Origin of the sequence: Sphingomonas mali NBRC 15500, from assembly GCF_001598415.1 — a bacterium.
GTDB lineage: Bacteria > Pseudomonadota > Alphaproteobacteria > Sphingomonadales > Sphingomonadaceae > Sphingomonas > Sphingomonas mali.
Window position 1 is genome coordinate 1 of the sequence record NZ_BCYX01000033.1, and the last position, 43,799, is coordinate 43,799.

General features: G+C 65.0%; 38 protein-coding genes. 15 read left to right on the forward strand and 23 right to left on the reverse strand.

Annotation, left to right across the window (positions count from 1 at the left end):
* Window positions 1–9: 9 nt before the first annotated feature.
* Window positions 10–789 (reverse strand): transglutaminase-like domain-containing protein, encoded by a 780-nt coding sequence (locus SMA01S_RS18480; protein ID WP_066825893.1) that lies wholly within the window; start codon window positions 787–789, stop codon window positions 10–12.
* A gap of 92 nt (window positions 790–881) precedes the next feature.
* Here SMA01S_RS18480 and SMA01S_RS18485 point away from each other — a divergent pair, with 92 nt between their 5' ends.
* On the forward strand, window positions 882–1,511 hold the full coding sequence (locus tag SMA01S_RS18485) for a YkgJ family cysteine cluster protein (RefSeq protein ID WP_084250425.1): 630 nt from the start codon (window positions 882–884) through the stop codon (window positions 1,509–1,511).
* Between the two features lie 116 nt (window positions 1,512–1,627).
* Here the strand turns inward: SMA01S_RS18485 and SMA01S_RS24685 are convergent, their stop codons facing one another.
* From SMA01S_RS24685 to SMA01S_RS18500, 4 genes are all read right to left on the reverse strand, one after another.
* A complete protein-coding gene (locus tag SMA01S_RS24685; RefSeq protein WP_157094029.1) occupies window positions 1,628–1,819 on the reverse strand; it encodes a hypothetical protein in 192 nt (63 codons plus the stop codon).
* 387 nt (window positions 1,820–2,206) lie between these two features.
* A complete protein-coding gene (gene hsdR, locus SMA01S_RS18490; protein WP_066825899.1) occupies window positions 2,207–4,546 on the reverse strand; it encodes an EcoAI/FtnUII family type I restriction enzme subunit R in 2,340 nt (779 codons plus the stop codon).
* Window positions 4,543–6,363: a restriction endonuclease subunit S gene (locus SMA01S_RS18495; RefSeq protein ID WP_084250426.1), complete on the reverse strand. Its 1,821-nt coding sequence runs from the start codon at window positions 6,361–6,363 to the stop codon at window positions 4,543–4,545. Before SMA01S_RS18495 ends, hsdR begins: the two co-directional genes overlap by 4 nt.
* On the reverse strand, window positions 6,360–7,811 hold the full coding sequence (locus SMA01S_RS18500; RefSeq protein WP_066825905.1) for a class I SAM-dependent DNA methyltransferase: 1,452 nt from the start codon (window positions 7,809–7,811) through the stop codon (window positions 6,360–6,362). Before SMA01S_RS18500 ends, SMA01S_RS18495 begins: the two co-directional genes overlap by 4 nt.
* A 211-nt stretch (window positions 7,812–8,022) precedes the next feature.
* Here SMA01S_RS18500 and SMA01S_RS18505 point away from each other — a divergent pair, with 211 nt between their 5' ends.
* Both SMA01S_RS18505 and SMA01S_RS18510 read left to right on the forward strand, forming a co-directional pair.
* Complete coding sequence (locus tag SMA01S_RS18505) at window positions 8,023–9,264, forward strand: PAS domain-containing protein (RefSeq protein ID WP_066825908.1); 1,242 nt, start codon at window positions 8,023–8,025, stop codon at window positions 9,262–9,264.
* A 231-nt stretch (window positions 9,265–9,495) separates the two neighbouring features.
* On the forward strand, window positions 9,496–14,103 hold the full coding sequence (locus SMA01S_RS18510) for an NAD-glutamate dehydrogenase (RefSeq protein WP_066825914.1): 4,608 nt from the start codon (window positions 9,496–9,498) through the stop codon (window positions 14,101–14,103).
* A gap of 169 nt (window positions 14,104–14,272) precedes the next feature.
* On the opposite strand, the gene SMA01S_RS18515 is transcribed toward SMA01S_RS18510, so the two are convergent.
* From SMA01S_RS18515 to SMA01S_RS18555, 9 genes are all read right to left on the reverse strand, one after another.
* Window positions 14,273–15,382 carry a PepSY-associated TM helix domain-containing protein gene (locus tag SMA01S_RS18515; RefSeq protein WP_066825917.1) on the reverse strand — a complete coding sequence of 370 codons (1,110 nt, stop codon included), beginning with the start codon at window positions 15,380–15,382 and terminating at the stop codon, window positions 14,273–14,275.
* Between the two features lie 8 nt (window positions 15,383–15,390).
* Window positions 15,391–16,074, reverse strand: a complete 684-nt coding sequence (locus SMA01S_RS18520) for a Fe2+-dependent dioxygenase (RefSeq protein ID WP_066825920.1) — start codon at window positions 16,072–16,074, stop codon at window positions 15,391–15,393.
* Window positions 16,068–16,760, reverse strand: coding sequence for a tetratricopeptide repeat protein (locus SMA01S_RS18525; RefSeq protein ID WP_245649332.1), 693 nt, complete (start codon window positions 16,758–16,760; stop codon window positions 16,068–16,070). The genes SMA01S_RS18520 and SMA01S_RS18525 overlap by 7 nt, the downstream gene beginning before the upstream one ends.
* 38 nt (window positions 16,761–16,798) lie before the next feature.
* Window positions 16,799–19,360, reverse strand: a complete 2,562-nt coding sequence (locus tag SMA01S_RS18530; protein WP_066825930.1) for a TonB-dependent receptor — start codon at window positions 19,358–19,360, stop codon at window positions 16,799–16,801.
* 70 nt (window positions 19,361–19,430) lie between these two features.
* Window positions 19,431–19,688: a ribbon-helix-helix domain-containing protein gene (locus SMA01S_RS18535; RefSeq protein ID WP_066825933.1), complete on the reverse strand. Its 258-nt coding sequence runs from the start codon at window positions 19,686–19,688 to the stop codon at window positions 19,431–19,433.
* 121 nt (window positions 19,689–19,809) lie between these two features.
* The gene (cobT, locus tag SMA01S_RS18540) at window positions 19,810–21,636 is read right to left on the reverse strand and encodes a cobaltochelatase subunit CobT (protein WP_066825936.1); all 1,827 of its coding nucleotides are present in this window, start codon (window positions 21,634–21,636) and stop codon (window positions 19,810–19,812) included.
* 10 nt (window positions 21,637–21,646) lie between these two features.
* Window positions 21,647–22,651, reverse strand: a complete 1,005-nt coding sequence (cobS, locus tag SMA01S_RS18545; protein ID WP_066825939.1) for a cobaltochelatase subunit CobS — start codon at window positions 22,649–22,651, stop codon at window positions 21,647–21,649.
* A 110-nt stretch (window positions 22,652–22,761) separates the two neighbouring features.
* Window positions 22,762–23,223, reverse strand: a complete 462-nt coding sequence (locus tag SMA01S_RS18550; RefSeq protein WP_066825942.1) for an SRPBCC family protein — start codon at window positions 23,221–23,223, stop codon at window positions 22,762–22,764.
* A 2-nt stretch (window positions 23,224–23,225) separates the two neighbouring features.
* Complete coding sequence (locus SMA01S_RS18555) at window positions 23,226–23,849, reverse strand: winged helix-turn-helix transcriptional regulator (RefSeq protein ID WP_245649333.1); 624 nt, start codon at window positions 23,847–23,849, stop codon at window positions 23,226–23,228.
* A 164-nt stretch (window positions 23,850–24,013) separates the two neighbouring features.
* On the opposite strand from SMA01S_RS18555, the gene SMA01S_RS18560 reads away from it, so the two are divergent.
* From SMA01S_RS18560 to SMA01S_RS18595, 8 genes are all read left to right on the forward strand, one after another.
* On the forward strand, window positions 24,014–24,451 hold the full coding sequence (locus tag SMA01S_RS18560; RefSeq protein WP_157094031.1) for a VOC family protein: 438 nt from the start codon (window positions 24,014–24,016) through the stop codon (window positions 24,449–24,451).
* 167 nt (window positions 24,452–24,618) lie between these two features.
* A complete protein-coding gene (locus tag SMA01S_RS18565) occupies window positions 24,619–25,044 on the forward strand; it encodes a DoxX family protein (protein WP_066825948.1) in 426 nt (141 codons plus the stop codon).
* Between the two features lie 25 nt (window positions 25,045–25,069).
* Window positions 25,070–25,786, forward strand: a complete 717-nt coding sequence (locus SMA01S_RS25400; RefSeq protein WP_084250427.1) for a DUF1428 domain-containing protein — start codon at window positions 25,070–25,072, stop codon at window positions 25,784–25,786.
* Between the two features lie 23 nt (window positions 25,787–25,809).
* Window positions 25,810–26,592, forward strand: coding sequence for a VOC family protein (locus SMA01S_RS18575; protein WP_084250429.1), 783 nt, complete (start codon window positions 25,810–25,812; stop codon window positions 26,590–26,592).
* Window positions 26,589–27,080 (forward strand): VOC family protein, encoded by a 492-nt coding sequence (locus tag SMA01S_RS18580; RefSeq protein ID WP_066825952.1) that lies wholly within the window; start codon window positions 26,589–26,591, stop codon window positions 27,078–27,080. The genes SMA01S_RS18575 and SMA01S_RS18580 overlap by 4 nt, the downstream gene beginning before the upstream one ends.
* The gene (locus SMA01S_RS18585; protein ID WP_066825955.1) at window positions 27,077–27,547 is read left to right on the forward strand and encodes an SRPBCC family protein; all 471 of its coding nucleotides are present in this window, start codon (window positions 27,077–27,079) and stop codon (window positions 27,545–27,547) included. The genes SMA01S_RS18580 and SMA01S_RS18585 overlap by 4 nt, the downstream gene beginning before the upstream one ends.
* Window positions 27,540–28,202: a dihydrofolate reductase family protein gene (locus SMA01S_RS18590; protein WP_066825958.1), complete on the forward strand. Its 663-nt coding sequence runs from the start codon at window positions 27,540–27,542 to the stop codon at window positions 28,200–28,202. Before SMA01S_RS18585 ends, SMA01S_RS18590 begins: the two co-directional genes overlap by 8 nt.
* A gap of 63 nt (window positions 28,203–28,265) precedes the next feature.
* Entirely contained in the window at window positions 28,266–29,549 is a 1,284-nt protein-coding gene (locus tag SMA01S_RS18595) for a phospholipid carrier-dependent glycosyltransferase (RefSeq protein WP_066825961.1), read from the forward strand.
* A gap of 104 nt (window positions 29,550–29,653) precedes the next feature.
* Here the strand turns inward: SMA01S_RS18595 and SMA01S_RS18600 are convergent, their stop codons facing one another.
* The gene (locus tag SMA01S_RS18600; RefSeq protein ID WP_066825964.1) at window positions 29,654–30,112 is read right to left on the reverse strand and encodes a nuclear transport factor 2 family protein; all 459 of its coding nucleotides are present in this window, start codon (window positions 30,110–30,112) and stop codon (window positions 29,654–29,656) included.
* Window positions 30,113–30,203: 91 nt separating this feature from the next.
* Window positions 30,204–31,100, reverse strand: coding sequence for a LysR family transcriptional regulator (locus SMA01S_RS18605; protein WP_066825967.1), 897 nt, complete (start codon window positions 31,098–31,100; stop codon window positions 30,204–30,206).
* 168 nt (window positions 31,101–31,268) lie between these two features.
* Between SMA01S_RS18605 and SMA01S_RS18610 the strand changes: the two genes are divergently transcribed.
* From SMA01S_RS18610 to SMA01S_RS18620, 3 genes are read left to right on the forward strand one after another with little or no spacing between them, the layout of a single operon-like run.
* A complete protein-coding gene (locus tag SMA01S_RS18610; protein ID WP_066825970.1) occupies window positions 31,269–34,454 on the forward strand; it encodes an efflux RND transporter permease subunit in 3,186 nt (1,061 codons plus the stop codon).
* Window positions 34,447–35,586, forward strand: coding sequence for an efflux RND transporter periplasmic adaptor subunit (locus tag SMA01S_RS18615; RefSeq protein WP_066825975.1), 1,140 nt, complete (start codon window positions 34,447–34,449; stop codon window positions 35,584–35,586). The genes SMA01S_RS18610 and SMA01S_RS18615 overlap by 8 nt, the downstream gene beginning before the upstream one ends.
* Window positions 35,573–36,979: an efflux transporter outer membrane subunit gene (locus tag SMA01S_RS18620; protein WP_066825977.1), complete on the forward strand. Its 1,407-nt coding sequence runs from the start codon at window positions 35,573–35,575 to the stop codon at window positions 36,977–36,979. The genes SMA01S_RS18615 and SMA01S_RS18620 overlap by 14 nt, the downstream gene beginning before the upstream one ends.
* Window positions 36,980–37,089: 110 nt before the next feature.
* Here the strand turns inward: SMA01S_RS18620 and SMA01S_RS18625 are convergent, their stop codons facing one another.
* The 5 genes from SMA01S_RS18625 to SMA01S_RS18645 all read right to left on the reverse strand — a co-directional run bounded on the left by SMA01S_RS18625 (window position 37,090) and on the right by SMA01S_RS18645 (window position 40,857).
* Entirely contained in the window at window positions 37,090–38,190 is a 1,101-nt protein-coding gene (locus SMA01S_RS18625) for a glycosyltransferase family 2 protein (protein ID WP_066825980.1), read from the reverse strand.
* On the reverse strand, window positions 38,187–39,236 hold the full coding sequence (gene leuB, locus SMA01S_RS18630; RefSeq protein ID WP_066826005.1) for a 3-isopropylmalate dehydrogenase: 1,050 nt from the start codon (window positions 39,234–39,236) through the stop codon (window positions 38,187–38,189). The genes SMA01S_RS18625 and leuB overlap by 4 nt, the downstream gene beginning before the upstream one ends.
* A gap of 47 nt (window positions 39,237–39,283) precedes the next feature.
* A complete protein-coding gene (recO, locus tag SMA01S_RS18635; RefSeq protein WP_066825983.1) occupies window positions 39,284–39,895 on the reverse strand; it encodes a DNA repair protein RecO in 612 nt (203 codons plus the stop codon).
* A gap of 150 nt (window positions 39,896–40,045) precedes the next feature.
* Complete coding sequence (locus tag SMA01S_RS18640; RefSeq protein WP_066825985.1) at window positions 40,046–40,213, reverse strand: Flp family type IVb pilin; 168 nt, start codon at window positions 40,211–40,213, stop codon at window positions 40,046–40,048.
* 158 nt (window positions 40,214–40,371) lie between these two features.
* Window positions 40,372–40,857, reverse strand: coding sequence for a hypothetical protein (locus tag SMA01S_RS18645; RefSeq protein ID WP_066825987.1), 486 nt, complete (start codon window positions 40,855–40,857; stop codon window positions 40,372–40,374).
* A 257-nt stretch (window positions 40,858–41,114) separates the two neighbouring features.
* On the opposite strand from SMA01S_RS18645, the gene SMA01S_RS18650 reads away from it, so the two are divergent.
* On the forward strand, window positions 41,115–41,918 hold the full coding sequence (locus SMA01S_RS18650; protein ID WP_066825989.1) for an arginyltransferase: 804 nt from the start codon (window positions 41,115–41,117) through the stop codon (window positions 41,916–41,918).
* Between the two features lie 136 nt (window positions 41,919–42,054).
* On the opposite strand, the gene SMA01S_RS18655 is transcribed toward SMA01S_RS18650, so the two are convergent.
* The gene (locus SMA01S_RS18655) at window positions 42,055–42,759 is read right to left on the reverse strand and encodes a transglutaminase family protein (RefSeq protein ID WP_066825997.1); all 705 of its coding nucleotides are present in this window, start codon (window positions 42,757–42,759) and stop codon (window positions 42,055–42,057) included.
* Complete coding sequence (locus SMA01S_RS18660; RefSeq protein ID WP_066826000.1) at window positions 42,759–43,694, reverse strand: alpha-E domain-containing protein; 936 nt, start codon at window positions 43,692–43,694, stop codon at window positions 42,759–42,761. The genes SMA01S_RS18655 and SMA01S_RS18660 overlap by 1 nt, the downstream gene beginning before the upstream one ends.
* Window positions 43,695–43,799 lie beyond the last annotated feature (105 nt).

Consider the following 43,799-nt stretch of genomic DNA (forward strand, 5'->3'; position numbering starts at 1 on the left):
TTAGTTTCCTCACCCCACCCGCTCGACCGTCACCGTCTGCGACAGGCATTCCGCCTCGCCGAAAATCGTCATGAAGCTGATATCGGTGGCATCGCGCCCGACGCCGATCCGCACCAGTCCCTCGACCGGCGCCAGCCCGGTGGGATCGATCAGCCGCCACGCGCCGTCCAGCCACACTTCGACCACCGCATGGAAATCGGGCGGATCGAGCCGCCAGGCGTAGGCCGCGACCATCCGCGCCGGGATGTCGGCGGCGCGCACGAAGGCGATCAGCAGATGCGCGAAATCGCGGCACACCCCGCGATGCGCGACATAGGTGTCGGCGGCGGTCGTCTTCACGTCGCTCGACCCCACGACATAATCGAGATGCCCGCGGATCCACGCCGCCATCGCCTCGATCCGGTCGCCGCCCGACAGCGCGCCGAACTCGCGCCGGACGAGCGCGTCGAACCGGTCGGATTCGCAATAGCGGCTGGGGAACAGGAACGGCACCACTTCCGCCGGCAACAGCTTGATGTCGTCGGCGGCGAGGCCGTGGAGAGTCGCTCCCGCGCGATCGACCTCCACCGTCGCGGTGTAATGCGCGGTCACTCGCCCCTCCCCCCGCGTCCAGGTGCGCCGCCCCAGCCCGTTATCCGCCGCGATCGGGCGCAACGCCTCCACCCCGCCGATCCGCAACAGGTCGGTGACCAGATGCTGGTCGGGCGTCTGCGCGACCTCTAGCGCGAACAGCAGGTCGGCCGGCGCGGCGAGCCAATAGTCGAGCCGGGCGTCGATGGAGAGGCGCATGGAATCTTTCTGGAAGAGGAGTCGCTTCGTTCCTATCCGATAACCACCCTGCCCGGCTATGCTCGGGATCAGGCGAAGGAGAGGAGGCGGACATGCCGTCCGACGACCCGACGGCGGCCCCAATGGCGGCCGACACGCGGTTCAGTTACCGCTGCACGCGCTGCAACAGCTGCTGTGTCGACAAGCGCATCCAGGTCAATCCGTATGAGATCGCGCGGCTGGCGCGTAATCGCGGCGTCTCCACTGCCCAGGCGCGCGACGAATTCACCATCGACAGCGCCTTGCGCCAGCAGGAGGATGGGCGCTGCATCTTCCTGGGCGATCAGGGTTGCACCGTCCATGCCGACCGGCCGCTGGTCTGTCGGTTGTTTCCGCTCGGCCGCGTGATCGATGCCGCGGGCAAGGTGCATTTCGTGCCCTATCCCGATCCACTGGCCGCGCACGGCGAGTTCGGAAAGGCGGGCGTGGTCGCCGATTATCTGGAGTCGCAGGGCGCAACCGCGTTCATCGCCGCGGCCGACGCCTATTTCGCCTTTTTCTGCCGCGCCAACGAGCGGCTGGAGGCGGGCACGCCGATCGCCGCCGACCCCGACCGCGACCTGCTCGACATCGACAGCGAGCTCGCTGCCGCGTGCGCCGCGAGCGGGATCGACGAGCCCGACGATCTGCTCGACCGGATGTGGCTGCACATCAGCCTGCTCGACGCGATGCTCGATCGCTAGAGCGTGAGTGTGGCGGCCACGCGCCGGCCGCTGCCCCGAATAAAACGAAGGCCGCGCGATCCCATCGGACCGCGCGGCCTGTTGTTCCGGTGGCGGGTCGCCCCGCCGCCGACCGATTACTCGGAGACGTTGCTGGCGTTGCCCGCGACGTCGCTGACGTTCTCGTCGGTGATGTTGGTGGTGTCGGTCAGGTTCGCATCGTCGGTGTTGGTGACGACGACGGCGTTGTCGGCCGCCTTGTTGCCGCCGCAAGCCGCGAGGCCGAGCACGACAGGAGCAATCACCGAAAGAACTACAAGCTTCTTCATGGACAAACCTCCGTAATATCCAGGCCGCGCCCCCGCTCGGCACAGCGCCTCGCGAATTGGTCCTGGGTCAGTCCGGCGGTGCCTATGGCGCAATTCCCATCGGATTGGTAGGGGAAAATGCACCGTTCGTCGCAAGGGGGGGGGTGGGTTGTGGCTGCGGGCTGAGTGATGGACGGCTGTCGTGTTCCTGAGGGCGCGGTTTAGCGCATTCAATACGCGACGCTTTAATCCACGAACGATCCGCACCCTAGATTGTAATACGGTCTGTAACCATAGCGTCCGTAAGTTCGAAAGCCGCTGCTTCTTCATTTCGTTAGGTGAGCTGCGGCCAAGTCCGATGAGTACATTGGCATATCTTATGTTCGGACAAAGCGCTTCTGGTCGAGGTCAGCTTCGGCGCTCTCCGTCATATAGGCCGTGCTGGAAACCGAGAAACGTAGAGCGGATTTCGGCAACCGATCCAAGCACGCGTACAGCATCCATTGGCGTGCCGTATTTCAGCTCCAGCAAGGCAGGCAGCTTGCCGTCGTCCAGTTCGCTTTCACCGACGGTCGCATATTGTGACAAAACGAAATCGAGAAAGTCGCGCTGCTTGTCGTTGTAGCAGGAAAGGATCGCTTCGCGTCGGGCATCTGCTCGCTCGATCCGTTTGAGGGGTGGCCGTGCCCAAGCGATGAAAGCCAGGACGTCGAACAGGTCGCTCTCTTGCGAATCTGTCGCCCGGCGGATGCCGTCGAGCGCCTCGCCGGTGAAGCCGCGTTCGGCTAGCCCCTCCACCAGCTTGCGCCGCGTGTCCGGCTGGCTCCAGATTGCGCGCAGTTCGTCTTCGTCGCGAAACAGGTCGGGTAGCTGTCCGAACAGGTCTTCGATGAATTGCTGCGCCGAAACCGGCTTCCCGTCTACGCTCCAGAAGGTCGTCGCGCTGATGTGCTGGAACGTGCGTTCCTTCCCGTCCGCCAGCCGGATCACCAGCTTGGTCTTGGGCGGCTCGGGGTCCGGCCCCGATTCGGGCGGCTCTGGTGGATCGCCTTCCGGCTTTCCATCGCGCGGCGCCTTGGGCGGCTCCGGGTCCAGCGGCTCACCATCCCATTCGGGATCGTTGAAGTGCTCATAGGCCTTCACGAAATCGAGGATCGTGAAATAGTCCTTGCCGTCGAACAGCCGCGTACCGCGTCCGATGATCTGCTTGAACTCGATCATCGAATTGACCGGCCGCATCAGCACGATGTTGCGGACGTTGCGCGCATCGACCCCCGTGGACAGCTTCTGCGAGGTCGTGAGGATCGTCGGGATGGTTTTGTCATTGTCCTGAAAGGTGCGCAGCCACTGGTCGCCGATCGCGCCGTCTGACGCGGTGACGCGGACGCAATAGTTCGGGTTGGTGCTGGTCTTCACCTGATTGATCAGGTCGCGCACGATGCCGGCATGTTCCTGCGTCGCGCAGAACACGATCGTCTTTTCGCGCTGGTCGATCATGTCCATGAAGGTGCGGACGCGGTAGGCCTCGCGCTCGCGAATCTCGATGGTGCGGTTGAAGTCGCCTTCGGTGTAGCGCTTGCCGTCCTCCACCTTGCCTTCGATCACGGCATCGTCGGCGGTGTAGACATATTCGTCGATCGTCGTACCGATCTGGCGGACCTTGAATGGCGTCAGATAGCCGTCGTTGATCCCCTCTTTCAGCGAGTAGGTGTAAACCGGCTGGCCGAAATATGCGTAGGTATCGGCGTTGTTCTTGCGCTTGGGCGTGGCGGTCAGGCCGATCTGCACGGCGGGCGCGAAATAGTCGAGAATCGCACGCCATTCGCTTTCATCTTTCGCGCCGCCGCGATGGCATTCGTCGATGATGATGCAGTCGAAGAAGTCGGGCGGGTAATCGCCGAAATAGGGCGCGGGATCGCCATCGGCGTCGGTGCCGCTGGTGAAGGTCTGGAAGATGGTGAAGAAAATGCTGGCGTTCTTCGGCACCGCACCTTTCTTCCGAATGTCGCCCGGCGTGATCCGCGCCAGTGCGCCGTCATCGAAGGCGGCGAAGCTGTTGTAGGCCTGATCGGCAAGGATGTTGCGATCAGCCAGGAATAGGATGCGTGGGTGCCGCTGTGGCTCTCCCGCCGCTTTCCAGTCGGACAGGTTCCAGCGGGCATGGAACAGCTTCCAGGCGATTTGGAAGGCGATGGCGGTCTTGCCGGTGCCGGTGGCCAGCGTCAGAAGGATACGATCGCGGTTCTCGCTGATCGCCTCCAGCACGCGTTCGATGGCGTTGTGCTGGTAATAGCGTGGCTCGAAGCGCCCACCGCCGGTCTCATAGGCGACGGCGGCGAAACGGTCGCGCCAGCGGTTCGCCTCGGCAAAGGTGGCGTCCCAAAGTTCCTGCGGCGTGGGGTAAGCATCGACCAGCGCTTCCGCGCCGGTTTCCATGTCGATGCGGTAAATCTGCTTGCCGTTGCTGGCATAGGCGAAGCGGCATTGCAGGCGGGTGGCATAATCCTTCGCCTGCCCGACGCCCTCGGTATGGCTCTTGGTCGCTGCCTTGGCTTCGAGCGTGGCCAGCTTGGTGTTGCGATAGACTAGCACATAATCGCAGGACAGTGCGCGGGCGCGTTTGCCCTTGCCCATGATCCGGCCGGGCGCGATCACCTCGCGGCGGGTGCGGCTGCCATCGACCACGCCCCAGCCGGCCTCGCGAAGCGCGGGGTCGATCAGTTCGGCGCGGGTCTCGGCCTCGTTCAAAAGAGCATGGCCTCCTGCCCGCCAACGCGCTTGGCTGACCCGTCCGGCTCGATGCCTTTCGCGCGGATGGTTGCGATGGCCTGACGAAATCTGTCTTCGCCGAATTTCTGCTTGGCGATATGCCAGTTCTCGCGGGCCTCATGGATGATGGCCGCATCGGTAACGTCTACGCCGTCCAGAAGCAGGTTATTCCAAGCAGCATGAACAGTGGCAAGCAATTCAGCTTGCTCAGAATTCATGGGCGCGATCAGCCCTATGGCTCTCTCCAGTCGATCCTGCATTGGCTTCAAGGCCTCTGCTTCTTCGGCCACCATTGCGTTGAAATTAGACAGCTTTCTGAAGGTATAACCATTGCCCGCTGGTCTCTGCACAAACTCGAAGAATTGGGTCGCTTTGGCCCATTTCTCTGCGGCGAGCATGTGCTGGAAATCGTTTGGCCCCGCGGCGTCCTTTACTGGGTTGCGGCCGAGATCGACGCCGCCAACGCTCTCGCAAAGGTGCAACGCCTTTTGCGCTTTCACTCGCCCAAACGTCGACTCCGTGCCCAAGGCGAGGTGACGGCGGTAAGCCAGCGCGATAACATGGGCGGTTAAGGCAGGGATTTTCCAATTATCGTTAGTCGCAAGGACAGATGCTTTCGCGAGTTCACCGGTAAAGGCGCGATGAAGCAGTGACTGCCGAAGGCGCTCAATTGCTTTCACCTTCATTTCAGATTTTGCCTCGAGAAGATCGCATTCCTGCATCAAATCGCGGGCCGCTAAGACTATAGATTGTTGCTTCGCAAGATCGGGTATCTGAACTCGCATCTTATCGACGCGCGTGATGTAGATGTGCTTAATGGTCGTGCCGCCCGCTTCAGCGATCATCCTCCGCTGATAATCCGAGGTCATGAGCATAAATTTCAAAAATTCGGAAAGAAGATTCTCTTTTTTTGGCCTCAAAAGAGCAACGGACTGATTAATGCAAATTCCCTCGCGATCGACGACAGCGACCCGTCCTAAAGTGCCATCCTTGGTTAGCAGGACATCGCCTACAATTGGCCTACTCTTATCGGTCAATAATTCGTCGAACGCATCCTGTGTAGTGAAGCGAGTATTCTGATAATCAATCTCACCGCCACGAACATTTTTCGCCGTAACCATGTACGGTCCTTCTTCAGCTGTCGGCATTGGATTAGTGAAACCATATGTCACAAGTGCAAGGGAATCGGCGAGGATCGTCTGATTCATCCCGTCGGATGCCAGCATCCAGAGCTTATCTAAGCCGGACTGACGCAACTCTCGCACATTGACGAGGTTCTTTTCGGCGTTGGCGATTACAGTGGCGATGGCGGCGAAGGCCTCATCCAGCACGGCCACAATTCGCCGCTGCTCGTCAAGGGACGGTAGCGGAATTTGGAACTTGCCGAGCGCGGAAGATGAAAGCTCCTTGAAGGTCGCCCCCGTGCCCAGATTGTTCAATGCTTCCCGGCTGGAAAAGAGGAAGTAATAAAGATATTTCGTGTCCAGGCGTTCATTCGGCACCAGCCCACGGCACCCTTGATTGAAAGCCATCGGGACTTCGGGGATCGCCAGATGTCCGATTGGAGCGCGCGTCGACATTATGACCGCACCAACGGGTACTTGCCGCGCTGAGGAGTTTTTCAGGCCGGTTTGCGTTATCGTGCGGGCAGTCTGGCCGATGGAAGGAGATTTACGTTTCCCCATCTCGGCAGGGGTAAGCCAAGCAACATCACCCTCCCAATAGTCGGCAATCCCGCTCTTGGGCGTACCGCCATTTACGATGCGGCACACTTCCGAAAGAGGAACAGCCTTCACAGCAACTCCCTCACTCGCGCCAGAATATCAGCACTCTCGGCATCCAGCGCAGTGATTTCGTCCAATATCTCCTGCGGGCTGCGCAGCGCCTCGGCTTCGGTGGCATTGGGGTTGCGCACGGTCAGGTCGAAGGTCGCGGGATCGAGCGTGTCCGCTGCCACGCTCCAACAATTCGGCCCCTCGGCGAAGCTCGCCTGCCGTTCGATGAAGTCCGCCATGTCGGCGTCGTTCAGCGGGTTGGTCTTGCCCATGTTTCGGCCCGGATCGAGCCGGTAATACCAGATGCTGCGGGTCGGCTCGCCCTTGTCGAAGAACAGCACCACGGTCTTGACGCCCGCGCCCTGAAAGGTACCGCCGGGCATGTCGAGCACGGTGTGCAGGTTGCAGCTTTCCAGCAGTTCGCGACGCAGCGCCACGCTGGCGTTGTCGGTGTTGGACAGGAAGGTGTTCTTGATCACCACCGCCGCCGATCCGCCCGCGCGCAGCGACTTGATGAAGTGCTGGAGGAACAGATAGGCGGTCTCACCGGTCTTAATCGGAAAGTTCTGCTGAATTTCCGGGCGCTCCTTGCCGCCAAAAGGCGGGTTGGCCAGGATGACGTCGAAGCGGTCCTTCTCCTGAATGTCCAGTACCTGTTCGGCCAACGTGTTGGTGTGGACGATGTTGGGTGCTTCGATGCCGTGCAGGATCATGTTCATCGTGCCGATGACGTAGGCGAGGGACTTCTTTTCCTTGGCGAAGAAGGTGCGCTTCTGGAGCCGTTCGAGGTCATCCGCAGTCTTCGCCAGCGGCCGGAGATAGTCATAGGCTTCGCACAGGAAGCCGCAGGAACCCGCCGCCCCGTCATATACGGTATCGTTCAGCGTCGGCTTCACCACCTTGATCATCGCGCGGATCAGCGGGCGCGGGGTATAATATTCCCCGCCGTTACGTCCGGCGTTGCCCATATTCTTGATCTTGGCTTCGTATAGCTCCGAAAGCTCATGCTTCTGAATCTGGCTGCCGAAGGACAATTCGTCGATCGCGTCGATGGCATCCCGAAGCGAGTAGCCCGACTGGAACTTGTTGCGGATTTCGCCGAAAATCTCGCCGATCTTGTATTCGATGGTGTCGGCGCTGGTGGCGCGACCCTTGAACCCCTCCAGATAAGGGAACAGCTCGCGGTTCACATAGCCGATCAGGTCCGGCCCGGTCTTGGCGCGGTTGTGATCGAGCTTGCCGGCCGCATCCTTCGGCGCGGCCCACAGGCCCCAGCGATGCGCAGCGTCGATGATCGGGGTATAGACCTGCCCGCGCAGCTCGGCTTCGGTTGCCCGACTGGTCTCCAGATCGTCGAGGTATTTCAGGAACAGCAGCCAGCTGGTCTGTTCGGTGTAGTCCAGCTCGGAAGCGCAGCCGGCTTCCTTACGAAGAATATCGTCGAGGTTCTTGAAGGTCTGTTCGAACATGGCAAATGCGTAGCAGTGGTAAGCGAGCGGCTACAAGCAGCGATAGTCGGTCCCGTCCATCATTCGGAACTGCATGCGGTCGGTTTTCAATCGGCGGTCTCGACATCGGCCGAGGCCCCGGCACCCCACCCCCAACACCCTTTACGCTTCGTTTACCACGCCCGGGGCAAAACACGCTCTGTACGGGGCGATGTGCGCCCAGGGGACGTTTATGGATTCGCTGCGCGGCTACGAAGAGGACCGGTCGGATGCCGATCGCGTCGTCGCGGATGATGGGATCGACGACACGACGGCGCCATCGGCGATCGGCACCGACGAGCGCCGCATGCACGTGCGCGCGTACAACCATTGGGTGTCGTTGCTGCGCGGGCGGGCCTATCCCTCTATCGAGGATCTCGACCCCGCCAATATCGCCGATTTCGGCCCGCATTCGGTGCTGCTCGATTTCACCGCCGGGATCGAGGATCCGGCGATCGCCTATCTCGGCCGCGCGCTGCGCGACGAGACCGCGCTCGACCATTCGATCACGCATATCTCGCAAGTGCCCAGCCGGTCGCTGCTGTCGCGGCTGACCGACCATTATCTTCAGATCATCGCCAACCGCGCCCCGATCGGGTTTGAGGCCGAGTTCGTCGGCACGCGCGGCTATAACACGATGTATCGCGGCATCCTGATGCCCTTTTCGTCGAACGACGACACGATCGATTTCATCTATGGCGTGATCAACTGGAAGGAGCTGGTCGACGCCGAGACGCAAAAGAAGCTCGACGCCGAGGTCGATACCGCGCTGCGCGCCGCGCCCAAGCCTCAGGCGGCCGCCCCGGTCTGGGCCGACGGTCCCGCCGCCGACGTGTCGCCGGTCGCCGAGCCCGACGATCTGGCCGGCAAGCTGGAACAGGCGCGCCAGACCGCGCAGGCCGCGACCAATGCCGATACGCGCAGCCGCGCCGCGCTCTATCGCGCACTGGGCCGCGCGCACGATTTCGGGCTCGCCGCCGAGCAGGACAGCGACACGTACGAACGCTTGCTCGCCGATGCCGGCGTGACCGTGCAGGACCGCGCGCCGATGACCGCGGTGGCGAAATTGGTGTTCGGCGCCGATTACGACAAAGCGCGGCTGACCGAATTCGCCGCGGTGCTGGCGCATGCCCGCCGCCACGCCATCCCCGCCGGCCAGCTGACGCCGTTGCTCGAAACCGTCGAGGGCGGGATCAAGGCCGTGGTCGCGGCCGAACGCGCCGCGCGCAATCCGGCGAAGGATGAGGGACGCGATCCGCTGGCCGATATCGCCGAGCGGCTGGTGCTGGCGAGTGTGGAATTCGCTACTGGGCTGGAGCCGGGGGAGCTGGTCGTGTTGCTTGGGCGGGCGACGGGTGAAGGGACGGTGGATATCGTTGCTTCGGTTGCCAATGACCGGCCGCTCGCGGCTCGGACGTTGAAGGCGGCGACGTAAACCCAACGCTGGCCGCGTCTCCAACGCGCCTTACACTCCGCCGTCACCCCAGCGAAAGCTGGGGTCTCGTGCAGTATATCGATCGCCTGAGACCCCAGCTTTCGCTGGGGTGACGGCTATTGCCGGGATGACGACGTTTTGCGTGTCAGGTCAGCACCCCGCTAACGCACAAACCAAGTTACACCCGAAACTATCCTTGAGCCCGCCGATCCACGGGGGCATAGGACGGCGATGGCCAAGACCACGCTGAAATCGCTGTCGGACGCGCTTGCGGACCGGCTGACCAAGGGCGCCTTGCCGGGAGAGCTGCAGGGATTTGGAAAGGCGGAGCGCGCGGAAGCCGCGAACTTCGTCGCCACCGCCGCGTATAGCCGCCCGCCGGGCGGGCCGACCATGGTGATCGAGCCGATCGCGGCCAACGACCCGCGCCGCCGCATGCGCGTGGCGATCGTCAATGACGACATGCCGTTCCTGGTCGATTCGGTCGCGGCGACGATCGCGGCCCAGGGCATTGCGGTCGACCGCATCATCCACCCGGTCATTCCGGTCACGCGCGATCCGTCGGGCGGGCTGATGGGCGTCGGCGACGGCAATCCCGAATCGATGATCTATATCGAGATGGAGCGGGCCGACGCGCGCGAGCGCCGCGCTTTGATCACCGCGCTCGAAGACAATCTGAAGGACGTGCGCGCCGCGGTATCCGACTGGGTGCCGCTGCAGGAAGCGATGGCGGCCGATGCCGCGACCCTGACCGGCGCGGGCGCCGAATTGCTCCACTGGTTCCTCGACCGCCATTTCACCTTGTTGGGGCACGGCAAGTTCGGCCGCGAAGGCGGCGCGCGCGCGCCGCTCGGCATCTGCCGCAACAAGCACGAAATCCCGATCCTGGCCGAAGCGTCGCGCGCGCTGGCGATCGAATGGTTCGAAAAGGGCAACGAGGCGCCCTTGCTGCTCAAGTCGAACTTCATTTCGAGCGTGCATCGCCACATTCCGCTTGATCTGGTCGTGGTGCCGATCCGCGACGGCAAGAAAGTCACCGGCCTGTCGATCCATGCCGGGTTGTGGACCTCGTCCGCGCTCAACTCGCCGCCCGACGACGTGCCCGGGCTGCGCACGCGCCTGGCCGGCCTGCAGAAGAAATTCGGGTTCGATCCCAAGGGCCATGCCGGCAAGGCGCTAGAACATGCGCTGACCACCCTGCCCCACGATCTGCTGATCGCCTTCACGCCCGAGGCGCTGGAGGAAGTGGCGCTGACCGCGATGAGCCTGGCCGACCGGCCGCGGCCCAAATTGGTCTTGGCGCGATCGATCCTGGGCCGGCATCTATTCTGTTTCGTGTGGCTGCCGCGCGACGAATTCACCACCGCGCGCCGCATCGCGATCGGCGACATGCTGGCCGAGGCGGCCGGCGGCGGCCTGCTCAACTGGGCGATCGCGATGGACGATCTGGTCGCGCTGATCCGCTACACCGTCGATCTGCGCGGTGAGGGCCGCATGCCCGATGTCGCCGCGCTCGACACCCGCCTGGCGCGGATGATGCGCGGCTGGGCGCCGGCGGTCGAAGCAGCGCTGGCGGAGAGCGACGTGGCGCGCTCGACCCGATTGGCGCTGCGCTGGGCGAATTGCTTCCCGCAAGGCTATCGCACGGTCAACAGCGCCGACGAAGCGGCGCGCGACATCTTCAGCCTTGCGACGCTGGAGACGCCCGACCAGCGCGCGGTGCGCCTCTATCGCGACGCGCGCGGCGAAGCGCGGCTGAAACTCTATCGCCTCGGCGGCTCGATCGCGCTGTCGGACGCGGTGCCGGTGCTGGAGAATTTCGGCTTCCGCGTGATCGAGGAAGTGCCGACCGCGCTGACCGACGAGAGCCAGGGCTTCATCCACGAATTCCTGATCGAGGCGGCGGGCGGCGTCGGCAACGTGTTCGACGGCAATACCAGCGTGCTGGAAAATGCCGTCGCCGCGGTGCTGGAAGGCAATGCGGAGAATGACGCGTTCAACCGCCTGATCGTCGACCTCAACATGGCGCCGAGCTCGGCAGTGCTGTTCCGCGCCTGGTTCCGTTATCTGCGCCAGGGCGGGCTGACCTACGGCCTGACCACGGTGGTCGACGCGCTGCGCCGCGCGCCGGCGGTCACCGCCGCGCTGATCGAGCGATTCAACGCCGCGCACGCGCCCGGCGGCAAGAGCGAAGCCGGGGTGCTCGCCGCCGACGAGGCGACCAAGGCGGGGCTCAACAATGTCTCGGCGATCGACGACGACCGCATCCTGCGCGCGATCCACGGCGTCATCGCCGCGACCCTGCGCACCAACGCCTTCACTCCTGCGGCCGACGAGGCGCTGGCGTTCAAGCTGGACAGCCACAAGGTGCCCGGCCTCCCCGCGCCGCTGCCCTGGCGCGAGATCTGGGTGTACAGCCCGCGGGTCGAGGGCATCCACCTGCGCGCCGGCCCGGTTGCGCGCGGCGGGTTGCGCTGGTCCGACCGGCGCGACGACTTCCGTACCGAGATCCTCGGACTGATGAAGGCGCAGCGCGTCAAGAACGCGGTGATCGTGCCGACCGGCGCCAAGGGCGGTTTCTACCCCAAACAGCTCCCCAGCCCCGCGGTCGATCGCGACGCCTGGTTCGCCGAAGGGACCGAAAGCTATCGCATCTTCATCCGCACCCTGTTGTCGGTCACCGACAATATCGTCGAGGGCAAGGTCGTCCATCCCAAGGGCGTGACGATCCTGGACGGCGACGATCCCTATTTCGTCGTCGCCGCCGACAAGGGCACCGCGACCTTCTCCGACGTGGCCAATGCGATCGCGATCGAGCGCGGCTTCTGGCTGGGCGACGCCTTCGCCTCGGGCGGCAGCTACGGTTACGACCACAAGGCGATGGCGATCACCGCCAAGGGTGCCTGGGTCTCGGTCCAGCGTCACTTCGCCGAGCGCGGGGTCGACGTGCAGACGCAATCGATCCGCGTGGTCGGCTGCGGTGACATGTCGGGCGACGTGTTCGGCAACGGCATGTTGCTGAGCCAGGCGATCAAATTGGTCGCGGCGTTCGACCATCGCCACATATTCCTCGACCCCGATCCCGATCCGGCCGCGAGCTGGGCCGAGCGCGAGCGCATGTTCAACCTGCCGCGGTCGAGCTGGGCGGATTACAATCCCAAGCTGATCTCGAAGGGCGGCGGCGTGTTCCCGCGCACCGCCAAGACGATCCCGCTGTCGAAGCAAATCAAGGCCGCGCTCGACATCTCGGCCGACGAACTCGAGCCTGCCGCCCTGATCTCGGCGATCCTCAAATCGCCCGCCGATTTGATCTGGTTCGGCGGCATCGGCACCTATGTGAAGGCCGCGAGCGAGAACCATATCGAGGTCGGCGACCCGGCCAACGACCGCCTGCGCGTCAATGCCGAGGATATCCGCGCGACCGCGATCGGCGAAGGCGCCAATCTGGGCGTGACCCAGGCCGGGCGCATCGCCTTCGCGTCGAGGGGCGGCCGGATCAACACCGACTTCATCGACAATTCGGCCGGCGTCGATTGCTCGGATAATGAGGTCAATATCAAGATCGCGCTCAACCGCGAGATGATCGAGGGCCGGCTGGAGTTCGAGGCGCGCAACAAGTTGCTCGTCCAGATGACCGACGACGTCGCGCACCTGGTGCTCGAGGACAACCGGCTGCAGACGCTGGCGCTGTCGATCATGGAACAGGACGGTGCCCAGGCCCTGCCGAGCTTCGTCCGCCTGATCGAGATCTTCGAGAGCGCCGGCCGGCTCGACCGCGTGGTCGAGGGGCTGGCCGATAACGGCACCCTGCTCCGCCGCGCGCCCGAAGGCCGCGGCCTGACGCGTCCCGAACTCGCGGTGCTGCTCGCCACCGCCAAGCTCGCGCTGCAGGACGCGATCGAGCATTCCAACCTCGGCAGCGATGATGAGTTGCTCGCCGATCTCCATGCCGCCTTCCCGCCGGCGATGCGCAAGAAGTTCGGCGAGGCGATCGACCATCACCGCCTGCGCAGCGAGATCATCGCGACCAAGCTCGCCAATCGCGTCGTCAATCGCCTGGGCGTCCTCCACCCGTTCGAGCTGGCGGAGGAGGAAGGCGCGGCGATGGCCGACATCGCGGCGATGTTCGTCGTGGTCGAGCGGCTCTACGATCTCGACAAATTATGGGCGGAGATCGAGCGCGCGCCGATGCCCGAAACGGGCCGCCTGGCGCTGTTCGACGAAGTGGCGGCCGCGGTGCGCAGCCAGATCGCCGATCTGTTGCGCGTGACCGCACCCGGCACCACGCCGTCGGTCGTGATCGCGCGGCTGGCCAAGGGCGTCGCGGCGCTCGACCGCAAGACCAAGGAATTGCTGCTCGAGGAAGCGAGCGCGCAATCGGTGCGGATCTCGACCAGCCTGGAAGCGGCGGGCGCACCGTCGGCGCTGGCGAAAAAGGTCGTGCGGCTGTTCGAGCTCGACGGCGCGGTCGGCCTCGCCGATCTCGGCGCCGAGCTGGGCATGGACGAGACCGTGCTGACGCGCGCGTTCACGCACCTGGGTCAGGCGCTCGGGCTCGACTGGGCGCAGGCGACCGCGGCGCGCATCCTGTCGAGCGATCCGTGGGAACGCCTGCTGATCGCCGGGCTCGCGCGCGACTTCCAGCAGCTCCGCCTGGAATTCCTCGAACGGCATGCCGGCAAGGACCCCGAAGCGGCAGTAGATGTCTGGCTGGGCGCCAATGCCGGCCGCGTGGCCCAGTTCAAGGGCGTGGTCGACCGCGCGCGCACGGCGGCGACGCCGAATGCGGCGATGCTGGCGCAGATTGCGGGGCAAGCGCGGGTGTTGTTGGGGCGGTAGGTGCGGACGTCAGCCCCTCTCCCGCCTGCGGGAGAGGGAGGGGCCCGCCGCGAAGCGGCGGGAGGGTGAGGGTCTTCTTTCTTCTTCTATTTCGTCGATCGCCCGGAAGAAGAAAGAAGACCCTCACCCAACCCTCTCCCGCACGCGGGAGAGGGCTTTAAGGGCGGATTCAGACCTTAACGGCCGCCCTCACCCTCTGCCGCGCCTTCAACTCCGCCTTCCACCCCCGCGCCCGCCACCACATGATCACCCCGGTGATCGCCAGCACCGCCGGCAACAACCCGCCCAGGAAAATGACGATCTGCCACACCAGGCCCATTCGCGTGCCGTCATGGATGCGGCGCATCAAACGCGCGGTATCTTCCTTGGGCGGTGGCGAGACCTTGGCCCTGCCGGTCGCGTCGTCGACCTTGACCTGACGCCCGGGCCCTTCGCCGATCGTCACCGTCCATTCGGGCTTGAGATCGGTCGGCCAGGCGATCATCGCGACCTCGCCGGGCAATGCCGCCTGCGCGCTCGCGATCGCGGTATCGAGGCTGGTCTTCGGCGCCTCCAGCGGCTTGGCGCGCGCCATTGCGGCACGGTCCGGCCCCTTTTGCGGCTGTGCGCCCGACATGGCGCCGAAGAATTGCGGGAAACTGATCCACGCACCGGTCAGCGACAGCACGAATAGCGGCACGGCGATCCAGAAGCCGAACAGATGGTGCAAATTCGTGTCGAGGTTGCGATGCCGCCGCCACCTAAGCCCACGCACCCATTTGCCGACGGTCGGCCACCACAGCCAGATGCCGGTAAGGCACGAAAACAGCATCGCGACACCCAGCCAGCCGACGATCGAGCGTCCCCAGATGGGGACCATCAAGCTGCCGTGGATCATGTGCATCGCGCGGATCAGTCCCGCATTGCTGCTGGCGCGATCGAGCACGCGCGCGGTCGGCGGATCGAGCCAGACGTTGGTGCGCGTCGGCGGCCCCGCTTGCGGCCTGGCGCCGCCCGGCACGGCTGCGACGATCACCGGGCCGTCGCCATCGGGCAAAGTGATCGACTGGATGCGATCGCCCTGCTTGAGCACCGTGCGCGCCGCCTGGGCGTAGAGCTGCGGATCGAGCGTCTGCACGCCGCTCACCGCATAACGCTGTGGGTTGAGGCCGTGGTCGAGCGCTTCGTCCCACACCAAGGCGGCACCGGTCACGCAGAGCGGGATGATCAGGATCGCCAGGATCAGTCCGATCCATTTGTGCACCTGGAACCAGAAATTGCGCAGCCCGATCTTGGTCATCTTTGCCCTTACGCCTCGGCCCAGCGCCGCAGCAGGTTGTGATAGGTGCCGGTCAGCCGCACGACCGCCGGATCGTCCTGGCCGAGCCGCGACGCGACGTCCTGCACAGCCTGGTCGAGCTCGAACAGGATGCGGCGTGCGCCGTCATCGCGGATCATCGACTGGATCCAGAAGAAGGAGGCGACCCGCTCGCCGCGCGTGACGGGTTCGACCCGGTGCACGCTCGAGGCGGGATAGAGCACCATGTGCCCGGCGGGCAGCTTGACGCGCTGTTCGCCGAACTGATCCTCGATCACCAGCTCGCCGCCGTCATAGCTGTCGGGGTCCGACAGGAAGAGCGTTGCCGACAAATCGCTGCGCACGCGAAAGTCGCTGCCGCGCCGGATACGGATCGCGCTGTCGACATGCGCACCGAACGTGTCGCCTCCGGCATAACGGTTGAACAGCGGCGGATAGACTTTGAGCGGCAAAGCGGCAGCGACGAACAAGGCCGCCCCCGACAAGGCATCGAGTACCATCGTCCGCGCCTCGCGTGCTGCCGCCGACTCTTCGGGCAATTGCGCGTTCTTCTTGGCGAGCGCCGATTGATGCCCCGAGGTCGCGTTGCCATCGATCCACTCGCCCGCGTCGATGATCGCGCGCATTCCGGCGACGCCGGCCGCGTCGAGCACATCGGGGATCGCGATCAGCATCGGCCCGCTCCGCGCTCGATGGCGGCGCGGCCGCGCGCGCGAAAAGCCGGCACAGGCGAGGCATCGAGAAAGGCGGCAGCCTTGGCGACAAAGGCCGGCGTCGCCCGCTCGCCTGCCCGTTCGATCCAGCGAAGCGCTTCCTCGCCGCGTCCCTTGGCCCCGAGCATGCGCGCGTGATTGAACATGCCGCGGAAATCGCCGCCTTCGGCCGCGCGTTCATAGAGGCGCGCTGCCTTGGTCAGGTTGCGCGCAACTACCCAGCCGTCCTCATGGAAGCTGCCGACGAAGTTGATCGCTTTGACATTACCCAGCTTGGCCGCTTTCTCGAACCAGGCCAGCGCCGCCGCCTTGTCCTCGGCGACGCCGTGCCCGAGCGCGAGCAACGTCGCGTAATTGTACATCGCCCAGTCGAGCCCGTGCTCCCCGGCGATGCGATAGCAGTCCGCCGCACGCGCCTTGTCGATCGCCACGCCCCAGCCGAGATCGTAGCATCGCCCGACCATGTTGAGCGCCATCAGATGCCCTTGCGCCGCGGCGCGATTGAACCAGGCGAACGCGGCCGCCTCGTCCTTGTCGACGCCATTCCCGTCGAGCAGCAACTGGCCATAGAGCGCCTGCGCCTCGGCTTCGCCGCTCTCGGCGAGTTGGCGAAGAAACGCCGCGCGCTCCCCCGGATCATCGGGCAAGCGCGCGGCACTGGCGACGGCGGAGGGGGATGCCGTCGTCAGAACTTGAACTCCACCGATCCGAACACCGTCCGCCCGGTGGCGATCGACGCATAGTGGCTGGTATAGACCTGGTCGAAATAGACCTTGTCGGTGAGGTTCTGCGCGTTGACGCTGAGCAGAATGTTATTGGTCAGCTTGTACGAGGCGCGCGCGTCGAACCGCCAATAAGACGGGATCATGCGATACAGCACCTTGGTCGCCGGCGTTACCGTCACGACACCGGCGGCGGTCTGGGTCGCCGCGCGGTTGTCGGCATAGCCGCCGAATTGCCGGTCCATGTAAAGCGCCCCGCCGCCGACCGAGAAGCGCTTGGTGACGTCGACCGTAGTCCAAGCAGTCAGCGAATGCTTCGCGGTTTGCGGTACTTGCTTGCCGTTGTTGACCGACGGGACGAGCACGGTGGTCGCCTTGGCCCCGCCAACCGCCGCCACCGCCAGCGAGGTGAACCCGCCATCGATGATCTTGGGGTCGAGATAGGTATAGCCGCCGAACACCGTCCAGCCGGGCAGGATCGTACCGTTGACGGTCAATTCCAGCCCGCGGATGCGCGTCTTGCCCAGGAACGAGGGCAGACCGTCATTACCCGTCACGCGCGCATTGGCGATATCGGTCTGGAAGAGGGCGAGGCCCAACCCCAGCCGTTCCTTGAACAGGCTCGCCTTGGCGCCGACCTCATAGGACTTGGTCTTCTGCACCTTGAGCGCGTCGAGGATCGCGAGGTTCGATCCGCTGGCCGAAGTCGGCAGCGCATTGTCCTCGCGGCCCTCGCCCAGCAACGTGTTGGGCGGGGTCGCGGCGGTCGCGTAGCTCGCATAGAGGCTGGTCTCAGGCGTCGGTTTGAACACCAGGCCCGCCTGCCAGTTGAACAATTCGTCAGTGCGGCCGAGCCTGAACGTCTGGGTCGCGGCATAGGCCTGACCCGGCGTGGTCACCGATTTGAAGCGATCGAACCGAGCGCCGAGGTTCAGGATCAGCTGCGGCGTCAAGGTGATCGAGTCGAAGCCATAGACGCTCACCGTATTGGCGTCGTTCTGGGTCTCTTCGAGCGGCAAGGATTTCACGATCGGCGACGGCGTGCTCGACGTGTCGCTCGCGTAATTGACCCAGGGATCATAGGGATTCGGGTTGAACAAGCTGGTGCAATAATAACGCGAGACCGTCGCCGTGTTGCAGCGCGGGCTGATCGTCGAGCCCGTCGATAGCGTTTCGACGCCGGAAGAATTGAGGAAGCCGCGGGTCACGAACGTACCGCGCCGCGCCTTTTCCCACGAAAACTCCGCGCCCACGGCGATGCTGTGCTTGATGCCGCCGGTATCGAATGTGCCATACAGATCGATCTGATCGGTCAGCGCGTCCGAATAGCTGTACCGCGTATTGGCACGGCGCCAGACATAGCCGCCGCTGACAAGGTCGCCGCGCGTGCCCGCCGCTCCGGTCGTCGGATTGGTCGGCGCCGTGCCGTAGACGTTACCGGTGCTGTCGTCGGGCAGCAGGAAGATATAGGCCTGCGTCGAATGCGACCAGCGCGCTGTGTTGCGGATGGTAAGCGTGGGCGACAGATCGTGTTCGAACCGGATCGTCGCCTGATCGGTGGTCGCGTCGCGGAAGTCGCGGTCGACCAGTCCGTAGAAAGTGCTGCGATCGACATAGCCGGTCTGGCCACCCGCGGTGGTGATCCGGCCAAGCGCGGGTTGGGTATAGATGTTGCCCGTGCCCGGCGCGTTGGCGATCGTGTAGAGATAGGGAATGCCGCTATCGGGCAGTTCGTGGCTTTCCAGCCGGTAATAGCTTGCGGTTAATCGCGTCGCCGTGCCGAGCCCGATCGTCAGCGACGGCGCGAAGCCCCAGCGCCTCGCCCAGATCGCGTCGCGGCCGGCGAAATCCTGATCGTGCCATAGCCCCTGGATGCGGAACGCGACGGTCGGCGTGATCGCGAGGTTGAGATCGGCGGTGACGCGCTTGTAATCGGCCTCGCCATAGCTTGCCGTGACGCTGCCGAACGTGCCGGCCTTGGGCAGTTTGGAGATGATGTTGATCGTCCCGCCCGCCGAGCCGCGCCCGCCCAGGGTCGAGTCCGAGCCACGGACGATCTGCACCGAGTCGATCGCGAACGTCTCGCGCGTCTGCGACGACAAATCGCGCACGCCGTCGACATAGATCGATCCCTGGCTGTCGAAACCGCGAATGAACGGACGGTCGCCGATCGGATTGCCGCCCTCGGCCGCGCCGAAGGTGATGCCCGGCACGGTACGCAGCGCATCCTGGAGCGAGGCCGATCCTGTTTCCTCGATCACTTTGCTCGGGATGACGACGATCGACTTGGGCGTATCGACCACGCGCGCCACGTCCTTGGGGCCGCTGGGTTCGGCGTCGGCCTTGATGAGCTGACCGTTGATGATGATGTCGTGGCGACGATCCTGATCGTCGCCATCGTCATTGGCGGGCGTCGGATCGGGCCCGTCGGCGGCGGACGCGGGATGCGCGGCGAAGGCGCCGACGCAGGACAAGGCTAGGAAAGCAGGCTGCGCGACGCGACGCGCGGGATTGTTGCGATTCACTCTTATCTCCCTTGTTGGGAGACGCGCTATTGAGAGTCGTTCGCAGTGTCAACGCTATTGAGAAAAATTCTCAACTACCCTTGTCCTGCGCCTCGCTTAACGCCCATGTCCGCAGCGCGCTAGCGAGGTTGGGCGGGTCATCGGCGAGAATCCGCAATGCGTCGATCTCGGCGACCAGCGCGGAGAGCGGCAAAGCGCGGACCTTCGCCGCGTCTTCGAGCGCTCGCCAGAATATGGGTTCGAGCGTGATCGAGGTTTCGTGCCCGGCGATGGTGATCGAGCGCTTGACGGGGCCGCGAAAGCCATCCGGAGGCGGGTCTATACTCAAGAAAGCCCCTCCCCTTCAGGGGAGGGGTTGGGGGTGGGGGAGTGCCACAGGAAAATCGCTTGAGGAGAGCCCCCACCCCAACCCCTCCCCTGAAGGGGAGGGGCTAAGCGGAAGCCCCCACTCAAGGCTTGTCGAATAAAGCCGCGAGCTGCTCGATGATCGCGCCGCCCAATTGCTCGGCGTCCATGATCGTCACCGCGCGCTCGTAATAGCGTGTCACGTCGTGGCCGATGCCGATGGCGACGAGTTCGACCGGCGAGCGGTTCTCGATCCAGTGGATCACCTGGCGCAGATGGCGTTCGAGATAGGAGCCGCTGTTCACCGACAAGGTCGAATCGTCGACCGGCGCGCCGTCGGAGATCACCATCATGATCTTGCGCTCCTCCGGCCGGCCGATCAGCCGCGCATGCGCCCAGAGCAGCGCCTCGCCGTCGATATTCTCCTTGAGCAGCCCTTCGCGCATCATCAGGCCCAGGCTGGGCTTGGCGCGGCGCCATGGCTCGTCGGCCTGTTTGTAGACGATGTGGCGGATGTCGTTGAGGCGCCCGGGCTGCGGGGGGCGTCCGGCGGCGAGCCAGCTCTCGCGCGCCTGCCCGCCTTTCCAGGCGCGCGTGGTGAAGCCGAGGATCTCGGTCTTGACGCCGCAGCGTTCGAGCGTGCGCGCCAGGATGTCGGCGCTGATCGCCGCGATCGAGATCGGCCGCCCGCGCATCGACCCCGAATTGTCGATCAGCAAGGTGACGACGGTGTCCTTGAACTCGGTGTCGCGCTCGATCTTGTAGCTCAGCGACTGCATCGGATTGATCACCACGCGCGCCAGCCGCGCGGCGTCGAGCAATCCTTCTTCCTGGTCGAAATCCCACGACCGGCTCTGCTGTGCCATCAGGCGGCGCTGAAGCCGGTTGGCGAGCTTGGTCACCGCACCTTGCAGATGGACCAATTGCTGATCGAGATACGAACGCAGCCGCGCCAATTCCTCAGCGTCGCATAGCTCGGTCGCCGCGATCACCTCGTCGTACTGCGTGGTCCACGCTTTGTAGTCGAATTGCGAGGACGGATCGGCGAACGGGCGATTGGGCCGGACGGGGAGCATCCCCTCCTCGCCCTCGTCGCCCGCCTCGCCATCGGCATCCTCGAACGATTCGTCGCCGGCCTCCGAGCCCTCGCCATCGTCGCTATCCGCCTCGGACTGTTCGCCCCGCGCCTCGACCTCGCCCTGGCCCTGCTCGCCCTGGTCGTCGCCTTCGTCGCCCTGATCCTGCTCCTCGTCGGTGCCCTCGTCGTCCGAGCCGCCGTCGTCGCTGTCCTCGGGAATCTGGTCACCTTCGACCAGTTCGAGGTCCTCGAGCAATTTGGTCGCCAGACTGGCGAACGCACGCTGGTCGTCGAGCGCGAGGCGGAGCGCGTCGAGATCGCCGCCGGCTTTCTCCTCGATCCAGTCGCGGACCAGGTCGAGCCCCTGCTGCGCCACCTCGGGCGCCGCCTGTCCGGTCAGCCGCTCGCGCACCAGCAATTGGATCGCGGTCGACAGCGGCACTTCATCGCGACTGCGCGCCCGTGTGATCGGGTCCGAGCGCAGGCGCATGTCGAGCGCGTGGTTGAGATTGGCCGAGATGCCGGCATAGCCGCGCGACCCCAGCGCCTCGACCCGCGCCGTCTCCGCCGCGTCGAACACCGCGCGCGCCACCGCATCGTGCGGCGCGTTCTTGAGGTGGAGTGCCGCGTTGTGGAGTTTCAGCCGCAGCGAGAAGGAATCGGCAAAGCCACGCGCCTCGGCGACCTGATCGGCCGGCAAGGTCCGCGCCGGCATCGGCACCTTGATATGCTTGCCCGACTGCGCCGGCGCGTCGGCGGTGAACGCGAGCTCGACCTCGGCCTCGTCGGCAAGCGCGCGCGACGCGCCGCCGAGCACGGCCTTGAAGCGATCGAGAGGAGTATCCTGCGCCACGCGCCTGCTGTTACGCCTTTCCGACCACGCTCTCGGGCAGATCGGCGCCGAACACGCGCTGGTAATATTCCGCCACCAATGCCCGCTCCGCCTCGTCGCACTTGTTGAGGAACGACAGGCGGAAGGCGAAGCCGACATCGTTGAAGATCAGCGCATTCTGCGCCCAGGTGATCACCGTACGCGGGCTCATCACGGTCGAAATATCGCCGTTGATGAAGCCCTTGCGGGTCAGGTCCGCGACGCGGACCATGTTGTCGACGACCTGCTTGCCGTCGGGCTTGTCATATTCGCCCGACTTGGCGAGCACGATCTGCGCCTCGACCGCGGCGGGCAGATAGTTGAGCGTGACGACGATGTTCCAGCGGTCCATCTGGCCCTGGTTGATCTGCTGCGTGCCATGATAGAGGCCGCTCGTATCGCCCAGGCCTACCGTGTTCGCGGTCGCGAACAGCCGGAAATAGGGGTTCGGGCGGATCACGCGGTTCTGGTCGAGCAGGGTCAGCTTGCCCTCGGTCTCGAGCACGCGCTGGATCACGAACATCACGTCGGGGCGGCCGGCATCATATTCGTCGAACACCAGAGCGGTCGGCGTCTGCAGCGCCCAGGGCAGCAGGCCTTCGCGGAATTCGGTGACCTGCTGGCCGTCCTTGAGCACGATCGCGTCGCGGCCGATCAGGTCGATGCGGCTGATATGCGCGTCGAGATTGATGCGGATGCACGGCCAGTTGAGCCGCGCCGCGACCTGTTCGATGTGAGTCGACTTGCCGGTGCCGTGATAGCCCTGGACCATCACGCGGCGATTGTGCGCGAAGCCCGCCAGGATTGCCAGCGTGGTGTCGGGATCGAACACATAGGCAGGATCGAGATCCGGCACGCGCTCGTCGGCCTCGCTGAACGCGGGCACTTCCATGTCGCTGTCGATGCCGAACAGGTCGCGGACCTTCCTCATCTGGTCGGGCGCGTCGAGCAGCGTCGTTTCACGGCTATCGGGCTGGATGTTGGGGATATCGGTCATCAGCTATTCCTTCGCGCGCCCTCCCTAGACGCGGGTATGTGGCCAAGTCGAGACGCGAATTGCAGACCCGATGTTCGAAGACTCGACGCTATCGGTCGCCTCCGCGCTGTCTATTCGACGAAAGCAGCAAGGTTGGAGAGGGTTGAGGCAAGCCCCTGCGCGTGATCCTCTGCGGAGATGCCATAAGGAACGTCGGAAGCGATGATCGTCACCTCGGTCCCGTCACCAACCGGGCGAAGCGCCCAGGTCATCGTCATCGTGCCGGCAAAGGCCGGATCGTCCGAGTCGAAATCGGCGGTCTGGACGATGCGCTCGCCGGGGATCAGTTCAACGAACCGCCCCTCGACGCGATCGGCGTCCGCGGAACTCTTGCCGGCGCCGGCGTGCGCGCCGCTATAGGTTAGCGTCAGGCGATACTGGCCGCCAGGCCGCGGATCGAACATGTCGAACTTCCCAGTCATGCCGCTCGGCGGCAGCCAGCGCACCTGCGCTTCGGCATCGACGAACGCGTCGTAGATCGCCTCGGGAGTGGCGCGGATGATCCGGCTGGCGATGTCGGTCCGCCCGGCCATGATCAATCCTCGGTCCATTTAGGCGGGAGCGGGAACAGAGTGACGAACCGCTCGGCGAGTGCGCGATCTCCTTCGACCGCGACCAGGCCCAATTTCTCGCCTTCCGCGATCGGCACGCCGCCATAGGTCAGCGCGGCAAATCCGCGCGGTGTCGACGTGAAGACGACATCGGCGTCAACCGGCTCGGTCCGCGTTACCTGAAAGCTGCTATTGGCGAGTTCGGTGGTGAAGACCTCATCGCCCAGCCGGAATCCGATCCTGGCGACCATTCCCGCCGAGCGTTCGGGCGACAACATGGTGCGGAACGACAACATCAACGACGCCGCCGACAAGGGCAGTGACGGATCGTGCGCTGGCGACCGCGTCGCCCAGCGGCCGAGCTCCTGGATCGCCGTCTCGCTTTCATAACCCCAGCGAGTCAGTTCGTAGATCTGGACCGAGGCGGGCGGCGGCAGCTTGCGCTTCTTGAGGATACCGGCGGCCTCCATCCCTTCGAGCCGCTGCGTCAGCACGTTAGCGCTGATTCCGTTGAGCGCGCCCTTGAGCTCGCCGAAGCGCCGGCCGCCGAACATCAGCTCGCGAACGATCAGCAACGACCAGCGTTCGCCGACCAATTCTAGCGCCATGGCGGTACCACAGGCATCGTCATACCACCGTTTTTCCGTGACTTTTTCTGATTTAGTCATTTTTTCTAACTTCATGGTTGTTTTTTGTAACTGAGTCGTTCATAAAAGTCAAGTCAGCCGATTCGCCAGCCCCCTTGGTGGTCCCGGCTCTAGGGAGAGAACAGATGACCAAGATGATTTTCGTGAACCTGCCCGTGGCCAACGTCGCCAAGGCGACTGCCTTCTACGAAGCGATCGGGTTCGAGAAGAATCCGCAGTTCAGCAACGAGCAGGCCTCTTGCATGGTCTGGTCCGACGCGATCCACGTGATGCTGCTCGGCCACGATTTCTACCGGACCTTCACGACCAAGGAGATCGCCGACACGCACAAGACCAGCGCCGCGCTGATCGCTTTGTCGCGCGACAGCCGCGAACAGGTCGACGCGATCACCGACGCAGCGATCGCCGCCGGCGGCCGCCAGACGCGCGACACCGACGACGCGGGCTTCATGTACAGCCGCCCGTTCGAGGACCTCGACGGCCACACGTTCGAGCCGATGTACATGGATATGGAAGCGTTCCCCGCCGCGATGACCGATCAGCAAGAGGGCGTCGCGGCCTGAGCGCCGCACCCCTCCCTCAAAGGAGATTTCCGATGCCCGAACGTTTCCGCCCCTGGATTGCCGGCCTTTTCTGGTTCGCCGTGACCGGCATCGTCATCCTCGACTATCCGGCGCTCGCCGGCATGCCGATCGTCGCGTGACCAACCACGAGCTTTAGGAGAGAATCCATGGCTACTAGCTATCAAGCCGCTTCGGCGGCGCCGACCCCGCGCGCCCTCCAGCTATGGACCGGCCGCATCCTGACCGCCCTGATCATCCTGTGCCTCGGTGCCGACGCCGCGGGCAAGCTGATCGCTCCGATGACGATGATCGCGCACAGCCCCCCGCTCGGGCTACCCGCCACGTCCGGCTTCTACCGGCTGCTGGGGGCAATCCTGGGCCTTGCTACTGCGCTCTACGCTTGGCAGCGCACGGCATTCCTCGGCGCGCTCCTGTTGACCGGCTATCTGGGCGGCGCCGTGGCGAGCCATTTGCGGGTCGGAAGCCCCTTGTTCGGCTACACCCTGTTCGGCGTCTATCTCGGGATCATGCTATGGGGTGAATTGTGGCTGCGCGACTCCCGCATCCGCGCATTGCTGCCCCTGAACCGTTGACCAAAACAACAAGAGGAGAGGCATCATGACCTATGTGCAGGGCTTCATCATTCCCGTGAAGGAAGGTGACAAGCAGAGCTATCTCGACATGGCGACAAAGGCAGCGCCGGTGTTCGCCGAATATGGCGCGACGGGGACCGTCGAATGCTGGGGCGACGACGTTCCCGACGGCAAGCGTACCGACATGAAGCGCGCGGTCCAGGCCGAGCCGGGCGAACATATCGTATTCTCCTGGGTCTGGTGGCCCGACAAGGCGACGTGCGACGCTGCCGCCGAGAAACTGATGGCCGATGAGCGGATGCAGCCGGATGGCGCGCTGCCGTTCAATCCGCAGCGCATGATCTATGGCGGCTATGAAGCATCGTATGATGGCGGCGATGGCGGCAGCTTCGGCTATGTCGACGGCGTCGTCGCGCCGACCTCGGTCGATAAACAGGCCTTCGCCGACCACGCCGCACGCATTTCCGCCTATTTCCTGAAGAGCGGCGCGACCCGCATCGTCGATGGCTGGGGGACCGACGTTCCCGACGGCAAGGTCACCGACTTCAAGCGCGCCGTCGCGGCCGAAGATGGCGAGACGGTGATCTTCGGCTGGGTCGAATGGCCCGACAAGCCGACCCGCGATGCCGCCTTTGCCGGGATGATGGACGATCCCGACGTCCAGGCCGCGCCGCCCGCATTCGACATGCAGCGCGCGATCTTCGGCGGCTTCGTGCCGATCCTGGATACCGATCACCCATAACGATCATCGACAGGAGAGAGATGATGGCTACCCGAACCGGAATGCCGATCTGGTATGAATTGATGACGACCGATGTCGACGCCGCCAAGCGTTTCTATGGCGATATCGTCGGCTGGACCACGACGACCTTTCCTTCCCCCGCGGGCGGCACGCCCTACAATATCCTGAACTATGGGGAGACCGGGGTAGGCGGGCTGATGGCGTTGCCCGAAGGCGCCCCGACCGGCCCGGGCTGGTTCGCCTATTTCCACGTCGCGGATGTCGATGCCGGCGTGGCGCAGACCGAACAAGCAGGCGGTAAGACGCACATGCCCGCGACCGACCTGCCCGGCGTCGGGCGGATCGCGATGCTCGCCGATCCGCAAGGGGTGGTCTTCTATTTGATGGCTCCGGATCCCACGATGGGCGATCAGGAGAGCACCAGCTTCTCGGCGACCTTGCCGGGACGCTGCAGCTGGAACGAACTCGTCACCAGCGATCAGAAGGCGGCTTTACCCTTCTATTCCTCGTTGCTCGGCTGGACCTCCAAGGAGGCGATGCCGATGGGCGAGATGGGCGATTACACCTTCATCGACTGCGGCGACGTACGGATCGGCGCGATGATGGATCGCGCGAGCCCCGACCAGCCGCTCAAATGGACCTTCTATTTCGCCATCCCCGATGTCGATGCCGCGGTCGACAAGGTGAAGGCCGGCGGCGGCAATGTCATCATGGGACCGATGGACGTCCCCGGCGGCCAGCGCATCATCCTGGCGGTCGACCCCCAGGGCGCATCGGTTGGTTTCGTTTCAGGAGAACGGCAATGAGCAAGATCACGACCTGCCTGTGGTTCGACCACGGCAAAGCCCGCGAAGCAGCTGAATTCTATGCCGCGACGTTTCCCGACAGCCATGTTGGAAGCCCGCATGCAGCAGCAACCGATTTCCCCGGCGGCAAGCAAGGCGACGAGTTGACCGTCGAGTTCACTGTCCTCGGCCAGTCGTTCGTCGGGCTGAACGGCGGCCCGATGTTCACCCCCAATGAGGCGGTCAGCTTCCAGGTGTTCACCGACAATCAGGAGGAAACCGACCGCTATTGGAACGCGATCGTCGATAATGGCGGCACCGAGAGCATGTGCAGCTGGTGCAAGGATCGCTGGGGCTTTTCGTGGCAGATCGTCCCGCGTGCGCTGATGGCGGGGATGAGCGATCCCGACCGCGCCGCCGCCAAGCGCGTGATGGACGCGATGATGCAGATGAAGAAGATCGACATCGCGACGATCGAACGCGCTCGCGCCGGGGAGCCGGTGGCATGAGCGGCGCCGAATACGAACTGTCGATCGAACGCCTGATCGACGCGCCGGTCGAGGCGGTGTGGAAGGCCTATACCGACCATCTGCCTGAATGGTTCTGCCCCAAGCCTTGGCGCGCCGAGGTGGTGGCGATGGACCTGCGCGCCGGCGGGCGGGCGTCGACCATCATGCACGGCCCCAATGGCGAGACGATGCCCAACGAAGGTATCTATCTTGAGGTCGACCCGATGCGGAAGATCGTCTTCACTGACGCCTTCCGCGAAGGCTGGATCCCGCAGGGGCCATTCATGGTCGGGTTCTTCGAATATACGCCCGAAGGCGACAAGACACGCTTTCGCGCCGGGGCACGCCACTGGACCAAGGAAGCGTTCGAGCAGCACCAGGCGATGGGGTTCGAGCAAGGCTGGTCGGTGATGGCCGAACAGCTCGAGGAGGTCGCCAAGGGTCTGACGGAGAAGGCCGATGCGTAAAATTGTCGGCACCGTCTTCGTCTCGCTCGATGGTGTGATGCAGGCACCGGGCGGGGTGAACGAGGATATTACCGGCGGCTTCGCGCATGGCGGTTGGCAGTTCAAATTCCCCGACCCTGCGGCCGACGCGACGCTGGGCGCCACGTTCGACGGCTATGACCTGCTGCTCGGGCGGAGGACGTACGACATCTTCGCCGCTTACTGGCCCTATGTCGAAGGCGAGGAAGCCAAATTGGGCGAGACCTTCACGAACGCCGGCAAATATGTCCTGACGCGCGGCGATCAGCCGCTCGAATGGGAAAACAGCCACCGGTTGAAGAGCATGGACGATGTCGCCGCCTTGAAGGAGGGCGACGGCCCCGATCTGATGATCTGGGGGTCGAGCGAAGTCTATCCCGGCCTGTTGTCGGCCGGACTGCTCGATCGGCTGACGGTGATGATCTACCCCCTGACCCTGGGCGACGGCAAAAAGCTGTTTGGCGACGGCACGCCCGCGGGCGCCTTGAGGATGGTCGATCACCAGGTCACGCCGTCCGGCACCATCATCGCGACCTACGAACCCGCCGGTCCGATCCCCGAAGGCGCCTCGGTGCCGCCGATAGCTACCGCGCGCGAGGCGGAGCGGCAGCGCCGGATGCAGGAAGGGACGTGGTGATCCGCTCCTAACCGGACTAAATTGCCGTCGCCGAAGCGCGAACGGCACGCTAAGCGGGCGGGGATGCATGGTCGTCCCCGCCCGTTTCTCGTCGCGATCCTGATCGGGCTGGCCGCGGAGGCGCTGTTCCTGTGGGGCGTCACGATCCCCAGCAAGATCGTGTTCGATGAGATCCATTACGTCCCTGCGGCGCGCGCGTTGTTGGCGCTATCGGGTCCAGTCAACACCGAACACCCGTTGCTCGCCAAGGAGTTCATCGCGGTGGGGATCGCGCTGTTCGGCGACAACAGCCTCGGCTGGCGCTTCTTCTCGACGATCGCCGGCGCGGCAACGGTGATGGGCGTGTTCGCTATCCTGTGGCTGCTCTATCGCCGGATGCGTCCGGCAGTGATGGGCGCGATCTTCGCGCTGCTCAACTTCACCATCTATATCGAGGCGCGGATCGCGATGATCGATCCGTTCCTGGCCGCGTTCACGATCTGGGGAATCGCGGCGATGCTGTGGGCGATGCGCGCGCCGCCGAGCAAGGCATGGCCGCGCTTGATCCTGTCGGCGGTGTTGTTCGGACTCGCGGTGGGCGCGAAATGGGCAGCGGTGCCGTATGTCGCCGGCGCCGGGATCGCCTTCCTGATCGTGCGCTGGCGCGATACGGTCAGGGCGCGGCGCCCACTCGCCGCGATGCTCTCGGGCAGGAACCAGCCGCATTGGCCCGGGCTTCCCGCCATTCCCGCGCTCCTGACGTTCGGGCTGGTGGCGATCGCGACCTATTTCCTGACCTTTGCGCCGGCCTTCTTCTATCGCGACCAGCCACTGACGCTCGCCGGCCTGCTGCCGTTCCAGGAGCTGATGTACAGCCAGCAGACGCAAGTGCTGCCGCACCACACCTATCAATCGAGCTGGTGGACCTGGCCGCTGATCATCCGTCCGATCTGGTATTTCTACGAGCCATCGGACGGCGCGATGCGCGGCATCCTGATGATCGGCAATCCGGTGATCCTGTGGGGCGGGTTGCTGGCGGTGCTGGCGTGCCTGTGGGGCTGGCTGAGGTCGCGCGATCCGCGGCTGCTGTTCGCCGCGTCGCTCTGGATGGCGAGCTACCTGATCTGGGCGATCATCCCCAAATCGCTGGGCTTCTTCTATTATTACTTCCTGCCCTCGATCTTCCTGTGCATCGCGCTGGCCGCCGCGTTCGACCATTTCGGCAAGGGCAAGTTCGAACATTGGGACGAGGGTTTCGCTATCCTGGCGTTCGGGATAGCGGTCTATTTCCTCCCGATCATCTCGGCTGCGGCACTGCCGGGGGAGCAGGCCTTCCTGCACTGGATGTGGTTCTCTACTTGGCCCTAGCGGAATAGCAGATTGCTATTCCGCGCCCGAGGGACAAGTCGGCCGGCGGCGCGCAGCGCCGACCGACGGCGCGGATTTACTCCGCGCCGACTTCACCCCTCCAGCTACTTCACCGCATTCGCTTGCGTGAACACCACTCGCCACCGCCCGCCGCGTTTCGCCCAGACGTCGACGAACCGTGCGTGCACCGCGATTGGCTTGCCCCGATCGAACCCCCTGGCATCGACCATCCCGCCGAGCACGGCACCGTCCGACCACACACGGCGGACCTTCAACGAGAGCGCGACATAGCTGGTCCTGCTGCCCGGCGCGGTCGCCCCGGCGATATATTGCGCCTTGGTCTGGTTCTTCCCGCTCGACCCCGCCAGGATATAATCGTCGGCGAGCAGCCGTTCGAGCTCAGCGCGGTCGGCTTTGAATTGCGCGAGGTCGTAGGCGGTCGCCGCGGCGGCAAGGTCGCGCGGCAACCCGCGATAATCGGCGCCTTGCGGCCCGGTCTGCGCCGGTGCCGCGGCCACAGTCAGTGTCACAGACGTGCCGATGATCCAGATTGCCGATCGCATGATGTCACTCCCGAGCAATGTACGTGCAAGGGTAGTCCGATGGCGCGCTGCGGCAATGACCCGCGAGGTCAAGCCTCGACACGGCGCCCGGTCACGCCTCCATCGCGCTCGCCGGACGGGTCAGTACCTGGAGGAAATTGCGACACGGCAGCGTCAGGTCGGCGGCGTGATGGACCAGCCAGAGCATCATCGTCACGCCGGTCAGCGGGCGGTAGGCCAATGCCGCCGATTGCAGATTGCATAGGGATTCCGCCAGCACCATCACGCCGATCCCGGCCGCGGTCAGCCCGAACAGAGTCGACACGTCGCTCACCACCTGCGCGACATTGGGCTCGACGCCGCGTTCGCGCATCAACGCCATCAACTCGCCGGTGAACAGGCTGCGCTCGGTCGAGTAGAAGACCATCGGCTCGCCGGTCAGGTCGACGAGATCGACCGTTTCCTGCGCCGCCAGCCGATGATCGGGCGGCACGCCGACGAACAATCGCTCGCGAAGGAAAGGCTGCGCGATCAGGTCGCGCGGCAGGACGGGTTTCTCTCGGCTGCGCATGAAGCCGATGTCGAGCAGGCGATCGTCGATATCCTCGACCTGGGCGCGGCCCGATGCCTCGCGCAGGACGAGCTTCACTTCGGGATAGAGGCCGCGGAACTCGGCGATCGCCCGCGCGATCTCCGGAATGAAGGGCGCCGAGGCGTTGAACCCGATCGCCAGTTCGCCAAGTTCGCCGCGCGCCGCGCCGCGGGCGACCGCCATGGCGTGCTCGGCCTGGCGCAATGTCGCCCGTGCGGCGTCGAGGAACAGCTTGCCGGCGGGAGTCAGCGTGACGCTGCGGCTGGTGCGATCGAGCAAGCGCACTTGCAGTTCGTCTTCCAATGCCCGGATTTGCTGGCTGAGCGGCGGCTGCGAAATGCCGAGGTGCTTCGCCGCACGTGCGAAGTGCAGATCCTCCGCGACGCGAACGAAGTAGCGCAGGTGACGTAACTCCATGATTGAGACATAATTAATATCAATCATGCCGTAAACAATATTGGACAGTCGCGGTTGCCGCGCCCACTTCGCCGCAACGCAGCACCGGCTTGTCACCGGTGCCATCACAAGATCGCCGAACGGTGCTCCCCCCGCCCCGCTACCGGCAATCGAGCATGGGAATCGCCGATGATCGGAATCGTCCGCATAGCGCTGACGCGACCGCTGACCTTCGTGGTCATGGCCATTCTGATCGCGCTGATCGGCGTGCTGACGGCGATCCGGACCCCGGTCGACATCTTCCCCAATATCCGCGTGCCGGTGATCGCCGTCGCCTGGCAATATAGCGGCCTGCCGCCCGACCAGATGTCGGGGCGCATCATCACGCCGTTCGAACGTGTGCTGACGACGACGGTCAACGATATCGATCATATCGAGAGCCAGTCGATGCCCGGCATCGGCGTGACCAAGATCTATTTCCAGCCGGGCGCCGATATCCGCACCGCCACCGCACAGGTGACCAGCGTGTCGCAAACCGTGCTCAAGCAGCTGCCGCCGGGGGTCACCCCGCCGCTGATCCTGAACTACAACGCCTCCACCGTGCCGATCCTGCAGCTCGCTTTGTCGGGCAAGGGTCTGTCCGAGGGCAAGATGTTCGACCTGGCGCAGAACCAGGTCCGCCCGGGCCTGGTGACGGTGCCGGGCGCGGCCATCCCCTATCCATCGGGCGGGCGTCAGCGCCAGATTCAGGTCGATCTCGATCCCGCCGCGCTGCAATCCAAGGGCCTGTCGGCGCAGGATGTCGGCAACGCCATCGCCGCGCAGAACCAGATCAATCCGGTCGGTTTCGCCAAGATCGGCAGTTTCCAATACAGCGTCGCGCTCAACAACGCGCCGGGCTCGGTCGAGGAACTCAACAACCTGCCGGTCAAAGTGGTCAACGGCGCCACCATCTATATGCGCGACGTCGCACATGTCCGCGACGGATCGGCGCCGCAGACCAATGTCGTCCATGTCGACGGGTCGCGATCGGTGCTGATCACCGTGCTCAAGAACGGTGCCACGTCGACGCTGGCGATCGTCCAGGGAATCAAGGACGCGCTGCCCAACATCCAGGCGACATTGCCCGGCGCGCTCAAGATCGTGCCGATCGGGGACCAGTCGCTGTTCGTCAAGGCGGCGGTCGAAGGCGTCATCAAGGAAGGCGCGATAGCGGCCGCGCTCACCTCGGTGATGATCCTGCTGTTCCTGGGCTCTTGGCGATCGACCGTGATCATCGCGATCTCGATCCCGCTGGCGATCCTGGGGGCGATCATCGCCTTGTCGGCGACCGGCAACACGCTCAACATCATGACCCTGGGCGGCCTGAGCCTCGCGGTCGGCATCCTGGTCGACGACGCCACCGTGACGATCGAGAACATCAACTGGCACCTCGAACAGGGCAAGCCGGTGTTCACCTCGATCATGGACGGCGCGGCGCAGATCGTGACCCCGGCATTCGTCTCGTTGCTGTGCATCTGCATCGTGTTCGTGCCGATGTTCTTCCTGCCCGGCGTCGCCGGCTTCCTGTTCGTGCCGATGGCGCTCGCCGTGGTGTTCGCGATGATCATGTCGTTCATCCTGTCGCGCACGCTCGTGCCGACGATGGCGAACTATCTGCTGAAGCCGCACGCCGGCGACGTGCATGCGGCCGGGACAGCGGCCTCGCGCAACCCGCTGGTCCGCTTCCAGCGCGGATTCGAGCAGCGCTTCGAACGGTTCCGCAAAAGCTATGGCGCCATGCTCGAACGCGCGCTCGCGACGCCGCGGCCGTTCGTCATCGGCTTCCTGGCGTGCGTCGCCTTGTCTTTCCTGCTGGTGCCGTTCCTGGGCGAGAATTTCTTTCCGTCGGTCGATGCCGGACAGATGGCGCTCCATGTCCGCGCGCCGGTCGGATCGCGGATCGAGGATACGTCGGCGCAGTTCGACCGGATCGAGCAGCGCATCCGTCAGATCATTCCGGCCGACGAGTTGGTCTCGGTAGTCGACAATATCGGCCTGCCGGTCAGCTCGATCAACACGACCTACAACAATTCGGGCACGGTGGGACCGCAGGACGGCGACATCCTGATCCAGCTGACCAAGGACCACCGGCCGACCGACGAATATGTCCGGATGCTGCGCGAGCAATTGCCGCACGATTTCCCCGGCTCGACCTTCTCGTTCCTGCCCGCCGACATCACTAGCCAGATCCTGAACTTCGGCGCCCCCGCCCCGATCGACATCGCGATCTCCGGCAAGGACGGCGACGGCAATGCCGCCTTCGCACGCGAGGTACTGCGCCGGATCACCGCGATCCCCGGCGTCGCCGACGCCCGCATCCAGCAATCGGCGCGCTATCCGCAGCTCGACGTGAACGTGGACCGCAGCCGGATCGGCCAATATGGCCTGACCGAGCGCGACGTGACCAATAGCCTTGGCAGTTCGCTCGCCGGCACCTCGCAGACCGCACCGGTCTATTTCCTCGATCCGGCAAGCGGCGTCTCCTACCCGGTGGTGGCGCAGACGCCCGAATATCAGGTCGGGTCGATCAGCGACCTCGCCAATGTGCCGGTATCGGCCGCGGGTGCGAGCAGCCAGATCGTCGGCGGCATCGCCACGATCGGCCGCTCCTACGCGCCGACAGTGGTATCGCACTATAATATCGCGCCGGTGGTGAACGTCTTCGCGACCACCAACGGGCGCGATCTCGGCGCGGTCGCCGGCGATATCAATCGCGTGCTCAAGGATATGAAGGCAAAGGCGCCGAAGGGCACGACCGTCACGCTGCGCGGCCAATATGCGACGATGAATGCCGCATTCTCAGGCCTCGGCTTCGGCCTGCTCGGCGCGATCGTGCTGATCTACCTGCTGATCGTGGTGAACTTCCAGTCGTGGCTCGACCCGTTCGTGATCGTCACCGCTCTGCCCGGCGCGCTTGCCGGTATCGTCTGGATGCTGTTCGCGACCGGTACCACCTTGTCGGTCCCGGCGCTGACCGGCGCGATCATGTGCATGGGCGTCGCCACCGCCAACTCGATCCTGGTCGTCAGCTTCGCGCGCGAGCGACTGGCGGAACTGGGCGACGCGACCGCGGCGGCGCTCGACGCCGGCCTGGTCCGCTTCCGGCCCGTGCTGATGACCGCGCTGGCGATGATCATCGGCATGTTGCCGATGGCGCTCGGCCTGGGCGAAGGCGGCGAGCAGAACGCCCCGCTCGGCCGCGCGGTGATCGGCGGCCTGATCGTCGCGACCTTCGCTACCCTGATGTTCGTCCCCGTAATCTTCAGCCTCGTCCATCGGCGCAAAGCCGAAAAGACGGACGCGGCCCCCAAGCTGGAGGAAGCCTATGCCTGACGGCGACGGCCCCAATCTAAAACGTACCGGCATCATCGCCGCGGTCGCCGCGATCGCGGTGGTCGGAATCGGGATCGGCACGCGCGTCCATTCGCAAGCGCAGCTCGCCACCTGGACGCACGACCAGTCGACCCCGACGGTCAGCGTGATCCATGCCAAGCCGAGCGCCGCGACGACTGCCTTGACGCTCCCGGCCACGCTGCAGGCGCTGCAGAGCGCGCCAATCTATGCGCGGACCAGCGGCTATGTCCGCAAATGGTATGTCGATATCGGCGACCCGGTCCGCCCCGGCCAGCTGCTCGCGGTGATCGACGCGCCCGAGGTGGACCAGCAGCTCGCCGCCGCGCGTGCCGATCTGCAGACAGCGCGCGCCAACCAGCAACTTGCGGCGACCACCGCGACGCGCTGGCAGACGATGCTGGGCAAGGATGCGGTGTCGAAGCAGGAAACCGACGAGAAGGTCGGCGATCTCGCCGCCAAATCGGCGGTCGCCAACGCGGCACGCGCCAATGTCGGCCGACTGCAATATCAACAGGGTTTCACCCGGCTGACCGCGCCGTTCGCGGGCGTGGTGACGACGCGCTCGACCGATATCGGTGCGCTCGTCACCGCGGGCAGCGCCGCCAGCGCGCCGCTATTCACCGTGTCGGACGTCAGCAAGATCCGCGCCTTCGTAAAGGTGCCTCAGGCTTATTCGGCGCAGGTCCATCCCGGGATGGAAATCCAGCTGAGTCTGCCGGAATATCCGGGCCGGGCGTTCAAGGCGGTGATGACGCGATCGGCCGGTGCCGTCGACACCAGTTCGGGCACCGTCTTGGTCGAATTGCTCGCCGACAATGGCGACCGCGCGCTGAAACCGGGCGCCTATTCGCAGGCGACCTTCCCGATCGGCGGCGCGGGCAATGCCGTCGAGCTTCCCTCCAGCGCGATGATCATCGGCAAGAACGGCACCCAGGTCGCCGTCCTCGACGCCAGCGGCAAGGTACAGCTCAAAACGGTGACCATCGGCCGCGATTTGGGCGACCGCGTCCAGATCAGCGCCGGGCTGACGCCCGCCGACCAGGTGATCGACAATCCGCCCGACTCGATCCAGTCGGGCGACAAGGTGCAGGTCGCACGTGGTGGCAAATAAGCGTCTTCTCGCGCTCTCGCTGGCATTGCTTGGCGGGTGCTCGCTGGCGCCGACCTATCAGCGCCCGGCGATCAGCACGCCTGCTGCCTTCAAGGCAGCGCCCTGGCAGCCGGCCGGCAGCAATGTCGCCCCGTCCGGCAAATGGTGGGAAGCGTTCGGCGACCCTGCGCTGACGGCACTCGAGGAACGGATCGACAAGGGCAATTTCGACCTCGCCGCCGCGTCCGCCCGCTATCAGCAGGCATTGGGCGCGGCGCGTCAGGCGCGTGGCGACCTGTTCCCGCAAGTCGGCGCATCGACCAGCATCGAGCGCCAGCGCCAGTCGGCGAACCGCCCCAATAGCCCCGGCACGCCCAGCACCTTCACCGACAAGGCGATCGGCGCCTCGCTCTCCTACGAACTCGACCTGTTCGGTCAGGTGCGCAACCGTGTCGCCGCCGGCGACGCCTCGGCCAAGGCCGCGGCGTTCGATGTCGACGGTATCCGGTTGGGCCTGCAGACCCAGCTCGCCTCGACCTATTTCGATTTGCGAGGGCTCGACGCGCGGATCACGCTGCTCAAGCAGACGGTCGCGTCCTATCAGCGCGCCTTCGACCTCACCGATACGCGCCATTCGGGCGGGATCGCCTCGGGGATCGATGTCAGCCGCGCGCAGACGCAGTTATCGAGCGCCAAGTCCGAATTGTCGACCGTCGAGATCGACCGCGCGCAGGACGAGCATGCCATCGCGGTATTGGTTGGCGAAGCGCCGGAAACCTTTACCATCCCCGTCGCCGACCAGCAGCTGCGGCCGCCCATAATCGCCGCCGGCCTGCCCTCGACCCTGCTCGAACGACGCCCCGACATAGCCGCCGCCGAGCGCCGCGTCGCCGCCGCCAATGCCGAAATCGGCGTCGCGAAGGCTGCATTGTTTCCCAACATCACCTTGGGCGGAGCGGCCGGCTATGAGGCAGCGGGCGGCAGCTGGCTGAGTGCGCCGAGCACTTTCTGGGCGCTGGGGCCGTTAGAGGCGGTATTGTCGATCTTCGACGGCGGAAAACGCCGCGCCGGGGTCAAGATCGCCCGCGCGCAATATGACGAAGCCGCGGCCAATTACCGCCAGACCGTGCTGACGGCGTTCCGCGAGGTCGAGGACGATCTCGCGGCGCAGCGCTTGCTGATCGCGGGCGAAGCGGACCAGGCGGAGGCGACGCGCGCGGCGGAGCGGACGCGCGATCTCGCTTTGACCCGGTATCACGACGGAGCGTCGGACTATCTCGAGGTCGTGCTCGCACAGACGGCGGCGTTGGATGCCGAGCGGAGTCTGCTGCAGCTGCGCGCGCGGCAATTGCAGGTGGCGAGCGATACGTTCCGGGCGTTGGGCGGGGGATTGGGGACTAGCGCTTCGCGTTGATCCTCAGGCGTCTGGCGCAAAGTGAATTCGCGCCGTCGGTCGGAGCTGCGCTCCGCCGCCCGGCTCGGCGCCGAGCCGCGGAATAGCTCCGCTATTCCGCTACGCCGAGCCTAGTACCTTCCCCAAACGAACTTGCTCGACAGCGCGTAATTCCACACCGCGCCAATCAACACGCCGACCATCGCCGACGCCGCCCAGCCGCTGTCGCGGAAATCGTGCAGAAACCCGGCAATGCCGACATTGGCGACCAGCCCCACCGCGCACACCGCGCAAAACGAAACCCAGCCATCGACCAGCTGACGCACCCCCTTCAGCCGGCGATCGCGATAGGTCAGCGCATTGTTGAGGAAGAAATTGCCCGTCATCGCGGCAACGGCGGCGATGATCTGGCTGGTCAGGAAATGGATGTTCAGCACGAACATCGCGAAAGTCAGCACCGCCATGTGCACGCCGACCCCGATGGCGCCGATCGCCGAGAACATCGCGAAGCGCACCGGGATGACGCGCCCGAACATACGGTCGTAAAGCGCGATCAGATATTCCATCGCGACGACGTGATCGAGCTTGCTCTCGCCCGCGGTGCGGACGCGGAAGGTATAAGGCAGTTCGCGGAAATGGAGCGGGCGCGGCGACCCCGTCATGATGTCGAGCAGGATCTTGAAGCCGATTGCCGCGAGGCGCGGCGCGAGATTGCGCACGATCTCGGTGCGGATCATGAAGAAGCCGCTCATCGGGTCGCTGAGATCGGCCTCGAGCACATGCCGCGCGAGCCTGGTCGCCAGCGCCGATTTGGCGACGCGGTCCTTGTCCCATTCGCCCGTGCCGCCGCCATCGACGAACCGCGACCCGATCACCACGTCGAGCGTCGGGTCGTCGTGCAGCGCCTTGACCATGGCCGGCAGAATCGTCTCGTCATGCTGAAGGTCGCCATCGATCACCGCGACCAACGGCGCGGCGGTCGCCAGCATCCCTTCGATACAGGCCGAGGACAGGCCACGCCGTCCGATCCGCTGGATTACGCGCACGCGGCGATCGACCCGCGCCAGTTCGCGCGCCGCATCCGCGGTGCCGTCGGGACTGTCGTCGTCGACGAAGATCGCTTCCCAGGCGACGTGCTTCAGCGCCTCGTCGAGCTTCGCGACCAGCACAGGCACGTTGCGACGCTCGTTGAACGTCGGAATGACGACCGCGAGGTCGAGCAGGTCGCTCACAGGCCGGCGAGGATCGCGTCGCCCATCGCCGAGGTCGACAGCGTGCCGCCCAAATCCGCGGTGCGCGCGCCACCCGCAATCGCCTTGCCCACTGCCGCCTCGATCCGGTCCGCCTGTGCCGCCATGTCGAGCGAATGCCGCAGCATCATTGCCGCCGACAGGATCGTCGCGCACGGATTGGCCTTGCCCTGCCCGGCAATGTCGGGCGCCGAGCCGTGGATCGGCTCGTACATCCCCAGGCTCGACCGCCAGCTCGACAGCGAGGCCGATGGCAGCATGCCGATCGACCCGGCGCACATGCTCGCCTGATCCGACAGGATGTCGCCGAACAAATTGCCGGTGACGATGACGTCGAACTGGCCCGGATTGCGCACCAGCTGCATCGCGGCATTGTCGACATACATGTGGGTCAGTTCGATATCGTCATAGTCCTCGGAGACTTCGTTGACGATGTCTCGCCACAGCTGCGAGGTCTCGAGCACATTGGCCTTGTCGACCGAGCAGAGCTTGCCGCGGCGGCGGCGCGCGGTCTCGAACCCGACGCGCGCGATGCGTTCGACCTCGGTCTCGTCATAGCGCATCATGTCGTGCCCTTCGCGCACGCCGCCGAGCCCGACGCGCCGGCCCTTCTCGCCGAAATAGACGTCGCCGGTCAGTTCGCGCACGATCACCATGTCGATCGCGCGGGCGATCTCCGGTTTGAGCGGCGAGGCGTCTTCCAACCCCGGCGTCAGTTTGGCCGGGCGCAGATTGGCGAACAGGCCGAGTTCGCGGCGCAGTCCCAGGATCGCGGCTTCAGGGCGCAACCGGCGTTCGAGCCCGTCGAATTGCGGATCGCCGACCGCGCCGAACAGGATCGCATCGGCGCGCTTGGCGAGCTCGAGCGTGGTGGCGGGAAGCGGGTTGCCCACGCGCAGATAGGCCTGGCCGCCGACCGGCGCCTCCTCGAATGTCAGATCGAGTGCCAGCGCGTCGAGCACGCGGCGCGCTTCTGCGATAACTTCGGGCCCGATTCCATCTCCGGGCAGCAAGGCGATCAACGGCACGCGGCTTCCTTTCTCTCGTCCCGCCGCCTTTGCCGGGACGAACGCCGTCACGCAACCGCGCGCTTGAGCCTTTCGATCAGGCGCGCGCGCGCGGCCAGCGCCTCGGCCCGGCGATCGGTCAACAGATGCGCCTCGATCTCTCGCCCGGTGAACGCCAGCGCAGCGATGATCTCGGGCCAGTCGGACTCGCCGCTCACCGCCGGCGACTGGCCGAGGCCATAGCCGAGCTCTGCCAGCAACAGATCCTCATACCGAACCAATGCCACCGCCCAGCCGCGCGCGGCAGGCGCCGCCTCGATCGCACCGATCATGCCGTCGAGCGCGCCGTAGAGCCGCGGATAAGCCTGGCTCTCAGGCAGCGCGATCGCGGTCAGCGCGGTCACCCATTCGAGCGCAGCGCTCGCCAGCGGCTCGGAATAAAGCGGGGCTCGGCTATGGGTCAATTCGACGGTCAGCCCGGCAAGCTGGTCCTCGGTCCGTGCGCGCCACTCGCCCACCACCAGATTGGCCGGTTGCAGGACCGGGCGCAGCGCGCGCGACCGTCCGCCGCGGACATAGCCCGCGATCATCCCCACCTCACGCGTCAGGCAGCGCACCACGGCATTGTGCTCACCATGCTGGCGGACCGACAGGACCAGGGCTTGTGCGCGAAGATGCATGATTTGGGGGTAGAGGCCCGCGCGACGAGACGCCACCCTGGTCGGACGCCGCCCCGTTCGCCGGGAACGAGCATCCCAGCGGCTCCGCATGCTCCGACGTCTATCGGATTGTCCTCGCTATTGTCGTCGACAGTGGCAAAGCGCCGCACCTCAGGAAGCGTTCAAGTTGGCGACGATGTTCGAGAACGTGACAGACAATTGATTGCCGAGCCCCCGCATCGCGACAATGGCTGCAACGGCGATCAAAGCAGCGACGAGGCCGTACTCAATCGCTGCGATACCGCGCTTGTTACCAACAAATGCTCGCACGATCCTCATCCATATTGACTTGGCTGACGAGTATATCGCGCTTTACCGCCAAACAATTATGAGCACCTACCTACGTATCACTACATAAAAAACGCGACAGCCCCTTTACTCGCCCCTACCGCAACTTGGGTGGAGCGCACTCGTGCCGCAGCCGGCGTCGCCTTTGCTTAATCCTTCGCCGGGCGCAGTACTGGACCCGTCGCCCGCCTACCGATTTCATTCACGTCGTCGAGCGCCTGGACCAGGTCGCGATAGCGCGGCTTTGCACGACTCTGCTGCATCAGGGTCACGGTGTGGACGCGGCCATTGACGCGGCGAGTCAGCGCGCAGTCGATGCCGTCCATCACATAGGGCTTTTCCGGCGGCACGGTGCGCTGCTCGAAGCGTGCGAAATCGAGTTCGCGCCAGATCTTCGTCACCTCCGCCTTGGTCGCCCGGGCGCGCAATATGCCGGTCGAGCGGCGGGTAACCTTCATCACTTGGCCATTGGCCAGAATTCGCGTCTGTTCATAGCGTCCGTCAAACCCGCCGGTGCAGACGCTTTCGACATAATCGACGCCGCGCGGCGCGAACGGGAGAACGGGTTGCACGCGCTGCGCCGTCGCAGGGACGGCAAATGGAACGAACAGGGCGGCAATCAACAAACGGCGCATGATCTTCTCCTTCGCCGTCGCGGTTAATCGCGACTCCCTGAACCGAAGCTTGCGACAAAACGAATCGGAGCGGCGACGAGCCGCCTTGCACCCGCGACTCGCGAGGGCGTATTCTGTCGTTGCAAGGCGGTTCGTCGCATTTCTGGTGAATCATTAACCACCTTTCTTGGTAAAGCCGCTTTTCATCACGCCCCGCTCGATTCATAGTGCGTTCCCAGAGGCAGGATGGACCGGCCTCCGAGGGGACATATTCGTCGGTGACCGCGCCATTTCGTTTTCCGCGCTTTTTCGTGACGTCGCCGTCGCCGTGCCCCTATCTGCCGGGCCGGCAGGAGCGAAAGGTCTTCACCGAACTCAACGGCCCGCATGCCAGCGAGCTTAACGACGCGCTCGGCCGGATCGGTTTCCGCCGCAGCCAGTCGGTCGCCTATCGTCCCAGCTGCGCGGGATGCTCGGCCTGCGTCTCGGTCCGCGTTGTGGCGCCCGAGTTCAAGCCCAATGCGAGCCAGCGCAAATTGCTGCGGCGGCATGCCGATCTCGAGATTACGGCCTGCAATCCCTGGGCGACCGATGAGCAGTTCCAGCTGCTCCGCCGCTACCTCAGCGCGCGTCATCCCGGCGGCGGGATGACGATGATGGACGACAGCGATTATGCCGACATGGTCGAGCAATCGCCGGTCAACTCGGTAGTCGTCGAATATCGCGAGCCGAGCATTAATGGCGAACGCGGCCGGCTGATCGGCGCGTGCCTGACCGACCAGCAGGCTGACGGCCTGTCGATGATCTACAGCTTCTTCCTGGCCGATGAGGAAAGCCGCCCCGGGCTCGGCAATTTCATCATCATGGACCATATCCTGCGCGCCCGCGCCGCGGGCCTGCCCTATGTCTATCTCGGCTATTGGGTGAAGGGATCGGCGCGAATGGCGTACAAGACGCGCTATCGCCCGATCGAAGTGCTCGGCCCGTCGGGATGGTCGTTGCTCGAGGACGAAGAGGCGAATTACGCCCCGCCGACGCACCCGGCCGAACAGGCGCTGGCGATTACCGGCGAGTTCGCCTGAGGTTTCGGGTTAGGGATCGTCCCATCAACCGTCATTCCCGCGAAAGCGGGAACCCATCTCCCGGACTTGCCGCAAACTTAACCGTGCCGCTTGTCGAAAGCGCTGGTGATGGGTCCCGCTTTCGCGGGGATGACGATCAGCTTGTCGAGCTAACCCGTCCCCCGACCACCGTCGCCACGCCGTTCAGATCGATCGCGCTCGCGACCCGCGCGTGATCCTCGCCCGCCGACAAGCCGATCGCGGGATCGAAGCCGACCCAGCCGACGTCGGCGACATAAGCCTCGGCCCAGAAATGCGGCGTCGCGCCGCCATCGCGCGCGAAATAACCCGACACGCATCGCGCCGGATAGTTCAAGCGGCGGGCGGCCGCGACGAACATCGCAGCCAGCACGTCAGGACCGGAATCCTCCGCGCGCCGGTGAAGCGCCACGTTGAGCAGATGCAGGCGATCGATATCGCCGTCCGCTTCCTCGATCGCGTCGATCGCCAGCGCCGCAAGATCAGGCGCCTCCGCATTGCCGGACGATTGGCGCAGGAACAGCGCCGGCGGCAGCGGTTCGGGGTGCGCCGCGCTCAGGATGCCACTCGACGGGCCGGTGAACACCTCGCCGCCGACATGGATCTCGATCCGGTCGAGCGGGCCGTCGGCGTAGAGCATCGTCAGGACGTTGCCATAGCCGTCGCGCCCGGTGTTGAGCCGCGCATCGCAATCGGGGCCAATCCGCCAACTGGCGACCGTCTGGTCGTGATTGTCCTCCGGCGTGACGCGCAGCGCCAGGGTCACGCGAGACAACGAAACAGGGAAGTCGACAATGATCGTGTGATCGACCGCGATCCGCATCAGGCGAACTTGAACTGTCGCCCGATCGCGAAGTGCAGATCGGCATTCTCGGCGAGGAAGGTCTCGAGATATTGGTGCAACCCGCCGACGATCACGTCCGCCGACCGCGTCTTCATCATCTTGGCGTGGCGGCCGCGCGCCATGCGATCGGCCTCGCCATGATGCCCGGTGCGCTTGGCGAGCAGCGACAGCAGTTCGACCGTCTCCTCGACCGAGGCGGCCAGGCTGCGCGGCAGTTCGTGGCGCGCGATCAGCAGGTCGATGACGTTCGCCGGCGCCAGGCCATCGGAATAGAGCCAGCGATAGGCGGTCACCGCCGACACCGTCTGCAGGATGGTGGTCCATTGGTCGCGATCGACCACGCCGCCGACCGTTTCCCCCTCGGGCAGCAGGATATGATATTTGACGTCGAGCAGCCGCGCGGTGTTGTCGGCGCGCTCGATCGCCTGGCCCAGCCGGATGAACCAGGTCGTCTGGTTGCGCAGCATGCGGTGGATCGCGCCTTCGAACCCGCGCGTCTCCGCCTTGACCGCCTCTGCCAGGTTCAGCGTCGCGGTGGCACCACCGGGCGACGAGCGGCTGTCGAACAACAGCCACGCGCGATTGATCCCGGTCCAGGCGTCACGCGTCAGCGCGGTGCGCACCGCGCGCGCATTGGTCCGCGCCTTGTCGAGGCAGCGGACGATCGATCCGGGATGGCTGCTATCCAGGGTCAGGAAACGCGCCACCGACTGCTGCCCGATTGTCGCGCCCGAAGCCTCGAACGCTTCCTGCGCGTCGATCACCGCGAGCGCGCTGGCCCAGGCTACTTCGCCGGCCGGGCGCGGTGATAGAACGTCGAGGCGCACGGTCGCCTCGACCAGGCGCGCGATGAAATCGGCGCGTTCGACATAGCGGCCGAGCCAGTAAAGAGAGGACGCCGTGCGGGAGAGCATTAAAAGTCCTCCCCGTTTACGGGGAGGGGGACCAAGACGCGCAGCGGCTTGGTGGAGGGGGCTGGCCCCAAGCGATGTAGATGTGGAGCCCCCCCCCCCCCCCCC

Coding starts and splice junctions, on each gene's coding strand:
- SMA01S_RS18480 (WP_066825893.1), bottom strand. CDS start 789: ATGCGCCTCTCCATCGACGCCCGGCTCGACTATTGGCTCGCCGCGCCG.
- SMA01S_RS18485 (WP_084250425.1), top strand. CDS start 882: ATGCCGTCCGACGACCCGACGGCGGCCCCAATGGCGGCCGACACGCGG.
- SMA01S_RS24685 (WP_157094029.1), bottom strand. CDS start 1,819: ATGAAGAAGCTTGTAGTTCTTTCGGTGATTGCTCCTGTCGTGCTCGGC.
- SMA01S_RS18500 (WP_066825905.1), bottom strand. CDS start 7,811: ATGTTCGAACAGACCTTCAAGAACCTCGACGATATTCTTCGTAAGGAA.
- SMA01S_RS18505 (WP_066825908.1), top strand. CDS start 8,023: ATGGATTCGCTGCGCGGCTACGAAGAGGACCGGTCGGATGCCGATCGC.
- SMA01S_RS18510 (WP_066825914.1), top strand. CDS start 9,496: ATGGCCAAGACCACGCTGAAATCGCTGTCGGACGCGCTTGCGGACCGG.
- SMA01S_RS18515 (WP_066825917.1), bottom strand. CDS start 15,382: ATGACCAAGATCGGGCTGCGCAATTTCTGGTTCCAGGTGCACAAATGG.
- SMA01S_RS18520 (WP_066825920.1), bottom strand. CDS start 16,074: ATGCTGATCGCGATCCCCGATGTGCTCGACGCGGCCGGCGTCGCCGGA.
- cobS (WP_066825939.1), bottom strand. CDS start 22,651: ATGACCGATATCCCCAACATCCAGCCCGATAGCCGTGAAACGACGCTG.
- SMA01S_RS18550 (WP_066825942.1), bottom strand. CDS start 23,223: ATGGCCGGGCGGACCGACATCGCCAGCCGGATCATCCGCGCCACTCCC.
- SMA01S_RS18555 (WP_245649333.1), bottom strand. CDS start 23,849: ATGGCGCTAGAATTGGTCGGCGAACGCTGGTCGTTGCTGATCGTTCGC.
- SMA01S_RS18560 (WP_157094031.1), top strand. CDS start 24,014: ATGACCAAGATGATTTTCGTGAACCTGCCCGTGGCCAACGTCGCCAAG.
- SMA01S_RS18565 (WP_066825948.1), top strand. CDS start 24,619: ATGGCTACTAGCTATCAAGCCGCTTCGGCGGCGCCGACCCCGCGCGCC.
- SMA01S_RS25400 (WP_084250427.1), top strand. CDS start 25,070: ATGACCTATGTGCAGGGCTTCATCATTCCCGTGAAGGAAGGTGACAAG.
- SMA01S_RS18575 (WP_084250429.1), top strand. CDS start 25,810: ATGGCTACCCGAACCGGAATGCCGATCTGGTATGAATTGATGACGACC.
- SMA01S_RS18580 (WP_066825952.1), top strand. CDS start 26,589: ATGAGCAAGATCACGACCTGCCTGTGGTTCGACCACGGCAAAGCCCGC.
- SMA01S_RS18585 (WP_066825955.1), top strand. CDS start 27,077: ATGAGCGGCGCCGAATACGAACTGTCGATCGAACGCCTGATCGACGCG.
- SMA01S_RS18590 (WP_066825958.1), top strand. CDS start 27,540: ATGCGTAAAATTGTCGGCACCGTCTTCGTCTCGCTCGATGGTGTGATG.
- SMA01S_RS18595 (WP_066825961.1), top strand. CDS start 28,266: ATGCATGGTCGTCCCCGCCCGTTTCTCGTCGCGATCCTGATCGGGCTG.
- SMA01S_RS18600 (WP_066825964.1), bottom strand. CDS start 30,112: ATGCGATCGGCAATCTGGATCATCGGCACGTCTGTGACACTGACTGTG.
- SMA01S_RS18605 (WP_066825967.1), bottom strand. CDS start 31,100: ATGGAGTTACGTCACCTGCGCTACTTCGTTCGCGTCGCGGAGGATCTG.
- SMA01S_RS18610 (WP_066825970.1), top strand. CDS start 31,269: ATGATCGGAATCGTCCGCATAGCGCTGACGCGACCGCTGACCTTCGTG.
- SMA01S_RS18615 (WP_066825975.1), top strand. CDS start 34,447: ATGCCTGACGGCGACGGCCCCAATCTAAAACGTACCGGCATCATCGCC.
- recO (WP_066825983.1), bottom strand. CDS start 39,895: ATGCATCTTCGCGCACAAGCCCTGGTCCTGTCGGTCCGCCAGCATGGT.
- SMA01S_RS18640 (WP_066825985.1), bottom strand. CDS start 40,213: ATGAGGATCGTGCGAGCATTTGTTGGTAACAAGCGCGGTATCGCAGCG.
- SMA01S_RS18645 (WP_066825987.1), bottom strand. CDS start 40,857: ATGCGCCGTTTGTTGATTGCCGCCCTGTTCGTTCCATTTGCCGTCCCT.
- SMA01S_RS18655 (WP_066825997.1), bottom strand. CDS start 42,759: ATGCGGATCGCGGTCGATCACACGATCATTGTCGACTTCCCTGTTTCG.
- SMA01S_RS18660 (WP_066826000.1), bottom strand. CDS start 43,694: ATGCTCTCCCGCACGGCGTCCTCTCTTTACTGGCTCGGCCGCTATGTC.